Origin of the sequence: Vagococcus salmoninarum, assembly GCF_003987495.1 — a bacterium.
GTDB lineage: Bacteria > Bacillota > Bacilli > Lactobacillales > Vagococcaceae > Vagococcus_D > Vagococcus_D salmoninarum.
The window spans coordinates 1-57,671 of the sequence record NZ_NGJU01000015.1 but is presented as its reverse complement, the minus strand read 5'-3'; the positions used below and the strand labels follow the sequence as shown (position 1 = coordinate 57,671).

General features: G+C 38.0%; 56 protein-coding genes and 1 pseudogene (1 of these 57 running past the window's edge). 31 read left to right on the top strand and 26 right to left on the bottom strand.

Features of this window, described 5'->3' with window-relative positions; all coding sequences use genetic code 11:
* On the top strand, positions 1 to 386 hold the final stretch of the coding sequence (locus CBF35_RS10265) for a 3'-5' exoribonuclease YhaM family protein (protein WP_126780817.1). 559 nt of this gene lie to the left of the window's left edge; 386 of the gene's 945 nt are visible here — the last part of the coding sequence; its start codon lies off the left edge, out of view; it ends in the stop codon at positions 384 to 386.
* 45 nt (positions 387 to 431) lie between these two features.
* Here the strand turns inward: CBF35_RS10265 and ytpR are convergent, their stop codons facing one another.
* Genes ytpR through pepA form a run of 4 tightly spaced genes read right to left on the bottom strand, consistent with a single transcriptional unit; the run spans position 432 to position 2,981 of the window.
* The gene (gene ytpR / locus CBF35_RS10260; RefSeq protein WP_126780815.1) at positions 432 to 1,058 is read right to left on the bottom strand and encodes a YtpR family tRNA-binding protein; all 627 of its coding nucleotides are present in this window, start codon (positions 1,056 to 1,058) and stop codon (positions 432 to 434) included.
* Between the two features lie 24 nt (positions 1,059 to 1,082).
* Entirely contained in the window at positions 1,083 to 1,544 is a 462-nt protein-coding gene (locus CBF35_RS10255; RefSeq protein WP_126780813.1) for a universal stress protein, read from the bottom strand.
* A 37-nt stretch (positions 1,545 to 1,581) separates the two neighbouring features.
* On the bottom strand, positions 1,582 to 1,896 hold the full coding sequence (locus tag CBF35_RS10250; RefSeq protein ID WP_126780811.1) for a thioredoxin family protein: 315 nt from the start codon (positions 1,894 to 1,896) through the stop codon (positions 1,582 to 1,584).
* A gap of 8 nt (positions 1,897 to 1,904) precedes the next feature.
* Positions 1,905 to 2,981, bottom strand: a complete 1,077-nt coding sequence (pepA, locus tag CBF35_RS10245) for a glutamyl aminopeptidase (RefSeq protein WP_126780809.1) — start codon at positions 2,979 to 2,981, stop codon at positions 1,905 to 1,907.
* Between the two features lie 150 nt (positions 2,982 to 3,131).
* Here pepA and CBF35_RS10240 point away from each other — a divergent pair, with 150 nt between their 5' ends.
* Positions 3,132 to 3,698 (top strand): NUDIX hydrolase, encoded by a 567-nt coding sequence (locus CBF35_RS10240; RefSeq protein WP_126780807.1) that lies wholly within the window; start codon positions 3,132 to 3,134, stop codon positions 3,696 to 3,698.
* Between the two features lie 72 nt (positions 3,699 to 3,770).
* Positions 3,771 to 4,115 carry a PepSY domain-containing protein gene (locus tag CBF35_RS10235; protein WP_126780805.1) on the top strand — a complete coding sequence of 115 codons (345 nt, stop codon included), beginning with the start codon at positions 3,771 to 3,773 and terminating at the stop codon, positions 4,113 to 4,115.
* A gap of 274 nt (positions 4,116 to 4,389) precedes the next feature.
* Here CBF35_RS10235 and CBF35_RS10230 read toward each other — a convergent pair whose 3' ends face one another.
* The 6 genes from CBF35_RS10230 to CBF35_RS10205 form a co-directional block, all read right to left on the bottom strand.
* Positions 4,390 to 5,208: an AP2 domain-containing protein gene (locus CBF35_RS10230; RefSeq protein WP_126780803.1), complete on the bottom strand. Its 819-nt coding sequence runs from the start codon at positions 5,206 to 5,208 to the stop codon at positions 4,390 to 4,392.
* 582 nt (positions 5,209 to 5,790) lie between these two features.
* Positions 5,791 to 6,141 (bottom strand): hypothetical protein, encoded by a 351-nt coding sequence (locus CBF35_RS10225; RefSeq protein WP_126780801.1) that lies wholly within the window; start codon positions 6,139 to 6,141, stop codon positions 5,791 to 5,793.
* A gap of 142 nt (positions 6,142 to 6,283) precedes the next feature.
* Positions 6,284 to 6,931, bottom strand: a complete 648-nt coding sequence (gene trmB, locus CBF35_RS10220) for a tRNA (guanosine(46)-N7)-methyltransferase TrmB (protein WP_126780799.1) — start codon at positions 6,929 to 6,931, stop codon at positions 6,284 to 6,286.
* Positions 6,932 to 7,017: 86 nt separating this feature from the next.
* Entirely contained in the window at positions 7,018 to 7,800 is a 783-nt protein-coding gene (locus CBF35_RS10215; RefSeq protein WP_126780797.1) for a phosphotransferase family protein, read from the bottom strand.
* Positions 7,801 to 7,932: 132 nt separating this feature from the next.
* Positions 7,933 to 9,150, bottom strand: a complete 1,218-nt coding sequence (locus CBF35_RS10210; protein ID WP_126780795.1) for an ABC transporter permease — start codon at positions 9,148 to 9,150, stop codon at positions 7,933 to 7,935.
* Positions 9,150 to 9,890 (bottom strand): ABC transporter ATP-binding protein, encoded by a 741-nt coding sequence (locus tag CBF35_RS10205; protein WP_126780792.1) that lies wholly within the window; start codon positions 9,888 to 9,890, stop codon positions 9,150 to 9,152. The genes CBF35_RS10210 and CBF35_RS10205 overlap by 1 nt, the downstream gene beginning before the upstream one ends.
* A 161-nt stretch (positions 9,891 to 10,051) precedes the next feature.
* On the opposite strand from CBF35_RS10205, the gene CBF35_RS10200 reads away from it, so the two are divergent.
* The 6 genes from CBF35_RS10200 to CBF35_RS10175 all read left to right on the top strand — a co-directional run bounded on the left by CBF35_RS10200 (position 10,052) and on the right by CBF35_RS10175 (position 13,214).
* Positions 10,052 to 10,486 (top strand): HIT family protein, encoded by a 435-nt coding sequence (locus tag CBF35_RS10200; protein ID WP_126780790.1) that lies wholly within the window; start codon positions 10,052 to 10,054, stop codon positions 10,484 to 10,486.
* The gene (locus tag CBF35_RS10195) at positions 10,479 to 10,811 is read left to right on the top strand and encodes a YtxH domain-containing protein (RefSeq protein ID WP_126780788.1); all 333 of its coding nucleotides are present in this window, start codon (positions 10,479 to 10,481) and stop codon (positions 10,809 to 10,811) included. The genes CBF35_RS10200 and CBF35_RS10195 overlap by 8 nt, the downstream gene beginning before the upstream one ends.
* 193 nt (positions 10,812 to 11,004) lie before the next feature.
* Positions 11,005 to 11,982 (top strand): peptidylprolyl isomerase, encoded by a 978-nt coding sequence (locus CBF35_RS10190; protein ID WP_126780786.1) that lies wholly within the window; start codon positions 11,005 to 11,007, stop codon positions 11,980 to 11,982.
* A 186-nt stretch (positions 11,983 to 12,168) separates the two neighbouring features.
* Positions 12,169 to 12,438, top strand: a complete 270-nt coding sequence (locus tag CBF35_RS10185; RefSeq protein ID WP_126780784.1) for an IreB family regulatory phosphoprotein — start codon at positions 12,169 to 12,171, stop codon at positions 12,436 to 12,438.
* Positions 12,435 to 12,857 (top strand): Holliday junction resolvase RuvX, encoded by a 423-nt coding sequence (ruvX, locus tag CBF35_RS10180; RefSeq protein WP_126780782.1) that lies wholly within the window; start codon positions 12,435 to 12,437, stop codon positions 12,855 to 12,857. Before CBF35_RS10185 ends, ruvX begins: the two co-directional genes overlap by 4 nt.
* Positions 12,858 to 12,896: 39 nt before the next feature.
* Positions 12,897 to 13,214, top strand: a complete 318-nt coding sequence (locus CBF35_RS10175; RefSeq protein WP_126780780.1) for a DUF1292 domain-containing protein — start codon at positions 12,897 to 12,899, stop codon at positions 13,212 to 13,214.
* 65 nt (positions 13,215 to 13,279) lie between these two features.
* Here CBF35_RS10175 and rnhC read toward each other — a convergent pair whose 3' ends face one another.
* Entirely contained in the window at positions 13,280 to 14,197 is a 918-nt protein-coding gene (rnhC, locus tag CBF35_RS10170) for a ribonuclease HIII (RefSeq protein ID WP_126780778.1), read from the bottom strand.
* Positions 14,198 to 14,406: 209 nt separating this feature from the next.
* Here rnhC and CBF35_RS10165 point away from each other — a divergent pair, with 209 nt between their 5' ends.
* The 8 genes from CBF35_RS10165 to CBF35_RS10130 all read left to right on the top strand — a co-directional run bounded on the left by CBF35_RS10165 (position 14,407) and on the right by CBF35_RS10130 (position 21,732).
* Positions 14,407 to 14,883: a cell division protein ZapA gene (locus CBF35_RS10165; protein ID WP_126780776.1), complete on the top strand. Its 477-nt coding sequence runs from the start codon at positions 14,407 to 14,409 to the stop codon at positions 14,881 to 14,883.
* A 15-nt stretch (positions 14,884 to 14,898) separates the two neighbouring features.
* Positions 14,899 to 15,447 (top strand): CvpA family protein, encoded by a 549-nt coding sequence (locus CBF35_RS10160; protein ID WP_126780774.1) that lies wholly within the window; start codon positions 14,899 to 14,901, stop codon positions 15,445 to 15,447.
* 85 nt (positions 15,448 to 15,532) lie between these two features.
* Complete coding sequence (locus tag CBF35_RS10155) at positions 15,533 to 17,902, top strand: endonuclease MutS2 (protein ID WP_126780772.1); 2,370 nt, start codon at positions 15,533 to 15,535, stop codon at positions 17,900 to 17,902.
* Positions 17,903 to 17,999: 97 nt separating this feature from the next.
* The gene (gene trxA, locus CBF35_RS10150; protein ID WP_126780770.1) at positions 18,000 to 18,308 is read left to right on the top strand and encodes a thioredoxin; all 309 of its coding nucleotides are present in this window, start codon (positions 18,000 to 18,002) and stop codon (positions 18,306 to 18,308) included.
* A gap of 183 nt (positions 18,309 to 18,491) precedes the next feature.
* Positions 18,492 to 19,283 carry a metal ABC transporter ATP-binding protein gene (locus tag CBF35_RS10145; RefSeq protein WP_126780768.1) on the top strand — a complete coding sequence of 264 codons (792 nt, stop codon included), beginning with the start codon at positions 18,492 to 18,494 and terminating at the stop codon, positions 19,281 to 19,283.
* Complete coding sequence (locus CBF35_RS10140) at positions 19,283 to 20,140, top strand: metal ABC transporter permease (RefSeq protein WP_126780766.1); 858 nt, start codon at positions 19,283 to 19,285, stop codon at positions 20,138 to 20,140. The genes CBF35_RS10145 and CBF35_RS10140 overlap by 1 nt, the downstream gene beginning before the upstream one ends.
* Positions 20,127 to 21,062, top strand: coding sequence for an Mn/Fe ABC transporter substrate-binding lipoprotein EfaA (gene efaA, locus CBF35_RS10135; protein ID WP_126780764.1), 936 nt, complete (start codon positions 20,127 to 20,129; stop codon positions 21,060 to 21,062). Before CBF35_RS10140 ends, efaA begins: the two co-directional genes overlap by 14 nt.
* Positions 21,063 to 21,270: 208 nt before the next feature.
* The gene (locus CBF35_RS10130; protein WP_126780762.1) at positions 21,271 to 21,732 is read left to right on the top strand and encodes a Dps family protein; all 462 of its coding nucleotides are present in this window, start codon (positions 21,271 to 21,273) and stop codon (positions 21,730 to 21,732) included.
* 48 nt (positions 21,733 to 21,780) lie between these two features.
* Here CBF35_RS10130 and CBF35_RS10125 read toward each other — a convergent pair whose 3' ends face one another.
* The 4 genes from CBF35_RS10125 to proC all read right to left on the bottom strand — a co-directional run bounded on the left by CBF35_RS10125 (position 21,781) and on the right by proC (position 25,159).
* Positions 21,781 to 22,614: a MetQ/NlpA family ABC transporter substrate-binding protein gene (locus tag CBF35_RS10125; RefSeq protein WP_126780760.1), complete on the bottom strand. Its 834-nt coding sequence runs from the start codon at positions 22,612 to 22,614 to the stop codon at positions 21,781 to 21,783.
* Positions 22,615 to 22,624: 10 nt separating this feature from the next.
* Positions 22,625 to 23,299 carry a methionine ABC transporter permease gene (locus CBF35_RS10120; RefSeq protein WP_126780758.1) on the bottom strand — a complete coding sequence of 225 codons (675 nt, stop codon included), beginning with the start codon at positions 23,297 to 23,299 and terminating at the stop codon, positions 22,625 to 22,627.
* Positions 23,296 to 24,033 carry a methionine ABC transporter ATP-binding protein gene (locus tag CBF35_RS10115; RefSeq protein ID WP_126780756.1) on the bottom strand — a complete coding sequence of 246 codons (738 nt, stop codon included), beginning with the start codon at positions 24,031 to 24,033 and terminating at the stop codon, positions 23,296 to 23,298. The genes CBF35_RS10120 and CBF35_RS10115 overlap by 4 nt, the downstream gene beginning before the upstream one ends.
* Before the next feature lie 322 nt (positions 24,034 to 24,355).
* A complete protein-coding gene (gene proC, locus CBF35_RS10110; protein WP_126780754.1) occupies positions 24,356 to 25,159 on the bottom strand; it encodes a pyrroline-5-carboxylate reductase in 804 nt (267 codons plus the stop codon).
* Between the two features lie 170 nt (positions 25,160 to 25,329).
* On the opposite strand from proC, the gene mprF reads away from it, so the two are divergent.
* The 4 genes from mprF to CBF35_RS10090 all read left to right on the top strand — a co-directional run bounded on the left by mprF (position 25,330) and on the right by CBF35_RS10090 (position 30,476).
* Positions 25,330 to 27,915: a bifunctional lysylphosphatidylglycerol flippase/synthetase MprF gene (mprF, locus tag CBF35_RS10105; RefSeq protein WP_170174774.1), complete on the top strand. Its 2,586-nt coding sequence runs from the start codon at positions 25,330 to 25,332 to the stop codon at positions 27,913 to 27,915.
* Between the two features lie 102 nt (positions 27,916 to 28,017).
* Positions 28,018 to 28,968 (top strand): ABC transporter substrate-binding protein, encoded by a 951-nt coding sequence (locus CBF35_RS10100; RefSeq protein WP_126780750.1) that lies wholly within the window; start codon positions 28,018 to 28,020, stop codon positions 28,966 to 28,968.
* Positions 28,952 to 29,731, top strand: a complete 780-nt coding sequence (locus CBF35_RS10095) for an ABC transporter ATP-binding protein (protein ID WP_126780748.1) — start codon at positions 28,952 to 28,954, stop codon at positions 29,729 to 29,731. The genes CBF35_RS10100 and CBF35_RS10095 overlap by 17 nt, the downstream gene beginning before the upstream one ends.
* Positions 29,721 to 30,476, top strand: a complete 756-nt coding sequence (locus CBF35_RS10090; protein WP_126780746.1) for an ABC transporter permease — start codon at positions 29,721 to 29,723, stop codon at positions 30,474 to 30,476. Before CBF35_RS10095 ends, CBF35_RS10090 begins: the two co-directional genes overlap by 11 nt.
* 11 nt (positions 30,477 to 30,487) lie before the next feature.
* Here CBF35_RS10090 and CBF35_RS10085 read toward each other — a convergent pair whose 3' ends face one another.
* The 6 genes from CBF35_RS10085 to serC all read right to left on the bottom strand — a co-directional run bounded on the left by CBF35_RS10085 (position 30,488) and on the right by serC (position 39,017).
* Positions 30,488 to 33,163: a YfhO family protein gene (locus CBF35_RS10085; RefSeq protein ID WP_126780744.1), complete on the bottom strand. Its 2,676-nt coding sequence runs from the start codon at positions 33,161 to 33,163 to the stop codon at positions 30,488 to 30,490.
* Between the two features lie 169 nt (positions 33,164 to 33,332).
* Positions 33,333 to 34,574 carry a glutamate-5-semialdehyde dehydrogenase gene (locus tag CBF35_RS10080; protein WP_126780742.1) on the bottom strand — a complete coding sequence of 414 codons (1,242 nt, stop codon included), beginning with the start codon at positions 34,572 to 34,574 and terminating at the stop codon, positions 33,333 to 33,335.
* A 22-nt stretch (positions 34,575 to 34,596) separates the two neighbouring features.
* On the bottom strand, positions 34,597 to 35,394 hold the full coding sequence (proB, locus tag CBF35_RS10075; RefSeq protein ID WP_126780740.1) for a glutamate 5-kinase: 798 nt from the start codon (positions 35,392 to 35,394) through the stop codon (positions 34,597 to 34,599).
* Between the two features lie 95 nt (positions 35,395 to 35,489).
* Positions 35,490 to 36,731: a DUF1015 domain-containing protein gene (locus CBF35_RS10070; protein WP_126780738.1), complete on the bottom strand. Its 1,242-nt coding sequence runs from the start codon at positions 36,729 to 36,731 to the stop codon at positions 35,490 to 35,492.
* Positions 36,732 to 36,733: 2 nt separating this feature from the next.
* On the bottom strand, positions 36,734 to 37,921 hold the full coding sequence (locus CBF35_RS10065) for a 3-phosphoglycerate dehydrogenase family protein (protein WP_126780736.1): 1,188 nt from the start codon (positions 37,919 to 37,921) through the stop codon (positions 36,734 to 36,736).
* Positions 37,911 to 39,017 carry a 3-phosphoserine/phosphohydroxythreonine transaminase gene (gene serC, locus CBF35_RS10060; protein WP_126780734.1) on the bottom strand — a complete coding sequence of 369 codons (1,107 nt, stop codon included), beginning with the start codon at positions 39,015 to 39,017 and terminating at the stop codon, positions 37,911 to 37,913. Before serC ends, CBF35_RS10065 begins: the two co-directional genes overlap by 11 nt.
* A 447-nt stretch (positions 39,018 to 39,464) precedes the next feature.
* On the opposite strand from serC, the gene CBF35_RS10055 reads away from it, so the two are divergent.
* Positions 39,465 to 41,534, top strand: coding sequence for a KUP/HAK/KT family potassium transporter (locus CBF35_RS10055; RefSeq protein WP_126780732.1), 2,070 nt, complete (start codon positions 39,465 to 39,467; stop codon positions 41,532 to 41,534).
* A gap of 40 nt (positions 41,535 to 41,574) precedes the next feature.
* On the opposite strand, the gene manA is transcribed toward CBF35_RS10055, so the two are convergent.
* Positions 41,575 to 42,540, bottom strand: coding sequence for a mannose-6-phosphate isomerase, class I (gene manA, locus CBF35_RS10050; RefSeq protein WP_126780730.1), 966 nt, complete (start codon positions 42,538 to 42,540; stop codon positions 41,575 to 41,577).
* A gap of 45 nt (positions 42,541 to 42,585) precedes the next feature.
* The gene (locus tag CBF35_RS10045; RefSeq protein ID WP_126780728.1) at positions 42,586 to 43,608 is read right to left on the bottom strand and encodes a serine hydrolase domain-containing protein; all 1,023 of its coding nucleotides are present in this window, start codon (positions 43,606 to 43,608) and stop codon (positions 42,586 to 42,588) included.
* A gap of 172 nt (positions 43,609 to 43,780) precedes the next feature.
* On the opposite strand from CBF35_RS10045, the gene CBF35_RS10040 reads away from it, so the two are divergent.
* From CBF35_RS10040 to CBF35_RS10030, 3 genes and pseudogenes are all read left to right on the top strand, one after another.
* Positions 43,781 to 44,389 carry a hypothetical protein gene (locus tag CBF35_RS10040; RefSeq protein WP_126780726.1) on the top strand — a complete coding sequence of 203 codons (609 nt, stop codon included), beginning with the start codon at positions 43,781 to 43,783 and terminating at the stop codon, positions 44,387 to 44,389.
* Positions 44,390 to 44,569: 180 nt separating this feature from the next.
* A pseudogene (locus CBF35_RS10035) lies at positions 44,570 to 45,744 on the top strand (MFS transporter).
* A 353-nt stretch (positions 45,745 to 46,097) separates the two neighbouring features.
* Entirely contained in the window at positions 46,098 to 47,303 is a 1,206-nt protein-coding gene (locus CBF35_RS10030) for an NAD(P)/FAD-dependent oxidoreductase (protein ID WP_126780724.1), read from the top strand.
* Positions 47,304 to 47,353: 50 nt separating this feature from the next.
* Here CBF35_RS10030 and CBF35_RS10025 read toward each other — a convergent pair whose 3' ends face one another.
* Genes CBF35_RS10025 through CBF35_RS10015 form a run of 3 tightly spaced genes read right to left on the bottom strand, consistent with a single transcriptional unit; the run spans position 47,354 to position 50,118 of the window.
* Positions 47,354 to 48,322: an NAD(P)H-dependent flavin oxidoreductase gene (locus CBF35_RS10025; protein ID WP_126780722.1), complete on the bottom strand. Its 969-nt coding sequence runs from the start codon at positions 48,320 to 48,322 to the stop codon at positions 47,354 to 47,356.
* 9 nt (positions 48,323 to 48,331) lie between these two features.
* The gene (locus CBF35_RS10020) at positions 48,332 to 49,120 is read right to left on the bottom strand and encodes an enoyl-CoA hydratase/isomerase family protein (protein ID WP_126780720.1); all 789 of its coding nucleotides are present in this window, start codon (positions 49,118 to 49,120) and stop codon (positions 48,332 to 48,334) included.
* Positions 49,117 to 50,118 (bottom strand): LysR family transcriptional regulator, encoded by a 1,002-nt coding sequence (locus CBF35_RS10015; RefSeq protein WP_126780718.1) that lies wholly within the window; start codon positions 50,116 to 50,118, stop codon positions 49,117 to 49,119. The genes CBF35_RS10020 and CBF35_RS10015 overlap by 4 nt, the downstream gene beginning before the upstream one ends.
* A 320-nt stretch (positions 50,119 to 50,438) precedes the next feature.
* Here CBF35_RS10015 and CBF35_RS10010 point away from each other — a divergent pair, with 320 nt between their 5' ends.
* From CBF35_RS10010 to CBF35_RS09985, 6 genes are all read left to right on the top strand, one after another.
* Positions 50,439 to 51,647, top strand: a complete 1,209-nt coding sequence (locus CBF35_RS10010; RefSeq protein WP_126780716.1) for an acyl-CoA dehydrogenase family protein — start codon at positions 50,439 to 50,441, stop codon at positions 51,645 to 51,647.
* Between the two features lie 46 nt (positions 51,648 to 51,693).
* Entirely contained in the window at positions 51,694 to 53,958 is a 2,265-nt protein-coding gene (locus tag CBF35_RS10005) for a 3-hydroxyacyl-CoA dehydrogenase/enoyl-CoA hydratase family protein (protein WP_126780714.1), read from the top strand.
* A gap of 18 nt (positions 53,959 to 53,976) precedes the next feature.
* Complete coding sequence (locus tag CBF35_RS10000; protein WP_126780712.1) at positions 53,977 to 55,149, top strand: thiolase family protein; 1,173 nt, start codon at positions 53,977 to 53,979, stop codon at positions 55,147 to 55,149.
* 16 nt (positions 55,150 to 55,165) lie between these two features.
* Positions 55,166 to 56,842, top strand: coding sequence for an AMP-binding protein (locus CBF35_RS09995; RefSeq protein WP_126780710.1), 1,677 nt, complete (start codon positions 55,166 to 55,168; stop codon positions 56,840 to 56,842).
* Between the two features lie 102 nt (positions 56,843 to 56,944).
* Entirely contained in the window at positions 56,945 to 57,268 is a 324-nt protein-coding gene (locus tag CBF35_RS09990) for a helix-turn-helix domain-containing protein (protein ID WP_126780708.1), read from the top strand.
* Positions 57,247 to 57,671: IS3 family transposase (locus CBF35_RS09985; protein WP_148112182.1), on the top strand; the 425-nt coding region annotated here is incomplete at its 3' end. The genes CBF35_RS09990 and CBF35_RS09985, both read left to right, overlap by 22 nt.

Below are 57,671 nucleotides of genomic sequence, written 5' to 3'. Positions count from 1 at the left end.
CAGGTGTGATTCTCCATGATTTAGGTAAAATTATTGAGCTGTCAGGGCCAGTTTCAACGGAATATACTTTAGCGGGTAACTTAATTGGTCATTTAGTGATTGTTGATGAAGAAATTACGAAAGCATGTCAAACGTTAAAAATTGACGATCGAACAGAAGATGTGGTCATTTTGAAACACATGATTTTAGCTCATCACGGTCTATTAGAATATGGTTCGCCAGTTCGACCTCGGGTCATGGAAGCTGAAATTCTCCATCAAATTGATAATTTAGATGCCTCAATTCAAATGATGATTGGTTCATTGAAACAAATTGAACCAGGTGAATACACAGAACGGATTTTTGGCATGGATAACCGAAGTTTTTATCTACCAAACGTCAAATAACGTCAAAAAAACTGCTTTGGACTTAGTCCAAGGCAGTTTTTTTTGCTAGATAACGTATTCAGCGCCAATAAAAGCCACGCCAACTTCAGTATCAAAAGGTAATTCTAAAATCCCTTTCGCTTTTGGAGCATTAGGAACAGCTAGTTCACTTGCTGAGCAGATCATCCCTAAACTTTCTACTCCTCGTAACTCACCAGGCCAGATCATCATACCGTCAGGCATCATGGCACCAGGTTTAGCGACAACAACTTTTAAACCGGCTTTAATGTTACTTGCTCCACAAACGATTTGTAAGATTTCACCATCGGCGACTTCTGTTTGGGTAATTGATAAGTGGTCTGAATCAGGATGGGCTTTACAAGCTTTTACAAAACCAGTGACGATTTTAGCTTCTCCGTCAGACATAATTTCTTCTGAAAAACCAGCGACTTTTAAGGCGATATTAACGGCAATTAATTGTTGTAATGTAAGTTGGATTTGACCATGACCAGTTAAATCAGGTAATAGTTCCGACGCTTTGAAAAAGTTCCAACCAACTGTTTCGCCAGTTTCTTTAACAAAAATCCGCGTAATGGATTCCTTACTTTCACTGCTTACTTTTTGCCCTTGAGGGTTGCCAGCAACGACCATTAAGACGTCGCCGACAGCTGCTTTATTGTAACTAAAAATCATGTTGAGCTCCTTTAAAATATAATGTTATTTACTATCTGTTGGTCGAACAACGAGAACATCGCAAGGGGCGTGACGAATCACATAGTCACTAACACTACCCATAACGAATTTTTCAACGGCACTTAAGCCAGATTGACCAACCATAATTAAATCAATGTTGTATTTAGCTGGTAATTCTTCAGCCATTAAGACTTTCGGAGAACCAAAGGCTAAAATGGTTTCAACAGTATCGCAACCTTTTGTTTTAGCATAAGTTTGATACTCTTCAAGCATTTCTTTGGACCGGTCTGTTTCTTGCTGTATTAAATCAGCATTAGTTAAGGAATACCCCATGTTACCATATAAACGATTTTCAATAATATGGGCTACGACAATCTTTGCATTGTTACGTTTAGCAACAGCTAAGGCTTTGTCGAAAGCTTCACGGGCTTGGGGACTTCCGTCGATTCCAACTAATATTCCTTGATATTCTTGAGTTTCTAACATGTTCGTCACCCTCCTAAATTTAAGTACGTGTTGTTAACTAAGTGAGACTTTTAATAAAGTCACTAACCTCAGCTTTGGTTTTACGGTTTTTATTAACTAAACGGCCTTTTTCTTTGCCATTTTCAGTTACGATAAAACTAGGAATACCAAAAATCGCCCATTGACTGGCTAAGTCTGGAAATTCATCACGGTCAACTTGGACAAAGGTATATTCTGGAAACTCCGCTTCAAGCTCTGGCATGACTGGTTTAATATAAACGCAATCGCCACACCAATCAGCAGTAAAGAAAAAGACGTGTTTGCCTGTTTCAACATAACTAGCTAATTCTTCTAAACTTTTAGGGATAATCATTCGTTGACCTACTTTCCGTAAATGATTTCGTTAATTTTGTCAGCATCTAAAGCTTGCAAAGTTGTAATTAACATTGCTTTAGCTGCTTCGTAATCACTCATATTGAACATTGTTTGATGAGTGTGGATATAACGTCCTGGAACGCCAATAACCGCACTAGGAATCCCATTATTCATCAAGTGAGCAGCTCCAGCATCAGTGCCGCCTTTAGAAACAAAGTATTGGTGATTAATGTTATTACTTTCAGCAATCTCTAATAAGAATTCACGCATACGACGTAAAGTAATCATGCCGGGATCAAAAATTCGAACTAAGAAGCCTTCGCCTAAATGACCAAAAGTATCTTTTTTACCATCGATGTCATTAGCCGGTGAACAGTCAACAGCTAAAAATAAATCAGGTTTAAATTTGTGGGTCGAAGGACGAGCCCCACGTAAACCAACTTCTTCTTGGACGTTGGCTCCCGCAATTAAGGTAAATGGTAAGTCCACATCTTTTAAGGCTTCTAAGGCTTCAATGACTAAAGTACAACCGTAACGGTTATCCCAAGCTTTACTAATAATGTTTTTTCCATTAGCCGTTTTAATCGTTTCTACGTCAGGAACGATGCTATCACCAGGACGGACACCGAAACTTTCAGCTTCTTCTTTTGAATCAAAACCGGCATCAAATAAAATATCGGTTACTTCAACTTTGCTTTGACCATCAGAACCTCTTAATAAATGGGGTGGTACTGATGATGAAATAACTGGATAGTCACCTTTACGAGTTTTTAAAGTAAAACGCTGAGCAGAAACCACATAAGGGTTCCAGCCACCTAAAGGTACAACACGGAAAGTTCCGTTTTCTTGGATTTGTGAAAGCATGAAGCCAACTTCATCCATGTGAGCAGCTACCATAATTCTTGGGGCATTCTCAACTTTACTTTTACGAATACCGAAGACGCCACCGAGACCATCGAATTCGATCTTATCGACGTAAGGTGCGATTTCCTTTTTCATCACTTCTCGGACATCATCTTCAAAACCACTAGTTCCTTGAATTTCTGTCATCTTTTTAATTAATTGAAATGTTTTTTCTTCCATACGAATCTCTGCAATACGCAGAGCCCCACCTCACTTTCACTTGTTATCTATATTATAGCGCAATTAGCATTTTTTTTCAGGGTTTTGTAGCGATATCAAGGAATCACTATGCTACAATTAAAAGAAAATAGCAAGTAGGAGTGAGGGAAAGTGGAGATTTATCAAGAAATACGTGAATATGTGGCATTTAACTTACAAGAATCTAAAGATAAAGAGTTAATATTAACTTACATGCAGCTATTCAATAATTTATTAACCCGTGAGAATCAAGTAGTTCATTTTACTAGCTCAGCTTTTATCGTCAATCAAACGGGTACTAAGACATTATTCATTTATCATAAACTTTATGATACTTGGTCCTGGACAGGTGGGCATGTTGATGGAGAAACTGACTTCCTAGCTGTCGCACAGCGAGAAGCCCGAGAAGAGACGGGGCTAGAAATTTTAAAGCCACTTTCAAATAGGATTGCTAGTTTAGATATCTTACCGGTCTTCGGCCATCTAAAACATGGCCAATGGATTCCAAGTCACTTACATTTGTCAGTAGCATATCTTTTTGAAGGTGACGATAGAGCAGAACTAGTAATAAATAAGCAGGAAACAAAAGGCGTTAAGTGGTTAAAGTTCAGTGACATCGACACAATGAGTCAAGAACCGGCGCTAATCAGTATTTATCAAAAACTGATCACAAAAGTGCTAAAATTGAAGGATAATTAATTTTTTAGGCAGATTAGATGCTGTCTATGATACAATCTAACTAATAAGTGAAGGTAAGGAGTGAGGATAGACATGAAAAAAGCACAACGACAACTATTAGAGGCTACCTTAGTACTGGGCATAGGGACTGGGATTGTCTTGGGGGGACTAGCAACTAATTGGGTTATAAAAAGGCAAACAGTTAGTCCAGACAAAGTATTAGCTAAAGTTAAAAAAGCTTTTCTAGCTGAAGGTCCAATTGAAGGGGCATGGATTGAGTTTACGAAGACACCCTTACAAAAATTCGCAATCAAATCGCAAACTTATACCGGTGGGATCACCCGAATTGAAGATGGGGAATATATTCAATATGAATTTGTAGCGGATAGTCAGACTGGCACAATCTTGGATATTTATCGTTTAACGAAAACTAGCTAGTATGGCCAACTTTTCTTAAGATATTAATAACCAAAGCAAAATTTAGAACTAATTATTAACAGTCTGATTGAAATGAGCTGTTAGTAAAATCAAGACAACAACATCCTAAAGAAAGCAGAAGTACGGGCTTAAGTAGCCTGGCTGCTTTCTTTAGGATGTTTCTTTGATGAGTGGTTTTTAACTTTATTTTAGCTTTTTTTGGTTTTTAGTAGATCTTAAGTTTAAAGTTATGTCTTAGACGTCTCAGTTCGTTACTAGTACGTAAGCCTTGGTTCTAAATCTCTTGGTTTGAATTTAAAAGAACCGCGTATTTTTGTAAAAGGGGAGTAAATAATTCACTTTCTGCTTGTTGGCGGGCCTCTTTGGCCTTTAATAGAGAGCAATAGGCGCCAAGTGTGTAGCGTTTATTTTGAAAAGTAATGTAAGCATGCCATTTGCCTCGATTACTATAGACGCCTTTAACACCGCTCGTATTATTTTTATATAATTTTGTATTGAGGTTGTCTAAGCAAGTATTTTCAACGAGTGTCTCTCGTAAACTATCTTTTTTTAGACACCCACAACTTTTAGTATGATTGTTAACTATATTAGTATAAGCTACGATTGTTAAATTACCACAATCACATTGGCAGAGCCATTTATCTTTTGAAGAACGTTTTTTATTATTACTAATAGGGAAAATGACTGTTAAAAAATTATAGTGATGGCCTGGAATTGAAAGTTTTTCTTGATTCACACAGCCACAATTGTCCTTAATGCCGCGACTAAGATTTCTCTGAGAAGTTTTCAAATGAGTGCCACAATCGCAACGGCAATTCCAAACAACTGCACCGCTTGTCCGTTCATCAGTCGGGCTTAAAGCAACAATCTTTCCAAAACGTTGATTCGTAATATCCTTGTATTTCCGCTGGTTTTTTAGGGCTAGACAGCCACAACTCTTTGTTCGACCTGCTAGAACATTATTTAAATAAGGCGTGCTGGTTTGGCCACAATCACAAATACATTGGGCAACTAATACGCCATTCTTATTTTTTGATGTTTTTTGGATAGTTAGTAATCCATATTTTCTTGGAAGAGCAATTTGATCTAACATTAATAAAATTCCTTTCTTTGGTTGTTGTTAATTAAAAGCGATTTTTTTGAGGCTCTTACTACTTACATCGGTTCAAGTGGATTTAAGTTAAGGGGGAGATGAACGATAATTATAGAATGTTACTTTAAATTGACTAATAATGTTACTTTAAATTGACTAATATTGAAGAGAAGACAAGTATCGAAAAGAGTTGGCTGTAATTGAAAAAAGAACCGACAGGACGAATTGTCTTTTAGGAATCAGTTTTATCATGTTAGAATATGCTATTTTAGTTAAGTGGGGGAAGTAAATATAGTAAGATAAAGGCATTGCATTTTTTGAGGACAGAATAATATGAAGGAGCGAGGCTAAGGACTCTTAGAGAAAGAAGCAACTGCAAAAGTCATGCGTTACTTCAAAAAGTCAAAAAGCCAAAAATCCCTTTTGAAGAAAAGGGATTAATTGGCTAAAGACAGCAAGGGATCTAAAAAAACGTCGTAACAAGTAGCGTTTTCGTGCAAAAGGTTGTTATTATGAACAAAAAGCGATTAAATGTATTATAATCACGATAAAGAATCAACTTTACGTTGATTAGAGGTGTTTTTACCAAATGAGTGAAAAGTTAGTTGTTTCTTGATAAATCGGGTGATTAACAGTGACTGTCAGTTCATAAGTTTCATGGTCAATCCCTTTTTTAAACTCTAAATTGATAGTTAAAGCAGCAGTCGAACCGTCAGCATAACCTAAGATCAGATAATCTTTGCCATCAATCTCTAAAACTAGTTGATACTCACCTTGTTCAGGTAACTCATTGAGAGTTTCTTGACCAGTTTGAATAAAAGGATTAGCGTATAGTAAGTCTTTGCTATTACTAGTCACACGATAGAGTTTAAGCTCTTTTTGCTGTGGGTGATCAATAGTGATTGAGAGGGTGTTTTGATTTTGGCGAGACAAGAAGAAAAAGAGCCCAATACTTAGTACTAAACTTAAAATGAGCGGAATTTAAATTTTTTTCTTAGTCATAAAGACACTCCTTATTAATGAAATAAACAGCCTAAACTAAGGTAGCTACCAGGAAGTTTAGACTGTTTTTTAGTTATTTTTTACCGGTAAAGTAAGCTTCCACCCGATAAATCGGTTGGCCTTTAGCCGAAAATTTTTGTTCGTATTCAGTCATGATATTGCCTTCAAACTTACTGTTGTGTAAATCTAACCAGACTTGTTTAAGAATCATGCCATATTGTGAAAAACTGGCTAAAGAATATTCGAATAAACCTAGGTTGTCAGTTTTGAAATGAACTTCACCGTTAAAGGGTAAGATTTTTTCATAACTAGCTAAGAATGTTTTGAATGTTAAGCGACGTTTGTCGTGTTTTGTTTTCGGCCAAGGATCAGAGAAGTTTAAGTAGACGCGATCGATTTCCAAGTCTTCAAAGTAATCTGTAACTGAACCGCCATCAACATGGAGTAATTGTAAGTTAGGCAGACTCTCTTCAATTAGTTTGTCTAAAGCGACGACTAAAACATTCATTTGAATTTCAATCCCAATGTAATTTATTTCCGGATGGGCTTTAGCCATTTCATAAATGAATTGACCTTTACCAGTGCCAACTTCAATATGAATCGGGTGGTTATTACCAAAGCGCTCTTGCCAACGACCACGCCAAATAGCTGGTTCTGAGACGACAAATTGAGGGTGCTCGGCAATTCTGTCTTTTGCCCAAGGTTTATTTCTAACACGCATAGTTAATTCTCCTTTTTCTTTTCGCTTACTAGTATTATTTGCCTTTATTTAAAAGCTCTCTGACATTATATCAGAGAGCTTCTCTTTTAATAAGCATAAATTTTCTTTAAGAGTAAAATTTCTAGATTCATTTGTTTAAAATTTTGTTGGATGTAGCATTGTTTAATGCGCTGTAAAAAATCCATGCCACTGTACCAATAAATTCGCTCTAAGCTTTCTTCCGAATGATCCCAACCGTAAGAGTCTAACCAATGAGGCCAATCTTTGTAAGGGACATAGCGCCCTAAGACCGTTCCTAAATCTGTGGCTGGATCAGCTAACATCGTTGAGTCCCAATCAACTAGATACAACCGGTCATTATCAGATAGGAGCCAGTTGTGGTAAATCGGGTCCCCATGACAAGCTTGGGGTTCAACTGCATTGGGGATATGGTCTTCCAAGAAGCGAAAAACCCGCAATAAGTATTGGTTTTTATTTAATTCACTAGGTAAGTCATTGGCATAAGCACTTAAAAAATCAAAGGCTTGTTTTTCTTTGCCACCTAGGCGATAAAGCATTTTTTTCAAAGAATCGGATTGGTGGAGGTGTTGTAAGATTCTAATCACATCTAAGCGATTACCAACTTCCTCAGGCTTTAATAAATAACCATCTAACCATTCTTGGGCGGTTAAGACATCACCATTCCCTGTTCGTTTCGTCCAAACTAATTTTGGGGCAATGCCTTCACGAGATAAGGCCGCTAAAAAAGGCGAAGAATTTCGCTTAATAAAGACTTTATCATTAGCATTAACACCCATGTATGCTCGACCAGTATCTCCTTTAATTGGTTGGAGAGACCAGTTTTTATCAAATTGAAAATCCGCAGTCATATTGTCTCCACCTAACTTTAAGTTAAAGATACTATTAATTATCATTGTAAAACCCTTGAACCACTTCGTCAAGATAGATCTATTAATTAATGAACTTTAAAGAGAGAAACTCTCATTTAAGTGAGTTTTTCTTTATTTAGACAGCTTTTTCAAGCGGCTTGGAATGTAGAAGTATGTGAAAAGAGCAATTTCTAAACCAAGGCTGCCAATCACAATTAGGCTCTCTTGGAGTTTTGGCAAGACAATTAAGGCTGTTAGACTTAATAAAAGAGCGGTTACTGCAAGCAGTTTAGCAATCAAGGCCTGAACGGCGCTAGCTTTTTGAACTTTAGGAACTGGATAAAGCTGAGTCATAACCATGTAGTCAAATTGACTATAGAGAGGAATCAGTTGGAACCCAATTAAGTAAATCACTAATAAGCTGATCAGTAAGACGAGATAGAAATCGGTTAAAAAGACGGCAACGACGACGCCAATCAAAGTTAAGCGTAAGTATAAGCCACTAAATTCCGCCCCCCGTAAAAAACTGCGAGTATAAAGGTAAGGGTAAGTGCCTTTTTGGTCGCTAGGCAGTCGTTTTAATAAACCGTCAGCGTATTTCCGACGTTTAACTTTACCAGCAATGCCAGGGACGTCTGTAAACAAGTTAATAAATTGAAAAATCTTTTTTAAGCGCTGTTGTTCAAGACTAATCATCCCTTCCCAATCAAGGTTTTTTTCTTGAAAGAGTTTAGTCGTAGCTAAGCGACTTAGGGCATAAACAACCACACTAAGAATTAAACCAAACCAAGGTGCTAAGTAAAGGAGGGCCAATAGACTTAAGAGACTACCAACTAACCAAATAAGCGTTAATTGTTGGGCCTGTTTTTTTGTTTGGAGAAAGAGGGCTTGACATTTAATTAATAAATGAGCCGCCTTTAATAGGAGCAAGGTGATTAAATAAAAAGCAAAATCAGTCACAGTGGAACGATTGACAGCAATCAATAGTGGCATACTAATGCCGCTAGTAATTAATAAAAGAGTAAAAGGCAAGACTAAGGAATGGCGGTAACTCGCCTTTAAATAATCAATCATGTGCTGCTCTTTTGGTAAAAGAAAGACTTTATCGGCATCTTTGGCTAAAGTGGCCAGACCACCAGTTAAAAGAGCAGCCAACCAAATGAACAAAACTAAAGGTTTAGCTAATATAAAATTAGCATCAAGGGTTTTGACAAAATTAGCGTAATAAAAGCCGAAGCCACCAAATAAAAACAAAGAAATTAAGACAACATGGTCATTTAGGACGTATTTTAAATAACGATTAAGTTTTGTTTGGTGACGGCTTAAGCGGTTTTTATAAAACTTTTCCATTAAGCCTTCATCCCTTCTTCAGCAGTCAACGCAATATAGATTTCATCTAAGGAAGAATCAGGTAAATTAAACTCTTGGCGTAAATCAGCGATCGTTCCAATTGCCCGGACTTTTCCTTCATGTAAGACAACAAAACGATCACAATATTTTTCAGCTGTGGCTAAAATATGCGTGGACATTAAAATAGCTGCACCGTCTTGGCGCATCTGATCCATTAATTCTAATAAAGCGTGAATGGCCAAAGGATCAAGACCTAAGAAAGGTTCATCAATAATATACAAACTAGGCTCAATTAAAAAGGCACAGAGCACCATAACTTTTTGCTTCATGCCCTTTGAGAAGTGAGCTGGGAACCAGTCCAGTTTATTTTCTAAACGAAAGGTTTTTAATAAGGCATCGGCCCGGCGGTAAGCTTCTTCTAAAGGGATATCGTAAGCCATGGCAGTAATTTCAATGTGTTCTTTTAGTGTTAATTCCTCATACAAGGCTGGGGTTTCAGGGATATAGCCGATTTTTTTCCGGTAAGTTTCCGGATGGCTTCTAAGGGATTCACCTTCAATCAAGATGCTACCTTGTTGGGGTGTCAGTAAACCGATAATGTTTTTTATCGTCGTACTTTTACCAGCCCCGTTTAAGCCGATTAAACCAACGATTTCACCACTATTTACAGAGAAGTTTACATCTTTTAAAACAGGAATATGACCGTAACCACCTGTTAAATTATTTATTTCTAAAGTCATTTGCTAACCTCCGTTATTTTCTTCTTAGTATTATACCATAATCCATTAAAATTGAAGTGACTAGTCGTTATCTGTGAAAAATTAAATAATTAGGGAGCATTTTTTGACAGTAGCAGTTCCATCTATTATTATTAAACTAACAAACAGGAGGAGAATGATTGATGGAAAATTGTATTTTTTGTAAAATTATCAATAAAGAGATTCCCAGTTACAAAGTGTATGAAGATGCGGAAATTTATGCCTTCTTAGACATTACTCAAACGACAAAAGGTCATACTTTAGTCATTCCTAAAAAACATGTTCAAGATATCTTTGCTCTAGAGGAGCAACTAGCCAGTCAATTATTTGCTAAAATACCTCAAATTGCCCGCGGCCTGGAAAAAGCCTTGCCAGAAATGGCCGGTCTTAATTTAATAAATAACAACAAAGAGCTAGCATACCAATCGGTTTTTCATTCCCATATCCATTTAATTCCCAGATATAGTTCAGAAGATGACTTTAGTATCAGCTTTGGAAATAATGGCGAAAGTTACACTGAAGGAATGATGGCTGAACTAGCTGAAAAAATTGAGAAACAGGTGATTAACGATGATTAAAAAATTTGCAAAAGGCCTAGCAGTAGGCAGTCTCGTTGGTGGTGCTTTAGGTTTATTATTAGCTCCTCGCAGCGGTAAAGCAACTCGTCAAAAGCTAGTCGATGAAGTCGATGAGGCAACTAATTTAACGTTAGATTTAAATGATAGTTTGCAAAATTTCCAAGACTCATTAGGTACCTTAAAAGCGACAGCTAGTCAGTTATTGCCAGCTTTTAAAGCAGAAACACAGCAATCACTTGAAACATTTAAATTTCAAGCAGAGCCACGAATCGCTGAAATTAATAAAACAGTCGCAAAAATTAATCAACAACTTGAAGAAGGTTAAACCGGTTAAAAACATCTTTATATGTCTATTTAGCGACTTTTTCAGTCAAATATAACTTTTTCGTGAATTTTTTACGAAAACACTCTAAAACTCTTCAGTGAAAGGTTGTATCTGTGTATGATTATGGTATAGTTATTTAGGTGGAATTATAATATTCTTAAATCAAATTAAAACGAAATGGAAGTGCAATTACATGAAGAAAAAGAAATTAGCCCTTGCTATTGTAGGATTAGCGAGTATGGTCACATTAGCTGCGTGTTCAGGCGGCAAAGATTTAGTCACAATGAAAGGTGGCAAAATTACTGTTGATGAGTTCTTCGACGAGATTAAAACAAGTCAAGAAGTTCAAACACAATTACAATATGCGATTATTTTTAAAGTTGCAGACCAAAACTTTGGCGACAAAGTAACGAAAGAACAAATCCAAGCTAAATACGATGAACAAGCTGAACAATTTGGCGACACGTTTAAAGATCAATTAAAAGCTGCTAACTTAACAGAAGCAACTTACAAAGAAACAATTAAAAAAGGCTTATCATTCGAAGAAATGAAAAAAAGCCACATCAAAATCGAAGATGCTGACTTAAAAGAAACATGGAAAACTTACCACCCAGCAGTCGATGCTCAAATTTTTGCAACAGATGACGAAAAAGTTGCCAAAGATGCTCTAGCTGCAATTAAAAAAGGCGATGACTTTGGTAAACTTGCTAAAGAAAAATCATCAGATGCCACTGCTGCTAAAGATGGCAAAGTAACATTTGATTCTACTGATGCAACAGTTCCTCCAGAAGTTAAAGAAGCAGCATACAAACTTAAAGATGGTACTAACTCAGAAATCATCGAAGTAGCTTCTTCAAACGGTATGGAAGAAATTAAAGTTTACTACATTGTTAAAATGGTCAAAAACCAAGAAAAAGGTAACGATTGGAAACCATTCAAAAAAGAATTAACTGACATTACAATGGAAGCTAAATTAGCAGACCAAACAATTCAACAAGAAGTTATTTCTAAAGAATTGAAAAAAGCTAATATTAAAATCCAAGATGATAGCTTGAAATCTGTTTTAGCTGGTTACATCGAAGAAGAAACGAAAGACAGCAAAAAAGATGAAACAAAAGACAGTAAAAAAGATGACAGTAAAAAAGAAGAAACAAAAGAATCAACAAAATAAATTTTTGAAAAGCTAGAGTGAAAACTTTAGCTTTTTTTATAGGAAAAATCAACAATCGTTAATGACAACGGAGAAGTGCCGTTGTAAAATAAATAAAATCAGAATTGTTGAAGGATAATGTTTGTAGTTTCGAAGATTATCTTGTAAAATGAAACTGTGTATTTAAAAGAAAAGAGGTGGAGATGGATGAGTTTTACAGATGAAACCGTACGATTTGACTTTGACAACCATCGTAAGCAAGAAGTGAGTGAAACATTAACGACTGTATACCGTGCATTAGAGGAAAAAGGCTACAATCCAATTAATCAAATTGTGGGCTATTTACTTTCAGGTGACCCGGCTTACATTCCCCGTTATCAAGATGCCAGAAATCTCATACGTCGTCACGAACGAGATGAAATTATGGAAGAATTAGTAAAAACCTACTTGTCTGGCCATGGAATTGAATTTAAATGAGAGCTATGGGTTTAGATGTTGGCTCCCGGACTGTTGGGATTGCAATTAGTGATCCTTTTGGCTGGACAGCGCAAGGCATTGAAATTATTAAGATTAACGAAGAAGAAGAACGTTTTGGTTTTGAACGAGTTGGCGAATTAATTAAAGAATACCAAGTCAGCCAGTTCGTTGTTGGTCTTCCGAAAAATATGAATAATAGTATTGGCCCAAGGGCTGAAGCGTCAATGGCTTATGGGGCTATACTTGAAGAGTTATACCACTTGCCAGTTGCTTATCAAGATGAACGTTTATCAACAGTTGAAGCCGAGCGGATGTTAGTTGAACAAGGCAATGTTTCACGAAGTAAACGAAAAAAAGTCATCGATAAAGTAGCAGCAGTCATGATTTTACAAAATTATTTAGATAAACATGCTAAATAACTAAAAATTAATTTTATTATAAGAAAAGAGGAAGACAACATGTCACACGATCACAACCACGATCACGAAGAGGATCACGAATTTATTACATTAGTCGACGAAGAAGGAAATGAAGCCTTATTTGAAATTTTATTAACTATTGATGGTGAAGAAGAGTATGCGAATAAACAATACGTTCTTTTATTTCCAGCTGGTGTTGAAGAAGATGAAAATGAAGCTGAAGTTGAGTTACTAGCTTACGAGTATATCGAAGGCGAAGATGGCACAGAAGGCGACCTTAAAAACATCGAAACCGATGCTGAGTGGGACATGATTGAAGAAGTTTTCAATGCTTTTGTTGAAGAAGAAGAAGCTTAATCAAAAATTAAAAGCTAAGTCCTTGATTGATCAGGGACTTAGCTTTTTTGTTAGTCGTTTTTTAGCTATAATTTCTTTTGAGCTTTTTGCGTATTAGCAAAGTGGAGTTTGGCATACTTACCTAATAAGGCCATCCCACCTCGTTTTAATAATTTAGCTCCGACAAGATCTGATTTCGGGCCAGCACCAGAGGGCACGGTTAAGCCTAGTTCTTTACTAGCTAGGGCTAATTCATCAAGAAAACGAGCCCGGCAAATAATCGAAGCCGCCGCTACAGCTAAATGATGGGATTCCCCTTTAGTCGCAAAATACATTTTTTCGGTCACTTGTTTGGCTTCCCTAGCAAGATGTTTCCGATAGTTCGCTTCTGGTGTAAATTGGTCAATTAAGATCCCTTCCGGTTTAAGTGGGGCTAAATCTTCTAATAATAAGTAAATGGCTTGATTATGTAAAGCGACTTTCATCCGGTTAACATTATACTCTGGTTGAATTTGATTGTACTTAGTAGGATTAACAATTAGCTCCCGGTAAGGAACGGCCTGTCGCACATCTTTCGCAATAGCCTGAATTTGTTGATCCGTCAGTTCTTTGGAATCTTTGACTCCTAATTCTTTTAATAAAGGCATTTTACTTTTTTCAACGTAAGTAGCACAAACAACAACAGGGCCGAAATAACTCCCATTACCGACTTCGTCACTGCCAATGGCTGACCAAGAAGCAAAGCCTTTTGGTAAAGAACTAGCAGATGCGGCTGCTTTTTTAGTTGGTGTCTCGCTAAGATCCCCCCAAATAGTCGCTTCCGACTCTGCGTTAGCCCCTTGGAACATGACTTTTCCGGAAGTGTAGGCGGTAATCGTTAAATTGCCGACTTTAGCTGAAAATTCTGCGTAAGGCGGCGTTTTACTTTTTAATTGCTTTTGGTAATGTTTTTTCATCTTAGAAATGGTGGCTGGTGTGACTTTGATAATTGTTGAGTTGGACATAGTGTCCCTCCCTATCTTTTATATGATGTCTTCATTTTAAACAATTCTCAAGGAAATCACAAATCTAGTCATTCTTTTGTCGAAAGGTTTGTAAATTGAAATAAACTAATTTATAATGAATAAAGGTTTAAGCGGTTTTATTACTTATTAAATAAAGGCTAACTCATTAGTGAGTGCTTATTGTTGATAAATTAATGGAGGATTGAGTCATGTCTCAAGAGAAAAAACGATACAAGGCAAAGATTGCCAATAATACTTATACAATTATCGGGACGGAAAGTAAAACCCATATGGACATCGTAACGGAGATTGCTAATGAGCAACTACAAGATATTTTATCATTGTCTCCAAATACTGATTTGTCCCAAGGCTCAATTTTACTAGCAATTAATACGTTATCTGACCAATTAAAAAAAGAAGAACGGATTTTATATTTAGAAGAAGAAATTATCGAATTAAAAGAAAAAACAAAACGAGTCGAAGAATTAGAAACTCGCCTAAAACGCTATGACGAGATGGAAAGCCAGGCCAAAAAAGCGATTTCCGATGCCGGCCAACAATCTGAGAACATGTCGCCAGTTGAAGTTCAACGAGTGATGAATCAGCAAGTCATTGAAAAAATTCAACAAAATGCAGAAAAAATTAATCAGATCCAAACAACACAAGAGTCAAACAAGTCGAAATAAAAAAAGGTTGAGAATATGCTAACATTATTTATTATTATTTTATTTGCAATCGCCTACTATACTGGGGCACGTCGAGGGCTAGTTTTACAAATTGTTTACACCGTGGGTTACATGTTATCTTTATCCTCTGCGAAAAAATACTATTTAGTTTTAGCTAAAAAGTTAGAACTTATCGTTCCTTATCCTTCACCAGATCCGGATAGTAAACTAGTCTTTTTTAAAAGTGATGCCTTTTTTAAATTAGATGAAGCCTTTTACGCTGGGCTAGCCTTTGTTTTAATCTTGTTTATTGGTTGGGCAATGACCCGCTTTGTAGGAATCTTTTTCCACAAATTTACATTTTTCCCAGTTATTAAACAGGTGAACCAATTAGGTGGTGGCTTATTAAGCTTAATTGTCGTCTACGTAGGAGTCTTTTTTATCTTATATCTACTATCAATGATCCCTCTAGAAATCGTTCAAAATGCCTTTAGAGCTAGTGGTCTAGCGAGAATGATTGTTGATAAAACCCCTTATTTCTCATCACAAGTCTTTCAGTGGTGGGTTACTCAAAGTGGCGTATAGTACAACAAGAAGCTGGGCGATTTCGTTCAGCTTTTAGCATATTTTAAAGGCATGCCTTTAAAAACAGAAGATTGGAAGTGACAAAATGAATCCTAAAATCCTAAAAACATTAGAATTTAATAAAGTAAAACAATTATTAAAAGAACTTACCCGAACTGCTTTAGGGCAAGAAGAAGTTGAGAAATTGATGCCTATTAGTGAGCTAGCCACGATCCAAGAATGGTTACTAGAAACTGAAGATGGCAGTAAAATATTACGATTACGTGGGGGAATCCCAGTTCCCAAATTAGAAAATGTCCGACCACATATGAAACGAATTGAAATTGGCGCCATGTTAAATGGACTAGAAATTGCCCAAGTCGGCAGAGTCTTACAAACAACTTCGGAAATCACCCGCTTCTTTGATGACTTAGCCGATGCTGAAATTGACTTACATCGCCTTTATGACTGGGTTAGTAAAATGGTAACTATTCCTAGTTTGTCTCAGCGAATTCGAGTCTCGGTAGAAGAAGATGGTCGAATTACTGACGACGCTTCTGGGGCTTTAAAAACCATTCGCTCACAAATTAGACGAAGTGAGCAAAGTATTCGCGAACAGTTAGATAGTTTAATTCGAGGTAAAAATGCTAAGTATTTAAGTGACGCCATTGTGACTATGCGGAATGATCGTTATGTAATACCAGTGAAACACGAATATCGTGGAACTTTTGGTGGGGTCGTTCACGATCAAAGTGCGTCAGGGCAAACGTTATTTATCGAACCTAAACAAGTTGTTGAGTTAAATAATAAACTTCGGCAACATCAAATTGCTGAACGCCAAGAAATTGAGCGAATTTTATTAGAATTATCGAATGAACTAGTCCCTTACCGTCATGATATTTTACAAAATGCCTTTATCTTAGGCAAATTAGACTTTATTGAAGCTAAGGCCGAATTTGGTAAAAATTATCAAGGCGTGGTGCCAGTCATTAGTGAAAATCAAGGGGTTAGTTTGCACCAAGCCCGTCATCCCTTAATTCCGATTGAGCAAGTTGTGGCTAACGACATTGTGATTGGTGAAGATTACCAAGCGGTTTTAATTACGGGACCGAATACTGGTGGTAAAACAATTACTTTAAAAACTTTAGGACTTCTGCAATTGATGGGACAAGCCGGTTTACCAATTACGGCAGGAGAAGGCAGTCAAATTGGCGTCTTTAGCCAAATTTTCGCAGATATTGGTGACGAACAGTCCATTGAGCAAAGTTTAAGTACTTTTTCTTCTCATATGACCAATATTGTTTCGATATTAGAAAAAATTGATGACCAAAGCTTAGTCTTATTTGATGAACTAGGTGCCGGCACTGACCCTCAAGAAGGGGCGGCTTTAGCGATTTCTATCTTAGACAATGTCGGTGCTAAAAGTGCTTACGTGATGGCTACGACTCACTACCCAGAATTAAAAGTTTACGGCTACAATCGAGCAGGAACGGTGAATGCAAGTATGGAATTCGATGTCGATACTTTAAGCCCAACGTATAAATTATTAATCGGCGTACCTGGTCGCAGTAATGCCTTTGAAATTTCAAAACGCTTAGGACTAGAAGAGTCTGTTATCGATGAAGCGAAAAGTATTTTAGATGGGGAATCTCAAGATTTAAATGAGATGATTGCTGACTTAGAAAACCGCCGTAAAATGGCAGAAACAGAATACTTAGAAGTTCGTCATCACGTCAAAGAAGCTGCCCGACTTCATGAAGAACTAGAAAATGCTTATGGGTATTTCTTTGAAGAACGTGAGAAAGAATTAGCGGAAGCTAAATCTCAAGCCAATGAATTAGTTAAAGCAGCCGAAGAACAAGCAGAAAAAATCATCGCCGACATTCGTAAGATGCAACTAGCTAGTGGTAAAAGTGGCGGCATTAAAGAGCACGAGCTGATCGAAGCCCGGACGCAATTTAATCAATTGTATCAAGACGAAGGTCATTTAAAAAACAATAAAGTGTTACAAAAAGCTAAAGAGAAGAAAACCTTCCAAGCGGGGGATGAAGTTTTGGTGGAAGCTTTTGGCCAACGTGGAACCTTGCTTAAAAAAGTTGGCAATCAAGATTGGCAAGTCCAACTAGGAATTTTAAAAATGGCTGTTAGCGAGTCTGGTATGACTTTATTAACACCGGAAAAACCCGCTCCAGTCCAACAACTTTCCACTGTTAGAAGTAGTGGCGGACCGAAAATTAGCACTCAGTTAGATTTACGAGGGCAACGTTATGAGGACGCTCTTCAAGAAGTCGATCAATACATTGATGCGGCGATTATGGCAGGCTACTCTCAAGTGACGATTGTTCATGGGAAAGGCACGGGCGCTTTAAGAACGGGAATTACTAACTATTTACAAGGCCACCGCAACGTCCAAAAGTTTGAATTAGCTCCTCATAACCAAGGTGGTAGTGGGGCGACGATTGTGCAATTTAAGTAGTTGTGCAATAATGTGCAAACCAATTATTAGAGAAAAGAAAAAACCTTTGTTATAATACATTTATTAAGTAATTAGTAATTAGTAGGAGGAATTTAATATGGTTAAAAATTTAACAGATAAAAACTTTACAGAAGAAACAAAAAGCGGTTTAGTCTTAGTTGACTTTTGGGCACCTTGGTGTGGCCCATGTCGGACACAAGGTCCAATTATTGATGACCTAGCTGGGGAAATGACAAATGTTAGCTTTACAAAAGTTGACGTTGATGAAAATCCTGAAACAGCTTCTCAGTTTGGAATTATGAGTATTCCAACACTGTTAGTTAAAAAAGATGGCGAAGTCGTTGAAACCTTAGTTGGTGTTCATCGTAAAGAACAACTAGTAGATATTTTAAACAAACACGTTTAATCAGTTTAAACCAGCTAGGGAGGAAACTCTCTAGCTGGTTTTTTTTGTAGATTTTTTCAGATAAAGACCAATAAGTAGAAAGGGACTCACTAAATAGATAAATACGCTTGACCTAATCAGAATATTTTGGTAAGCTTATTTTAAGTTTAGGGATACCTAAACTTTAGTAGGAGGCAGAAAAGCATGGAGACATATGAAAAAATTAATTTACATACAGGCACTGCAAGTTATGCCGGTAAACCAATAAATGTTAAGGCGTTAACCGTATCTTACCAAGGAAAGACCGCGATTAAAGATATTACCTTAGAGCTAGCACCAGGGAAAATCACAGGCATTATTGGACCTAATGGCGCAGGAAAATCAACCTTGCTTAAGGGCATGATGGGACTTGTTAAAAGCGATCATGGAACAACTTTAGTTGGGAGTCACCCTATTAGTGAAGCCAAAAAACATATCGCTTATGTGGAACAACGAAGCGCAATTGATTTAACTTTTCCAATTACAGTTGAGGAAGTTGTTTTATTAGGCACTTTTCCTAAGTTAGGCTTGTTCCACCGGCCTAAAAAAGCCGATAAAGAACGGGTGCTAGCAAGCTTAGAGCTAGTTAAAATGACCGAATTTAAGAAACGCCAAATCGGTGAATTATCCGGTGGGCAATTACAGCGGGTCTTTATTGCTAGAGCTTTAGCACAAGATGCTGAGATTATCTTTTTAGACGAACCTTTTGTTGGGATTGATATGACTAGTGAAAAAGTTATTATTGATCTATTGAAAGAATTAAAAGCAATTGGTAAAACAATTGTCATTGTTCATCATGATTTACATAAAGTCATCGAATATTTTGATGAACTAGTGATTATCAACAAAGAATTAGTTAGTTATGGACCAGTAGCGACCTCATTTACGACGACTAACATTCAAAAAGCCTATGGCGATACAATGGGGAGCATTATAATTAAAGGAGTTGGGGCATAATGATTGCAAATTTTATTGATGGCTTAGTGAAGTATGAATTTTTACAAAATGCCTTAATTACTTGTATTATTGTTGGATTAATTTCAGGTGTGATTGGTAGTTTTATTGTCTTAAGAGGCATGTCGTTAATGGGAGATGCCATTTCTCATGCCGTCTTACCAGGTGTGGCGATTTCCTATATGGTAGGGGCAAACTTTATTATTGGTGCCTCAGTCTTTGGCTTAATGGCTGCTGGTTTAATCGGTTTTGTTACCCAAAAAAGTAAACTAAAAAACGATACTGCGATTGGGATTGTTTTTAGCTCATTTTTCGCTTTAGGAATTATTTTAATTTCTTTTGCTAAAAGTTCAACAGATTTGTATCACATTTTATTTGGGAATGTCTTAGCCGTTCGTCAAAGTGATATTGTGATTACTGCTAGTGTGGCCTTAGTTGTTTTTATTTTTGTCATAATCTTTTACAAAGAGCTATTAGTTAGTTCCTTTGATCCAACAATGGCCCAAGCTTACGGCTTAAATGTCCAATTAATCCATTACGGCCTTATGTTTGGCTTAACTTTAGTAGCAGTGACTTCTTTACAAACTGTAGGAACAGTCTTAGTTGTGGCGCTCTTAGTGACACCAGCAGCGACGGCCTTCTTATTAACTAATAAACTTTCTGTAATGATTGTGATTTCGGCACTACTTAGTACCTTAAGTTCAGTGATTGGTTTATTCTTTAGCTACAATTACAACTTAGCTTCAGGAGCTGCCATTGTCTTAACAGCAGCTGGATTTTTCATTATTGCGTTTATCTTTTCACCAAAACAAGGGATTGTCTTTAAAAAGAAAGAGAGGAAATTAAATGAAACAACTTAAAATAATGACGTTAAGCTTGCTAGCAGTCTTAACTTTAGCAGCATGTGGTCAAAAAGAAACAGCAGAAACAGCCCAGACCGATGGGAAAGTCCAAGTCGTAGCGACGAACTCAATTATTGCCGACTTAGCTGAAAATATCGGCGGTGATAAAATCAATGTTCATAGTATCGTACCAGTGGGGACTGACCCCCATGAATATGAGCCTTTACCAGAAGATATAGCAAAATCAACTGAAGCGGAAGTCATCTTTTATAATGGCTTAAACTTAGAAACAGGTGGCAATGGTTGGTTTGTAAAATTAATGGAAACCTCGCATAAAGAAGCGGAAGAAGATTTCTTTGAAGTCAGTAAAGGAGTATCACCGATGTATCTTTCTGGTGAAGGTCAAGAATCCGAACAAGACCCACACGCTTGGTTAGATATATCTAATGGGATTAAATACGTTGAAAATATGCGTGACGTCTTAATTAGTAAAGACGAAGAAAATCAAGACGATTATCAAAAAAATGCCGCAGCTTACATTGAGGAGTTAACTAAGTTAGATCAAGAGGCAAAAGAAAAATTCAATGATCTACCTGCAGATAAAGCCTTACTTGTAACTAGTGAAGGAGCCTTTAAATACTTCTCAAAAGCTTACGGTTTAGAAGCTGGTTACATTTGGGAGATTAATACAGAAAGCCAAGGAACGCCAGATCAAATGAGTCAAATTATTGACCGGATCAGAGAGACGAAAGTTCCCGCCCTGTTCGTAGAATCTAGTATTGACCCACGAAGTATGGAAAGTGTCTCGAAAGAAACTGGGGTACCTATTTACGAAAAAATATTTACCGACTCTTTAGCGGCTAAAGGTGAAAATGGTGATACTTATTACAAGATGATGGAGTGGAACTTAAATAAGATTCATGAAGGGTTAAATCAATAACGAGTCTGTCAGTCAATGCTTAATCGGCAACTGAAAATAAATAGTGTGAAAACAGGGAGAGGCGTCTCCTTGTTTTTTTGTCTTGGGAATAATTGAGAAAGACTATCAATTAAGAGGAGTTAGTTGCACTTATCTTCCAGAGGGGCTAGGATAGAAGTAGTCAAAGGATTAAATTAGCAATCCAAATTAAAAGGAGGAATTAATTATTATGAGTTACCCAAAAACCCAAGTTGTCTTAAATCAGTTAGTCGCTGACTTGAGCCAATTCGCAACAATGATTCACCAAACCCACTGGTACATGCGTGGTAATGATTTCTTAACGTTACATCCGCAAATGGACGAATTTATGGATGTGGTTAATGATCAACTTGATGAAGTCGCTGAACGACTAATAACAATCGGTGGCGCTCCTTACTCAACGTTAACAGAATTTGCGACACACACGAAATTAACTTCTGAAAAAGGTAGCTATGACAAAGAGCTGAACCAACGAATAGAAGACTTAATCACCGGCTACCGTTACTTCCAAGGACTCTTTGCAGAAGGCATTGAAGTTGCCGGGGCAGAAGGGGATCAAGTCACAGAAGACCTCTTGATCGATTTTAAAGGTAGTGTTGAAAAAACAATCTGGATGTTAACAGCTAAACTAGGCCGTGAACCAGGAATTTAAACTAAAAAAGCACCAATCAGCTCAGCTGATTGGTGCTTTTTATATCGCTTAAAATGAGGGAACAATCGTATTACCATGTTCTTCTTCTAAGAATTTTTTTACTTCAGGACTAGTCATGGCTTTTTTCAAAGCCGTAATTTCTGGTGAGTCTTGATTGTCTTCACGGGCAACGAGACTAATTGAAAAGCGTTGGTCAATTTTCTCTTCTAAAATCAAGGCGTCATCTGGCGTTAAATCAATTTTAGCAATATATGCCGGGTAGTTATAAACGAGTGAGACATCTTTTTCGTCATAAGTTTCTGAAAGATTTAACAAATCAACAGATAACCATTGGAAATTATGAGGGTTTTCAACAATGTCTTTAGTCGTGCCTTCAAAACCAACCCCTTTATCTAAAGTGATTAAGCCAGCATTATCTAAAATTGCTAAAGCGCGGCCTTCGTTAGAGACGTCACTTGGAATCGCGACTTTTGAACCATCAGGAATCTCATCGATGGTTTTAGCATTTTTTGAATAAAAGCCAACTTTCGCATCGTAAATCTTTTGTACAGCGACTAGATTAGCGTCACGCTCTTGGTTAAAAGTCTCCATAAAAGGTTGATGTTGGGCAAAGTTAGCATCAACTTCTTCATTTTTTAATAGTTCATTGTATTGAATGTTGTCATTGACTTGCACTAATTCTAACGTATAACCGGCTTCTTCCATGACAGGAGTAGCTACCTTAATAATATCAACCATGGTTGGGAGATGAGCAGCGATTTTAACGACTTTGTTTTCCGGTGTAGCTGAGCTTTCTGATGATGGCTTAGCAGTACTATTACCACAAGCGACTAACCCTAAACTAACAAGACTAAGCAAACTAACTAAGACAATTTTTTTCATTTTGACACTCCTATTTTCTTTTATCGATTTTTTTGGCGATGGTAGTACCTAAAAATTGAAACAGTACGACAATTAAGATAATTGCCAGAATCGTTGTATACATAATATCGAATTCATAACGTTGATAACCGTAACGGATCGCAAAGTCGCCAATTCCGCCACCACCAATTACACCCATCACTGTTGAATAAGAAATCATGCTAATTAATACCGAAGTCAAACTTAAAACTAATCCTGAACGTGCTTCCACGAACAAGAAATGAACGATCAATTGATACCGACTAGCCCCAAGTGACTGGGCCAACTCGATCACTTCATGAGGGACATCTAATAAAACTTGCTCAACTAGCCGACCATAAATGGCGACAGCTACGAGACTTAAGGGTAAGGAAGCAGCGTAGGTCCCAAAGGAACTGCCGATTAAAAAACGAGTAAGGGGAATCAAGGCAATGACGAACAATAAAAAAGGAAAGGATCGGACAATATTGACGTAAGCATTTAAGCAAATAGCTAACCAAGGCTGTTTGATAACCCCACTGGAACCAGTTAAAAACAAATAAGTTCCTAAGGGCAGACCAAAAAGTAAGGCAGCAATTAATGAAATCGACAACATGTAACTTGTTTCAAAAAATGCCTTCGTAATTTCTGGTTGGTAATAAACTAAGCGTTCTAAATAAGTCGTCATAAGCTTAACTGCTCCAAGGCTCGCTGGTAGTAAGAAGAGTAAGTTTTATTATCTTTGGTTAAAGGTTTAATTTGAACCACATCGAGTAATTTCCCTTCCTCTAAAATTGCCCCTCGTTGACAAAGTTGGCGAATGACTTGGAATTCATGACTTACAATCACAATTGTTGTCTGGAACTGTTGATTGATATGTTTTAGTAACTGAATAATCTCGTTGCTATGTTGGTCATCTAATGCTGAAGTCGGTTCGTCACATAGTAAAATCTTTGGATCAGTAGTCAGGGCCCGGGCAATTGCGACTCGTTGTTTTTGCCCACCACTTAATTGTTTCGGGTATGCCCCTTGTTTGTCCCACATGTTAACAAATTTCAACAGTTCTTCAATTTTTTCAGGCTGATGCTTTTTTTGGAGCTTTAAAGGCAAGGCCACATTTTGAGCAACAGTTAAGTTGTTCAATAAATTAAACTGTTGGAAGATCATGGCAGTTTGTTGACGATAGCGTTGTTGTTCTTTCCCTTTTAACTGATTGTAGCTTTGGCCATTAATCAAAATTTCACCACTAGTTGGTTCTTCAATCCTATTAATTAAACGGAGTAAGGTTGATTTACCAGACCCACTTTCCCCAAGGATTCCAAAAATCTCAGCTTCGTCAATTGTTAGAGAAAGTGAACTTAAAGCTGAGGTACTTGTCGGGCCCTGCGAGAATTGTTTGGCGACATTCTGAAAGGTAATCATGAGTAGTTCCTCCGTTCATCAATAATACTTGTTCCGTGACAAGTTAAGTGTATTGTTACTTATTTTGTGAAAAACAGCAATGGGAAGGCTAGAAAAGCTTGAAAAAAACAAGGGAGTAAAAAAATAAAAAACGGAGTGGGTATCGATGTAATCCTCTAAAAACCTTAGTTTAATGGTTTTATCAAGTGAAAAAGAGGTGTGAAAATAACAGATGATTAAAAACAATATTGTTTTTATGAAACGATAATAAAAAGCTGACCTGTAAAATGAAAAGTCACAAAGGACAAACGTTTCTTTTTACTAGAATCAGCTTCTGTCATGGTTAACTTAATTCAGCATCTCGTTGAATCGTTGCTTCAAGGCCTTTAATAACGGTGGCCATAAAGGCTTCTTCTTCTAAGGCAACTAGTCCGGCAATGGTTGTGCCACCAGGGGAACAGACTTTATCAATTAAATCCCAAGGCGTCTCATCAAGGGATTCAAGGACCATTTTGGCGCTACCTAAAACAGCTTCGGCAGCAATTTTCGTAGCTAATTTTTTAGGGAGACCGTTTTTGACCCCAGACCGTGACATAGCATCGATGTAAAGATAAGTATAAGCAGGGGAACAACCAGCTAAAGAAGTAAAATTACTGAAGTCTTTTTCAGATACTTCATAAGCGGAACCAACTGTTTCAAATAAGTTGATTACTTGGGCGATATCATGCTTTGAAACGTAATCATTGCCACAAACTGCGGAGACACTATGACCGATACTAATGTTCATATTTGGCATCACCCGAATGATTTTTTGTTCAAGGGGTAAGTGAGCACTTAGACTATCTAATGTTAAGCTCGCCGCAATCGAGATAAACAGTTTATTTGTTGCTAATTCTGGGGTGTTAATCGCTCTTAAAATCTCCGGCAACAAGTACGGTTTAGTTGCTAAAATCACGATATCCACAGCTGCGACTAACTCCATATTAGAAGAGGCACTAGTGACACCTAATTCTTTTGCCAAGAGTTGGCTGCGGCTAGGCGTACTTGCCGTAATAATAATCTTGTCACTACTGATTTTGTTTGTTGAGATTAAACCTTTAATAATTCCTTGGGCCATATTACCGGCACCAATAAAGCCAAGTTTCATCGCTGTTCCTTCTTTCTGCTAATATGATAGTTCAATTTTACTTCTAAAGAGTAGAGACTGCAAACCTTTCCTGATTTTAGTAGTATTATCAGCCTTTTTGAGCTAACATATATAAGAAGAATAAATATTTAAATATAGAAGCACTTATGAAGATAAATGGAGTTGAAATCATGAAAGAGTTACTAAAAAAACTAAGTTATTGGTTAAAAAAATACAGTAGTATCTTAAAAATTATTTTTCTTTTTTCCGTCTTGTTGTTTGTGATTAATCAAATGACCTCAATTCTCCAAGGAATGACTTGGTTAGATCTAAAAAATGTTCTTTTAGGACAGGGACGGCGAAATTTATTGAAGATGGTAGCTGTTGGCTTAGTCGCTGTTTTACCAATGCTCACCTACGATTGGGTCACATTGGATATTTTAGAAGAGCAAGGTAAACCAAGGTTACCTCACAAAGAATTATTTACCTCAGGTTGGACGACGAATACTATTAATAACTTGGCAGGGTTTGGTGGTGTCATTGGCGCCACCCTCAGAGGTCGTTTTTACGGTAGTGGCGTTGGTACCCGAAAAGTGATTACAACTGTTTCAAAAGTAGCCATTTTTATGTTGTCAGGCTTATCGGTCCTCTGTTTAATCACCTTAAGTGACATCTTTATTTTTCGGCCAAATAATCCTTATCGGACTTATTGGATTTGGTTATTAGGGGGGAGTTTATATACACCACTCTTAGTTAGTTTCATTAAGTTGAAAGGCCAAAAACTCTTTGCTGATTTTAGTAATCGACGCTTAGCCTTGCTCGTCTTAGGTTCCTTTGGTCAATGGCTAGGAGCATTAGGAGCCTTTTTAGTCATTGGTTTTATTATTGAGGTGCCTGTAGACTTACTCCAAGTCTATCCATTATTTGTAACAGCCACATTTATCGGGATGATTTCTATGGTCCCTGGTGGCATGGGAACCTTTGATGTTTTAATGATTGTCGGACTTGGTCACGTGGGGATTAGTAAAGAGTTAGCCTTAGCTTGGTTGTTGTACTACCGAATTTTCTATTATTTGATTCCTTTTTTAACAGGAATCTTTTCTTACTTGCACCAAACAAGTGCTAAAATCAACCAGTTTTTTGATGAGCTGCCCCAGTTGTTTGCTCAAAAAACCGCTCATTTTATTTTAGTCTGTATGGTCTACTTTGCTGGAGTGATGATGATTTTATTATCAACGGTACCTAATCTATCAAATTTAAGTTGGCTGTTTCAAAAAATTATGCCTTTTTCTTTTGACTTTTTAGACCAAACGTTAAATATGTTAATTGGCTTTTTACTGTTAGGCTTGGCTCGAGGGGTCAGTCACCGAGTGAAAAAAGCCTACTTGCCTTTATTAGCTGTCTTGATTTTTTGTATTGCTAATACTGTTACCCGGGATATTTCCTGGAAATTGTTATTATTTTATGGGTTCTTAATTGCCTGTGTTTATTGGTCACGGCGAGAATTTTATCGTAAACAGCTATTATTTACGTGGGAGTCTTTAATTTTTGATGGGGTCTTATACGGTTTGTTATTTATCCTTTATTCAGTAGTGGGCTTTTATTCTACTGAACGCTTAGAACACGGTGAGGTGCCAGCTAAATTTCTTTTGTTTCCCTCAGAAGATGTCTGGTTACAAGGCTTAGCGGGAGTTGTTTTAGCAGCAATTACGATTTATTTACTTTATCATTATCTAGGGAGTCAAGAGAAACCGGGAGTCTTTTACGATGATAATCGTGTGAGTTGGTTATTAGAAAAGTATGGTGGGACTAGTTATAGTCATTTAGTCTTCTTAAAAGACAAACGTAATTATTATTATCAAGAAAAAGGCTGGGACAAAGTCTTCTTCACCTTTGAAATTCAAAGTAGTAAATTGTTTGTTTTAGGTGATCCAGTAGGTAAAAAGAGTCTCTTTCATGCTGCCACTAGTCAGTTTCTAGCTGAGGCAGATAAATTAGGGTATCAACTGGTCTTTTACGGCATTACTGATGACTATGCCTTAAGTTTACATGACTTAGGCTTTGATTTTATGAAGCTAGGAGAAGAAGCTCAGCTTAATTTACGAGCTGAAGACAGTTTGTCTAGAAATTTTCATACTAAAAATTTATCAACAGAACGTTTAGCCAATCAAGGTTATACATTTCAATATTACGAAGGCCCTCACTCAGAAGAATTACTGCGAGAAGTTGCCAAAGTTTCTGAAATATTTAACCAAGGCCGTGAGGAACGCTATTTTGCAGTCGGCCGGTTTGACATTAACTACTTAAATCACGGAGATATCGGTGTTGTTTATCATGAGTCTCGGGAACTAGTGGCTTTTTGTTCGGTAAGGACTCAAGGGGATAATGGCTTTTTAGCTTATGATCTATTGCGGTACAAAGAGGATTTACCAGAAGGAATCACTGACTTTTTGTTAATTAACCTTTTAGAAACTTGTCAAAAAAGGCAAGTCGCTAACTTTAGTTTAGGGTTAGCCCCTTTAGCTAAAGTCGGTGAAGCTCAGACTGCCTTTATGAAAGAACGCTTGTTACATACTTGCTATAAATATTCTTATCCAATCACTAATTTTAAAGACATTCGGCTTTTTAAAGATAGTTTTTCCCCTGATTGGCAAGGCAGATATTTATCTTATCCTAAAAATACTAATAGTGTCTTCTTGATGCTTCAACTTTATTTGTTAATAGAAGGTGGGAAAAGTCGAAGAACGCGACCAGTAGAAGGAATAATGTTTGAATAAATAAGTAAAAAAAGATAAACCAAATAGTTTAAAAATTAGTGTCTTTGAATTACAATAGACTAGGAGCTTTTAGCTCAAGATAAAGAAAAGAGGGTTTTTGATTTGAAAAAATGGTTAGTCGGTTTAATGAGTCTCGCAACAATAACATTGGTGCTAAGTGGTTGTGCACCTACAGAAACAACAATTGAAAAAGTCCCTGATAAAGCAACAACAATTCGTTTAGGTGTCATGCCTTCTACTGATAATATTCCCTTTATCTTAGCTCACGAGCAAGGATTTGATCACAATAACGGTGTTAACATTGAGTTAGAAGTCTTTAAGAGCGCACCAGATCGTGATGCAGCCTTTCAAGCAGGTAAAGTCGATGGCGTAATTACTGACTTAGTTGGCCTAGCGATTTATCAACAAGGCGACTTTGACGTCAAAGTCGTAGCGGCACCTTATGATCAATTTGACCTCGTAACAGGAGATGAGAGTGTTCAAAGTATTGCCGATCTTAAAGGCAAAGATGTGGTCTTTTCATCTAAAACAGGTACGGGCTACGCTGTTGCCAAAATGCTAGAAAGTGCTGGTTTAACGATGGCAGATATTAATATTACGGAAATACCTCAAGTCCCTGCCCGTTTAGAATTAATCACGAATCAAAAAGCTTCGGCGGCGATTTTACCAGAACCTTTTGTCACAATTGGCCAAGCCAATGGTTTACGAGTCGTTCAATCAACACGAGACATTGGCATTAATCCTTTTGCGATTGCTTTTACTGCAGAAATGATAGCTAAAGAAGAAGTCGCAATTAAAGGCTTGTTCGACGCCTACAATGAAGCAGCCGTTTACGTTGAAAAGACGCCAGTTGAAGATTACATTGACTTGTTTATTGAGGAAGTTGGCTTCCCAGCAAGCTTAAAAAAACAAATTGTTATTCCTGACTACGGTAAATTAGAACAAGTTAAAGAAAAAGACGTTGAGTCAGCCTTTGCTTGGGCTCGGGAAGCAGGACTATTGAAAAAAGAATTAACAGCGAAAGATGTAATTAGTGATGTCTATTTTAAATAAACGTCTTGAGTTTAAAAATGTCACAGTTGAAATTGGGAAACAAACAATCTTAAGGGAACTGAACTTAACCTTAAACTACCAACATATTTATACAGTTCTAGGACCTTCTGGGACAGGGAAGTCAACCTTACTTAGAGTACTGGCAGGTTTGGTTACTCCCAGGCAAGGCGAAGTGCTTTTTGAGGGGCTGCCTTATTTGCCGCAAAATCAACGGATCGGCTTAGTTCCGCAAAACTATGGCTTACTTCCTTGGGAAACGGCGTGGCAAGCCGTCCTTTCAGGTTTATTAATTAGTAAAGGGCAAAAAAAAGCCAACTCAGAGGAGCTCGCCTGGCTAGAAGAGCTATTTGCTGATATGGGCCTCTTAGAGCTGAAAGAAAAGTATCCAGGGCAAATGAGTGGGGGGCAGCAACAAAGAGTCGCTATCGCCCGTGGATTTGCGATTCAAGGGGAGTTACTCTTGATGGATGAACCTTTTTCCGCTTTAGATGCGATTACCCGGGAAAAAGCCCAAAGTTTATTTATGAAAACTTGGGAAAAAGCGCCTCGGACAACGTTGTTTATTACCCACGATGTGGAAGAAGCTTTGTTGTTAGGTCAGCATGTGATTGTTATGGGTGGTCAACCAGGTAAAATTATGAAAGTCATTGATAATCCTTTTTGGCAAGGCCAAGGTGGCACAGTGATGGATCGCCGGAATCAGGCAACTTTTTATGAAGAAGTCAAAAAGTTGCGAGAGGAGTTGAGCCTTGATGAATCATAAAAGGACGAAAAAAATCATCGGTCTACTCTGGGCAATTCTTTTATTACATCTCATCTGGTTGATCGGAAGTCTCGCCTTAAATAAAAGTATCTTACCTAATCCCTTGTCAGTTTATCAACACTTACCTTCTTTATTAATAGAAGGTATTGGCTGGCATATCTTAGTTAGTTTACGACGGGTCTTCTTAGGGATGGGAATTGCCCTCTTTGTTGGAACTGTTTTAGGCTTACTAATGGGCCGGAGCAAATGGCTGAATCAGCTTTTTGATCCAATTATTTATCTGACCTATCCAATTCCTAAGCTGGCTTTACTACCAATGATCATGTTGTTGTTCGGATTAGGAGAAGCCTCAAAGATTATTTTGATTGTCTTAATTGTCTTCCCCCAAGTCGTCTTATCAGTTAGAGATGGGGTATTAAACATTCCCCAACATTATTATGATATTTACAACTGTATGCAAGCGAGTGCTTGGCAGAAGTTTACTAAGATCACTTTACCAGCTAGCTTATCAGCGGTCTTTAGTACGAGTCGCATCTCATTAGGAACAGCAATCTCAGTTTTGTTCTTTACTGAAAATTATGGAACGAGTTATGGCATGGGTTACTTTATTATGGATGCTTGGCTGCGGATGGATTACTTAAGTATGTACAGTGGTATTTTGATTTTAAGTACTTTAGGTTTTGGCTTATTTCTACTGATCGATCAACTAGGTGCAATTGCTTTGAAATGGCAAAAAGAGCGTTAAGACAAATTGTCTTAACGCTCTTTTTTAGTTCGTCTGCCTTTGGTTGAAGGGGCTTTTGGAAGTGAGTTGTGAGTAAAGAAAAACTTTAAATACAAGATAAAGCCACCAATCCCAATTACTAGACAAAGCATGCCGATTTTAAAGCCAGCCGGTAAGAAGACTAATTTAAGCTCGTGGGTGCCAGCCGTTAGAGGAATTGTAATAAAGGCATTTTTAAAGTCTTTGATCTCAGTTTTTTTGCCATCAAGATAGGCTGTCCAACCTTGGTCGTAAGGAATAGTTGTCATTAAAACCTCATCTTTTTCAGCAGTTAACTGACCGGTCACTTTTCGACCAGAAACTTCTAATGGGACTTGTTTTTCGGCAATTTCCGCAAAGGCCCTTGTATAAGCAGGAATATCTAATAAGACAACTGGTGGTTTCATTAGAGTGATTTCGGCAGTGCCGTAGAAACTAACGTTAAAGGAAACAACAGTTTTTTCGGCGTAATAACCTAAGTTGTAGTATTGGCCAGTAATATCAACTTGAGTTTTACGACTTTTCCCACCGACGGTAACTTCAGCAGAAGAACTTTTTAGTTCACCAAAGTTAGTTGGGAAAAGGCTGATATACGCTTGCTTATTAGCAGGGACTTCAACTTCCCAGGTAATTGTTTTAGCAATGTTAGGTTTGATTTCTTTAAAGGTCACATTGTTATTATTTTCAGTTTGAGTTGTATTCGTTGAGTCAACTAGAACAGGAGTTGTAAAGCTAAAGAAAGCTTCATTAGTGCCAGCTAGTTGATTGACTAAATTCGTTTGAGACCCTAAATTATCATTTTTAGGAAACTTTGTTTTATAAAGATCTTGATTAGTAATGGTTCCTAAAGTCATGGCACTTTCGTTTTGGTACATCTTATAGGTTTTGTTTTTGACAACTTCTTTAAAACCAAACTTTTGTGGATCTTCTTTGGCATGATTGTATTTAATGCCGAAGAGGGAGTCCATTAACAAGGTATTATTAGGGTAACGAATGTTTAAACTCGTTCCTCGAGAGCGGAAGCCTAAGTCATTCATGACTGCCGAAGTGTTCCGATTTCGGATCGATGAAAACATACTGACACCGCTGAAGCCGTAATTAATGCCATCATTAGAAGATACTGGATCAAGTGTTTCCATCCGATAGAAAGGCCCTTGATCGAGAGCTTTGACTTGGTCAATACTGTCTTTGTAGTCTTTGTAAGGGTCGGTATAAAGGCTTCGAGAGGCATAACGCCAGTCTTCTAAAATACCGTTTAACATGCTGTGAGTGTTGATTGTCGCTTCAAAGGTGACTAAAATTAATAAGATCAAGCCAAGTTGTTTCATTTGTAAGCCTTTTTTAGTTTGATTTAAATTTGGTCGGTAAAAATGATAAAAGATGATAGCGGCTAAATATAAGAGTAAAAATAGAATCGTCACAATAAAACTTTGATCAGTCACAAAGTCGTAGCTGTCTTTGCCACGAACCATAAAAGCAACGAGGTAGAGACCGATCAAGGCAACAGTACCGCCAACAAAAGCCGGACTGTCATCTTTTGTAAAATGTTCTAAACCGTAGCCGGCTAACATAATCACCATAAAGGAGAAAGTGAAGCTATAACGGAATAAAAACATGTTTGGTGCATGCATGCCGTGCCAAAAGAGATTCAAAGGCACGATGTAAAAGCTAGCAGTAATGATGCCAAAAATCGCACCGTAGGCGATTTTGTTTTTCAAAGGTACTTTTTTAGTTATAAAGTAAAAGAGACAGAAAATTAAGGGAAGCAGGCCGACATAAATAAAAGGAATCGAGCCATACTTAGTCGTATCATAAATCCCCACCATATTTTTCATAATAATGTCCCAAAAAGCCGTTGCTTCTGTTTTAAATTTAGTGACTTCGGATAAGGTTTCCCCATTAGAAGTTAAGTCAAGAATCGTCGGTAAAATCATGATCATTGAGGCACAACCTGCTAATAAAGAAGTCACAAAATAAGGAAGGAGTGAGCTTTTTTTATTTTTCCAATCAATTATGACAGTAGCTAAGTAATATAAGACTGAAAGAATTCCAACCATAAAGCCAAAATAGAAATTAGAAATAAACAGTAAGAAGTAGCTGACAAACAAAAGAGTTGGTTTTCTGCCGGCAATAATCCGATTAATACCTAAGAAAATTAAAGGTAAGTAGACAAAAGTATCAATCCACATGATTAATTCTGAGTGTGCGGTAATAAAGGACATTAGCGAATAAGCTACCGCTAAGGCAACTTGGGACCAAGGAGTGATTTTAAAGGTTTCTTTAGCAAAGAACCAAAAAGCTAAGGCGGCGGAACCGATTTTGATTAAAGTTAAGAAGTACATCGCATCAGGCATTAAGCTATTGTCAAAAAAGAAGACAAAGGGGGTGAAAATCCCGCCTAAATAATAAGAGATTAAGGCGTAATAGTTTAAGCCTAAGGAAGCATTCCAAGTATAGAAGAAACTTTGCTTGCCATGAAGGACATTATTAAAACTAGCGTGGAAATTGGAAAACTGTGAAAAAGCGTCACTGGCTAAGACACTCCGATCGCTGCCAGGGTAGATGCCAATACTCAGATAAATTGCCACCATCACTAAAACGGGAATAAAAAAGGCAGAAGCCCCGTAAGGATTAATTTTTTTAAAAATAAATTTTATTTTTTCTATCATGTTTTAAAGTCTCCTAAAAGGTTAATTGTAAGTTAAAAGGGAAATGTTCAAGCCACCTCCTTTACTAAGTTCAATTTTAGCACATCTACTAGTTAATTAAAAAGAAGAGCTTAAAAAAACCTTGAAAAGAAAGAAAGGTATCTTTTCAAGGTTCAATTTTAGTGTCACTCTAGCCACGAATTTGGCCGTCACCGTAAATAACATACTTAGTAGAAGTTAAGGCGTGAAGGCCCATCGGTCCACGGGCATGGAGTTTTTGTGTACTAATGCCGATTTCCGCCCCATAACCAAAGACAAAACCATCAGTAAAACGGGTCGAGGCATTGACGTAAACAGCAGCAGCGTCTACGCGATCTAAGAATTTTTGAGTTTCAAAATAATTGTCACTAACAATCGCTTCAGAATGACCAGTATTATACGTATTGATATGGAGAATGGCCTCATCTGTTGAAGCCACGGTTTTAATCGCTAAAACGTAATCTAAAAACTCCGTTTGCCAATCAAGTTCAGTTGCTAAGACACCTTCATTTAAGTAGTTTAAAGCTTGGGTGTCGCCCCGTAATTCAACGTTAAATTCTTTTAAGGCAGTTGCCACTAAAGGTAAAAATTCGCTAGCAATTTTTTCATGGACAATTAACGTTTCCGCCGCGTTACAAACGGAAGGTCGTTGGCATTTGGCATTAACGACAATTGCGACAGCCATGTCTAGTTGGGCCCCCTCATCAACATAAATATGACAATTACCTGTGCCAGTTTCAATGACTGGAACAGTTGCAGTCGCTAAGACGGTTTTAATTAAGTTAGCACCACCACGGGGGATTAAGACATCTAAGTAATCGTTTAATTGCATTAATTCTCGGGCTGTTTCCCGGGAAGTGTCATCGACAAATTGAATACAATCCACAGACAAAGAACTAGTCGTTAAAACTTCCCGTAAGTAGCTGACTAAAATTTTATTTGAGTGGTAAGCTTCTTTGCCGCCTCGTAAAATCACAGCATTTCCCGTTTTAAAACACAGAGCAGCCGCATCAGTGGTGACATTTGGTCGTGATTCATAGATGATGCCAATCAAACCTAATGGCACTCGGCGTTTGCCGATGAGTAAGTTATCGTCATTTTTCCACATTTCATCAACGGCACCAATCGGATCAGTTAATTGCGCCACATCGCGGAGGCCTTGAGCCATCTCAGCAATTCGTTCTGCCGTTAAAGTTAACCGATCTAACATGGTTAAGTTAAGGCCTTGTTCTTTCGCCGCCGATAAATCTAAGTCATTGGCTACTAAAATTTCAGAAGTATGTTTGGCGATATTGTCCGCCATTTGGTTAAGTAACTGATTTTTTTCAAGAGCAGTTGCTTGGGAGAGATTATAAGAAGCCAGTTTGCCAGCTTTTCCTATTGTTTGTAACATCGATAAAAACTCCTTTCAATTCCTATTTGCTAAAGAGGGTGCCGATTTCCTGACCTTGTAAAATATCAAAAATTAATTTTGGTTCTTGCCCATTAGCTAAAATCATTTGTCCGTCACGAGCTAAAACTCGAGTGGCAGCATTCAATTTACTTTGCATCCCACCTGTTCCAAATTTACTACCAGCCCCACCAGCTTGCTCTAATAATGACTGAGTAATTTCTGAAACATGAGAATAAAGTTGGGCTTGAGGATTTGTTAAGGGGTTATCACTATAAAAGCCATCGATATCAGACAGCATAATTAATAAATCAGCCTCAGTTAATTGACTGACAATGGCTGAAAGTAAATCATTGTCACCAAATTTTGTTTGGTGATCCAGTTCATCGACTGAGACACTATCGTTTTCATTAATGATGGGAATAACATTCATTGCTAATAATTGTTCTAAGGTATTAATAACATTTTGGCGACTCTCAGGAAAATCAACAACGTCCCTCGTTAATAACACTTGACCAATCGGCTGATTGTAAGTATCAAAACGTTGGGTATAAAGTGCCATCAACTCTGATTGCCCAATGGCAGCCACAGCTTGTTGTTCGGGAATCGAATTTGGCCGTTCCTTCCAGGCTAATTTTGTTAGACCAACGCCAATTGCCCCAGATGAAACAAAGATAACTTCTTTTCCTTGATTAACTAAATCGCTTAAAACAAAGGCTAATTGGTCAATCCCTTGTAAGTTAATTTTGCCATTTGGGTACATTAAAGTACTCGTCCCAACTTTTATGACAATCCGTTTAGCTGTTGTAAGTTTATTCCGCAAAACTATCGCTCCTTTTAACTAAATCATTTCAATAAAAACTCTCCTAACATATGTTGTAAGGAGAGTTCATTATAGCATTTTTTTAGCTAGTTGCGTTATTGACTCGCCAAATCATGGAGAAATAAGCCACTTAATAATTTCGGTTCGAACCAAGTTGATTTAGGGGGCATGACTTGGTTTTCATCAGCCACAGCCAATAATTGGTCCATCGTAGTTGGATAAAGTGAAAAAGCTAAAGTAAAGTCCCCGTGATTGACTAAGTCTTCTAATTCCTTGATTCCCCGAATGCCACCAACAAAATCAATTCGGTTATCGGTTCGGATATCCTTAATATCAAAAATCTTTTTAAAGACATGCTCTTGTAGTAAGGCCGCATCAAGTTTTTCGACAACATCAGTCGGGATAAACTCAGCTTTAATAGCTAAATCAAACCACTCTTGGTTCAGATACATGCCGAAATGTCCGGCCTGTTGTGGCTGATAGGCTGCCTCAGCCACCGGAGTCACTGTAAAGGCTGTTGCCAACTGTGCCATTAAATCTTCTGGTAGCGGTAGATTTAAGACCCGGTTATAGTCCCAAATAGCTAATTCTTCTTTAGGGAATACTACAGATAAAAAGTAGTTAAATTCAGCCTCAGGGCCATAGTCTGGCTGAGCTAAGCGACGTTTTTGACCAACTTTAACAGCTGATTCTGTTCGATGGTGGCCATCGGCAATATAAAGTGCCGGCACTTCTGCAAAAGCCGCAACTAAGGCGTCAATCGTTTCTTGACTGTCAATCAGCCAGACACGATGGGTTACCTCATAATAATGTTCGAAATCATAAAGAGGCTGGTGGGTCTTTTTCCATGAATGAATTAACTCTTGAATGAGTGGTTCTTGCCGGTAAGTTAAAAAAATCGGACTAGTATTAGCATCGCAAGCATCACTGTGATTAATCCGATCAAGTTCTTTTTCAACGCGAGTGTATTCGTGTTTTTTAATCTGACCAGCTAAATAGTCGTTGATTGAGGTACAAGTAACTAAACCAGTTTGAGAGCGACCAGCCATAGTCAATTCATACAAATAAAAAGCCGGTTGGGCATCTTGGACTAACCATCCTTGACTTTGAAAAGTCGCTAAATTTTCGGCAGCCTTAGCGTAGACTTTCGAATCATAAGGTGAGAGGTCAGATGGTAAGTCGATTTCCGCTTTGTCGATATGCAAGTAAGAATAAGGATTATTTTTAGCTAAGGTGTAAGCTTCTTGGAAATTTAAAACATCGTAAGGGTGACTGGCAATTTCTTTGACCAGTGCTTCTTGGGGACGAATCCCTTTGAAGGGGCGAATTTGAACCATAATTAAATCTCTCCTTGCTGATTTTTGATTACTCGCAGACGGATGACATCTGGTAAAGCGTTAAGTTTCTCTGCTAATAGAGCAAGCTCATCGGTTGTGGCTTGAGTTAAGTCTAGTAAAGTATAGGCTAGATCTTGGCGACTGCGGTTAATTAAGTTATCGATATTTAAGCCGAGCTCAGCCGCCGTACTTGAAATCGCACCTAACATATTAGGGACATTTTTATGGGCAATTGAGACCCGATAAGGTGAATAAAAACTCAAATTAACAGTGGGGAAATTAACAGATTGTTGAATATTACCAGTTGTTAAAAAGTCTTTTAAATGACGACTGGCGACTTTCGCACAGTTAATTTCAGCTTCAGCAGTAGAAGCCCCTAAATGGGGTAACAAAGTGACCCCTGGTACGCCAATTAACTCAGCTTCGGGAAAATCACAAATATACTCTTTTAATAGCTGGTTTTCCAAAGCGGAAATGATAGCGGGGTTGTCAACAAGTTCGCCTCGAGAAAAATTAAGTAAAACCGCTCCAGTTTTTAGTAAGGCTAGTTCTTTTTCATTAATCATGCCATGAGTTTCAGCTGTTAAGGGCACGTGAATCGTAATGAAATCACAAGTTTTCAAGATTTCTTCTAAGTTACTTGCCCGCTTGACGCGGCGCGAAATATTCCAAGCGGTATCGACAGAAACATAAGGGTCAAAGCCTAAGACATCCATTCCTAAACGGTAGGCGTCGTTAGCGATCATGGCGCCTATCGCACCTAAACCGATAACCCCTAGTTTTTTACCTTCCAGTTCAGTCCCACTAAACTGTTTCTTCTGAGCTTCAACTTGGGCAGCAACGTCTGGACCAGAAATTGATTGGACCCAAGTAGCGCCAGGAATTAAGGGACGTACGGAAATTAACAGACTAGCTAAAACTAATTCCTTAACGGCATTAGCATTAGCCCCAGGGGTGTTAATAACCACAATTCCTTGGGCTGTACAGTCGGCGACTGGAATATTATTAACACCGACCCCTGCCCGGGAAATCGCTGATAAGGTAGGGGTAAGTTCTGAGAGGGCGATTTCGTGACTGCGGACAATAATTCCGGCTGGTGTGGAAGTTTTATTTAAAGAAAAGCTTGGTGTCGCAAAAGTTGCTAAGCCAGCTTCGGCAATTTGGTTTAAGGTTTTAATATCAAAAGTCATTGGGCGATTGTCCTCCTGTATGTGTCAGTTCAAAATTTTTCATAAAATTAATTAAAGCAGTGACCCCTGCGACTGGGAAAGCATTGTAGAGACTAGCCCGCATACCACCAACTAAGCGATGGCCTTTTAAATTAAGTAAGCCAGCTTTTTCAGCTTCGCGAACAAATAAGCCATCAAGTTTTTCCGAGCCAGTCATGAAAGGAATATTAGTTAAAGAGCGGTCTTTTTTAGTGACGGGGTTATGATAAAAGGTTGACTGATCAATGTAGTCGTAGAGTAATTGTGATTTCTGACGATTACTTTTTTCGAGAGCAGCCACGCCGCCTTGTTCTTTGGCCCATTTAAAGACTAAGTTAGCTAAATAAATCCCAAAAGTTGGCGGAGTGTTGTATAAAGAATGATTGTCTGCTTGGACTTGATAGTCTAACATCGAACTTAAAACCGGTGAATGACCGATTAACTCTTTTTTGACTATGACAACAGTCACCCCAGCTGGCCCAAGATTTTTTTGGGCACCTGCGTAAATCAAGCCGAAGTCACTGACTGGGTAATCGACAGCTAATATATTAGAAGACATGTCTGCCACTAAAGGAACGTTACCAGTCTCTGGTAACTGGTAAAAGCTAGTCCCTTCTAAGGTATTATTAGTAGTAATATGGCAATAAGCTAAAGATTGATCGATTTCGAAGTCTGAAAAATCAGGAATATAAGTATGGTTTTTATCTTTGGAACTAAGAAGTTCAAGTGGTTGACTTCCAGGAATTTTGGCACATTCACTCAGAGCTTTTTCAGACCAGTTCCCAGTGTTAATATAGCCCGCCTGTTGATTGGCTGCTAAATTTAGTGGCACCATCGTAAACTGGAGACTGGCTCCTCCTTGGAGAAATAGGACATGATAGTTTTCAGGGATTGCCATGAGCTCTCGAAGATTGTCTTCAGCCTCGGTAATAATTTCTTGAAATAAGGTGGAACGATGACTTAACTCCAAAACTGACATTTGACTATTTTGAAAATTAAGAAATTCTTGCTGTGCCTGTTCTAAGACTTTTTTAGGTAAGACTGCTGGACCAGCCGAAAAATTGTAATTATTTGTCATATCCGCCAACCTTTCAATTTTCTGATTACTTTCAGAAAGTAGTTGAGGTTATTATAGCAGATTTATAAGATTAAAAGAAGATGAGAGTTTAAAAAGAAATCTATTTGAAGGGGAAGGGGGACTTTACCTAATATATAGAAGAAAAAATATTAATATCGTGACTAAAATAGCTAGAAAAACTTATTCAAAAAAGAAGATTGACTTTTAAATTAAAAGGCATATAATGAGTTCTATCAGTCAACTGACAATCATAGGGGAGTAGCTGACATGACAAGGTTTAGAAGGTTTTTGAACTTTTAAATTTTGCTGTGTTTTTAGATCAACAGCAAGTACCGTTTTACGGTGCTGGTCTAAGATGAAATAGCGAGACCTGTGTATTGAGCGATGCTCAATATGCAGGTCCCTTTTTATGGAAACAAATAGAACGTCCCTAGGAGGAAGGAAAAAATGAAAAAAGTAGATTCAAGCCACCAACTTGATAAATTTAAAATGGGTGGTGCCCTTGTGGCAATGGGTGTTGTTTATGGCGATATTGGTACAAGTCCCTTGTACGTAATGAAAGCTATTATTGAAGGCAATGGTGGCCTGGCGAGAGTCTCAGAAGACTTTATTATTGGGGCAGTTTCTTTGATTGTTTGGACCTTAACCTTATTAACAACAGTTAAGTACGTGATGATTGCCTTAAAAGCCGACAACCACGGTGAAGGTGGTATTTTTTCTCTGTATACCCTTGTTAGAAAGGTCAGTCGCTATTTAATTATACCAGCGATGATTGGTGGGGCGGCCTTGTTAGCCGATGGGGTCTTAACACCTGCAGTGACAATTACTACTGCCATTGAAGGCTTACGGGGAATCCCTTCCTTCTTCAATATTTTTGGCAACAATCAAAATGTGATTATTATAATTACAATTGCGATTATTTGTGTCTTGTTTATGATTCAACGGTTTGGGACTGAGCGGGTAGGTAAAGCTTTTGGTCCAGTGATGTTAGGCTGGTTTACTTTTATTGGTGGCATTGGTTTATTGAATTTTATTGATAATCCAATGGTTTTAAAAGCCATTAATCCTTATTATGCCTTGAGATTATTAACAAGCCCTGAAAATAAAGCGGGAATCTTCATTTTAGGAAGTGTATTTCTAGCAACAACTGGGGCGGAAGCTTTGTATTCTGACATGGGCCATGTTGGTCGTAAAAATATTTTAGGTAGCTGGCCATATATCAAGATGTGTTTACTATTGAATTACTTCGGCCAAGCAGCTTGGATTATTCGCGTAAAAGAAGATGCTTATTACCAAAATATCGAAATGCTAAATCCTTTTTTCCGGATGATGCCAGAAAATATTGCTGTCTTTGGGGTAATCTTTGCGACAATTGCAGCTGTCATTGCTTCTCAAGCATTAATTTCCGGTTCCTATACTTTAGTTTCAGAGGCAGTCAAACTGAGATTACTGCCACGGTTTAAGATTGTTTATCCGACAAATAAAAAAGGTCAGTTATACATTCCCGTAGTTAATATGATTTTATTTGTAACCTGTGTTTTAATTGTCTTATTCTTTAAAACATCTGCTAAGATGGAAGCAGCTTATGGTTTGGCAATTACGGTGACAATGCTAATGACAACAGTGCTCCTATTATTTTACTTACTGCAAAAAGGTTTACCGAAAATCCTTTCTTTCGGTATTTTCATCTTCTTTGGAGCGATTGAAACAATCTTCTTTATTTCAAGTGCGACTAAGTTTTTCCATGGCGGATTCGTTGCCGTCTTTATTGCAGCGGTCATTTTATTAGTCATGGTTATCTGGGAAAAAGGCTCAATTATTAAAGAGCGAATGTCTCATCGAGTTTCTTTATATGACTACGTTGAGCAATTAAATGAGTTACGGAAAGATGAAACAGTGCCTTTGTATCAAACAAATGTGGTTTTCTTAACGGATAACTTAAAGAAACATAAAATTGGTCGCGAAATCATGTATTCAATCTTAGATAAAAAACCGAAAAAAGCGAAAGCGTATTGGTTTGTCAATGTCTTTGTTACTGATGAACCATTTACCAAAGAGTATCATGTGGATATGATGAACACTGATTACATTGTCAACGTTCAGTTACGCTTAGGCTTCCGGATGAATCAAGATGTTAATATTTATTTACGTCAAATTGTTCGAGATTTAATGGAACAAGGCAAATTACCAAAACAACCTCAGAAATATACGATTACAGAAGGCCGTCAAGTTGGCGATTTTTGTTTCGTCTTAATTCGTGAAGAGTTATCGCGAGTGACTGATTTAAGTAATTTAGATCGGTTAGTCATGCAAGCCAAATTAGCAATTAAAACGATTACGACCTCACCAGCTCGTTGGTTTGGATTAGAATATAGTGATGTGATTATGGAACATGTCCCTTTAAGTTTAGTTGGACGGGATCATCAGAAGTGCCAACCGTTAACCCAAATTTTAGTCAGTGATTTTTCATCTGATGAAGAGGACATGAACGAAGAAGACGAGTTAACAGAAGTCTAAAAAAAAACCACTTAAAGCCGAAGCTTTAAGTGGTTTTTTTCTATTCTTCGCCAGGCTCAGAAGCGATTAATTGCATCTGACCAGTTAATGTCCATGATTTAAGGTCATTCGGTAAAATAAAATGAGACCCTTTGGAAATTGCGTATTTTTTAGTAGAAGCAGCCGATTCAATGACTAATTCACCAGCGCCATCAATCACACTGACTAGAGTGTAAAGACCTTGTTGCTTTAAGTCAAGACTGCCATCAACGAGCCATTCGTAGACTGTGAAGAAGGGTGTCTTAACAAACTGAGTAATTTTAGATGAACCGATCATCGTTTCTTTAATTTCAGGCGTTGGATCAAGGTGAGGAACAGTTGTTACTGCTACTGATTGGGCAACGTGTAATTCTCTTAAGTTCCCTTGGTCGTCGGTCCGATCATAGTCATAGACGCGGTAAGTTGTATCACTGCTTTGTTGGGTTTCTAAAATCATAATACCACTGCCAATGGCATGAATCGTGCCACTTGGGACGTAGAAGAAATCCCCTTGTTTAACGGGAATTCGGCGTAATAAGTTGTCCCATTGACCTTCAGCAATCATCGTCGCTAGTTCTTCTTTCGTTTTAGCGTGATGACCGTAGATAATTTCGGCCCCAGGGTCAGCGGCAATCACATACCAACATTCTGTTTTCCCTAATTCGCCTTCATGTTTTAAACCGTAGGCATCGTCAGGATGAACTTGGACTGATAAGTCATCAGCTGCATCGAGAATTTTAGTTAATAGTGGAAAGACGTCGCCGTGACTGCCACCAAATAAGTCCGGTTGGCTTTGCCACAAGTAATCTAATTTTTGGCCTTTATAAGGGCCATTTTGAATGCTACATGTCCCATTAGGATGAGCACTAATCGCCCAACATTCCCCAGTTTTGTTACTAGGAATCTCATAATTGAAAACTGTTTCTAGGCGATTTCCACCCCAAATCTTTTCTTGAAATACTGGATTTAAAAATAAAGGTTCTGTCAATCGAATCTTCCTCTCTATTTGAGTTCAAAAATAGTATAGCATAAATTAACTGAGTTGGGCTTTTTCTTGTAAATATATATCAAGAAGTTCCTGGCGTTTAAGTAAGTAAGCTTGACGATTATCTTCCGGATGAAGCCGATTTGAAAGGAAAACAAAGGCTTCTTGAGCTTTTTTATCAATCAGCAAAAAAGTGCCAGTATAACCAGTATGGAAAAGGATCGCCTCTTGAGAAGCGAGATCATATTTTAAGTCCCAACCTAAGGAACGGTTAAATGATTGGTTTGGGCTGTGGTCGGCAAAAAGTTGGTCAATGGTCTGAGCTTGCAATAGCCTTTGACCGGTAGCAGTTGTTCCACCAGCTAACATCATTTGGCAAAAGAGTAAGCAATCATCTAACGTTGAAAATAAACCAGCACTTCCACATTTTTCACCTAAGACAAAAGCTTTCGGATCATGGACAGTCCCGCAGATAACCCCACGTAATGGGTGATCCTCAGTAGCTGCAATGTCAGAGCAAGTAGGTGTGAAGCCACTGCTAGTCATACCTAAAGGGCCTAAGACTTCGTTTGTAATAACGGTTTGAACAGGTTGACCAGTTAATTTTTCAATTAGAAAACCTAATAAAAGTGTCCCAGTATCTGTATAAAGACACTTGTTTCCAATTAACTCACCGGAAGTTAAAGCTAGCAGAGCTTCCTTCAAAGGTTCAGCAGTTAATTGATCACGATTTTTGATATAAGGATTAATATCAGAAGTATGAGTCAGTAAGTGCCGAATTGTCACAAGGGAATCAGCAAACTCAGGCAAATGTTTTTTTAACGGGTCATCTAATTTTAACTGACCGGCTTCTAATAATTTTAAAATCAGGGTGTTCGTACCAATCATTTTAGTTAAAGAGGCCACATCAAACAACGTCTCTTTAGTCATTGGTCGCTGAGTTGGCAATAAGGCAGCAGACCCTAAGGCTTGTTGATAAGTTTCACCTTTTTTAACAAAAGCGAACACGGCACCTGGGAAAACATTTTCAGATAATTGTTTTTTTATGGTCAATTCAGTGTTATAATACATAGATTTCCCTCCTTTTTTGTCATTATAACAAAGATGATAAAGAGTTGGAACTGAAAGTCTAACAGTCGGAAAAAAAGACAGGCTGAGTAAAAAATCAGACCAAAGTGTGATGTTTTTTTGTTGACAATCAAATAAGATAGAGATAAGAGAAAAATGAATAGGGGAAAAGGGTATGTCAAAATATATTTACTTTATACACTCATCGACAACGTCGGTATTATCTAGGACAATTGGTTTATACACAAGAAATAAGTACAATCATGTCTCAATCTCTTTTGAACAAGATTTGTCAGAAGTTTATAGTTTTGGGCGGAAAGAAATTCACAATCCTTTAATAGGGGGCTTTGTCCAGGAAGACATGGCAACGGGACTTTTCACAGAAGCAACTTGTAGCATTTATCGCTTAGCTGTTAGTGAGGCTGAGTTTTTGAGAACTAGGCATTTAGTCAGAGAATTTGAAGGCCGCCAATCAGAATTACGTTACAATTTTTTAGGTTTAGTTTTTTTAAGCTGGGGTATGAACATTACTCGAGCCGACTATTATTTTTGTTCAGAGTTTGCGGCGACATTAATTAGGGAATGTACGTCGATTAATTTACCGAAACCAGCTAATTTTATGATGCCCCAAGATTTAGCGGAGTTACCTGGCATGGAAGGGATTTTTGAAGGGCAGATTGCTACGTATCGTGAATTCAACGAGTTATCAAAATTTGGTTATCCTTTAGAATGGCATCAAAGAAGTTATGATTTTAATCCGCAAGAACAAATTCCAAGTGTGTAATTTTATTCAGCAATTATTTTAAAAAAGAGACTAGCTTTCAGGAGTGGCTCTTTTTTTGTTTGTTATTTAATAATAAACAAATTAAAAAAAGTAGCAGAGTGAGTCTTATTTTCTTGCTCAAAGCACAGTTTAAAGGCATAATATGAAAGATTAAAGTAAATTATTGAAGGAGTTGTTGTTATGGGGAATAAGGAGTCAAAGCAAATGATTTTAATAGTCATTGCTAATCTTTTTGTCGTCTTTTTAGGAATCGGGTTAGTTATTCCAGTTATGCCGACATTTATGCACAAAATGAATTTATCCGGTCAAACGATGGGCTATCTAGTGGCAGCTTTTGCTGTTGCTCAGTTAATCTGTTCGCCAATTGCCGGCCGTTTTTCAGATATGTTTGGACGAAAAAAATGATTGTCATTGGTATGTTAGTCTATTCAATTTCAGAGCTATTATACGGAATGGGACAAGTTGTCTCAGTTTTATATCTTTCAAGGCTACTAGGCGGCTTAGCTGCAGCGTTAATCATGCCCTCAGTGATGGCCTTTGTGGCAGACGTAACAACGATTGAAGAACGACCAAAAGCCATGGGCTGGGTGTCAGGTGCCATTAGTGGTGGGTTTATTATCGGTCCCGGGATTGGCGGATTTTTAGGGGATATCGGTACTCGAGTGCCCTTCTTCGTTGCTAGTATTCTCGGTTTAATTGGCTTCGGCTTTGCCTTAGTCTTTCTAAAGGAACCAGTGAAAGCTGAAAGTCTGGAAGTTGTCCCAAAATCTAGTTTTAAAGAAGTCTTGTTAATGCCAGCCTTAAGTTTTCCTTTCTTAATCATTTTAGTGAATGCTTTTGGTTTAGCAGCCTTTGAATCGATTTATAGTATTTATGTTGATCTCAATTATGGCTTTACGGTTCGAGACATCGCAGTAGTAATTACTGTCAGTGGTGTTTTTGCCTTAATTGCCCAGTTAGTCTTTTTTGATGGTATGGTGAAGCGTCTAGGCGAGATTGGTTTAATAAGAATTTGTTTATTATTAAGTGCTATTTTTGTACTTGGATTAGTTTTTTCAACCGGCTACTGGACAGTTTTAATTTGTACCTTTGTTGTATTTTTAGCCTTTGATTTAATTAGACCAGCAATCACGACCTTTTTATCAAAACACGCTGGTGACAATCAAGGCTCTGTTAGTGGCATTAACTCAGCCCTAACTAGTGTCGGTAATATCGTAGGACCAATTTTATCAGGAACATTGTTAGACTTGGATTCCCACTACCCTTATTATGTTGTAGTAGTTATTTTAACAGTGAGTTTCGCCATGACATTGTTGTGGCGTCAAAAACCAACTACTGTTATTTCAGAGTTATAATTCAAAAAAGCAACCTAGACAATTTAGGTTGCTTTTTTTTCACAAACTGTTGAATAAGGGTTGTAATAAAGGTCTTTTTATTATAAGCAAAGAGGGAATATTCAGTAACTTTATTTAGTATTTAGATAAAGTTTTTATCGTGTGTTTTACTGATATAACGCTAATTAGTGAAGAAAAGAACAAAATAACTATAACAGTTTTCACATAATGCAAACAGATTATTTTCTTTTTTGTGAAAAACATGTTTTAATATAATTGTGTAAAGGATACTTGGTTCAAAAAAACAGGTTTAAATGAAAGAAAGCCCACGATTATTACGAGAGTCTGGACTATTATTGGGAGGAAAAAAGAGAATGAGTAAAACACAAATCGTTGTCCTAGGAGCTGGCTATGCTGGTCTGAAAACTGTGAAAGGGTTACAGAAAAAAAACTTAGAGGCGACAATTACTTTAATCAACAAAAATGATTATCACTATGAAGCAACGCAATTACATGAGGTCGCTGCTGGAACACAGCCAGCCAGCAAAATTTCTTTTGATATTAAAGACGTTATTGATGCCAAAAAAGTTAATTTTATTAAAGACACAGTAACGATGATTGATAAAGAAACTAAAGTTATTACTTTAGAATCAGGAAAAACTGTTGATTATGACAAATTAGTTGTCGCTTTAGGTTTTGAATCAGAATCATTTGGGATTAAAGGCGTTGATGAATTTGGTTGGCCTTTAGTTGATATTAAAACAGCTGAAGCAGCCTTAGCTCAATTAGATAAGAACATCCAAAACTACCAAAAATCACAAGATCTTAAAGACTTAAGCATTGTTGTTTGTGGTGCTGGTTTTACAAGTATTGAATACTTAGGAGAAATCACAAATCGTTTGCCTAAATTAGCTGATAAATATAACTTCCCAATGTCAGAAGTTAAAATCACTTGTATTGAAGCAATGCCAAAATTACTACCAATGTTCTCTGGTAATCTATCTGATTACGGCGTTAATGTCTTGAAAAAACGGGGAGTTGACTTTATCGTTGGCACGCCGATTAAAGAAATTAAAGCCCAAGCGGTTGTTTATGAAGAGAATGGTGAGCTTAAAGAAGTTGCAGCCAATACGATTATTTGGACAACTGGCGTACGTGGCAGTAGCGTGATTGGTGCCTCTGGCTTTGATGAACGTCGTGGTCGCGTAATGGTTGAACCAAACTTAACAGTAACTAATTATCCTGAAATCTTTATGATTGGTGATGTTAGTGCAGTGATGGACGAAGCAAATGGTCGTCCTTATCCAACAACGGCCCAAATTGCCCTAGCTCAAGCCGACTTAGTTGTTGAAAACATCGTCGCTCAATTCGCTAACCAAGAACTTAAGAGCTTCACTTTTAAATCATTAGGAACAGTTGCTTCCATTGGTAACAATGACGGAATTGGTCATTCATTTAACCGGGATTGGAAAGGCTGGACAGCCTCAGTCATGAAAAAAGGAATTGTTGATAAATCATTATTACAAGTCGGTTCACCAAAAGTTTTACTGAAAAAAGGCCGCTTTGATTTCTATCACTAATAGTAAAAAAGACGATTAATATTAATCGTCTTTTTTATTAGCAATTTACTTTAAGTCGCCAACACATTCATCTGCTGATGACTAGTTTGAAAGCCAGTCATTAATTCGTTGATAATCTCACTGGCCGGTAGAATCTCATTAATTCGACCGATTGCTTGGCCAACAACGATCTGGGCCTCATCAATTTGGCCACTTTCCATCGCTTTGAATGATTTAATCCCTGAAATATAAGGCATTAATTCAGCTAGTGTTGCCCCATCAGCTTCAAGTTGTAAGATTTTTTCAGCTAGGGGATTGTGATAAACACGCATGGCATTATTTAAAGATTGTAAAGTTAAAACAGTTTGATGTTCTTGAATCTTTAATAACGTTTCCCGAAATTCAGGAGAAGTTTTAACTTCTCTTGAGGCTAAGAAGCGAGTTCCTAACATGACACCATCCACACCTAAAGACATGGCGCTGTAAAAACTTTTACCATCACAAATTCCGCCAGCGCCGATAATTGGGATAGTAAGCTCACTGACGGCTTTGGCGAAAAAGATACTACTCGTAACGTCATGGATTCCAGGGTGGCCACCACACTCATAGCCGACAATAGTTACAGCATCGACGCCCAAGTCTTGGGCTTTTTTGGCGTGTTTTAACGTTGACACTTTGTGGGTACAAATTAAACCATGATCTTTAAAAATCGGCACTAATCCTTGGGGGCTTCGTCCAGACGTTTCAACAATTGGGACTTGTTCTTTAATCACAACTTCGATAAAAGACTTCGTTAAACTATCGATGACGACTTCTGGTAACATCGAAATATTTACGGCAAAAGGCTTTGACGTTCGTTCTTTAATCTCGCGAATCGCTGAGCGTAACTCTTCTGGTTGCCGAAAAGACATCGCAGGAATTGTCCCCAGACCACCAGCTTCAGAGACAGCTACAGCTAAATCAGTCATCGATAAATATTGGAGGGCACCTTGAATAATCGGGTACTTAATGTCGAATAGTTCAGTTATTTTTGTTTTCATATGTTCTCCTTACTTAAATTGTGGTAGACGTTTTTCTAAAAAGGCAGTGACCCCTTCTTTAAAATCAGAAGTATGGCTGCAGCGAAGTTGAGCAGTGGCTTCCTTTCCTAAATAACTTTCAAAATCGTGGAAAGTGGTCTCATAAATCAAGGCTTTCATTTCGTGAAAAGCCACAGCTGGCCCGCGACTAAGTTTTTTTGCTAAATTATCGACTTCTAAAGCTAAGGTTTCTTTACTCGTTAATTGAAAAATAATCCCTAAACTATAAGCTTCTTTAGCTGAAAGAGTTGTCCCAGTCAAGGCAAGATTCATGGCCCGGGTACTACCGATGGCTTTTGAAAGAAGGTACAACCCGCCAGCATCGGGAATTAGCCCAACTTTGACAAAAGCTTGACTGAAAGTTGCCGTTTCGGCGGCAATCAAAAAATCAGCGGCTAAAGCTAAATTAAAACCAGCCCCTGCAGCCGGTCCGCTAATTGCGGCAATCACAATTTGAGACGTTTTTTTAATTTCTAAAGTAATCTCTGTTAAGAGCCTTAGGAGAGCCTGAAATTGCTGATCAGCTGCAGAAGAAGCTAACCCTTGAGACATCGCTAAGAGATCACCCCCACTGCTAAAGGCGTTACTCGTACTATTGATGATGACGACTTTTACACCCTCCTGATTTTTAGCGTAAATTAAGGCTTGATGCAGTTCTGTCAGGAGGCTTTCATTCAGAGCATTCATATTATGGGGAGTGTTGAGGGAAATAGTCATAATTGCTGGTTCTGATTTAATTAATATATTTTGATTATTCATAGGATCCTTTCTAAGTTAGTCAGTCGACTAAGGTCAGAGGGGACTTTGCGATTTAATGAGGCTGGGGAAGTTGGATAAAGGTGACTTTCACTGTTTTCTAAGTGGGTTTGAGTGTAGTTTAAAGCGGCATTTTTAACGAGTTTCGCAGCGGTTGTCAGGGGATTGTCTTGATTCCAGACGAGATAAATCGTCCGAATAATGTACAAATCGATTAGGCGAATAATTTTGATTCCTGGTAAATGAGCAGCTGGCACATCAATCACAAAGGCAATTCCCAGACCTGCTTTAACTAAATTAATCATACTTAATTCTTCGTTAGCTTGAATGGAGGTTTTAAAGGAAAAATTGTGGTAGCCTTTTTTACTAATTGTTGACTCAATGTCATGAATAATGCCGGTACCGGCGCTATAGCTGACAAATACTTGATCTTTTATCTCCTTAAAAGTGACAGCTTCTTTAGCAGCTAGTGAGTGATTTTCAGGCACAATTAAAATAACTTCTTCGTTGTATAAGGCTTGTCGATTTAGGCTGGCATGAGGGCCCTCAAGTCGAAATTCGCCACAAAAGCCAATATCTGACTTACCGGCAACAACATCATCTAACACTTGTTTATTGTGTCCTTGAGCCAGATTAAAATTGAGGAGGGGACTTTGTTGGCTGAGATAGTCAAGAAAACCAGGAATGTAGTATGAGCCAACGGAAAAAATACAGCTGATGTCAACAGTCCCAGTTTTAAGATCAGCCATATTTTGGATGACTGCCACGCCTTCACTAATCTCTTTATAAGCAACGGTCACGTAGGCCAAGAAAATCTTACCATATTTGGTCAATTGAATGTTCCGACCAACTTTCTTAAACAGCGGCACTTCAAGCTTACTTTCTAAATTGCTAATCGCTTTACTTAAGGCTGAAGTTGTAATGAAAAGACTTTCGGCAGCTTGAGAAAAACTTTCGTATTCAGCGACTTTTAAAAAATACATTAAGTGTTGCCAATTCATATTATACCTCCTTATTAGCGTGTTTTGAAAGCGGTTAACGATTACTACAATAATTATGTTACCGTTATTTTTTTGAGAAATCAATTTTACTGATTGAATGAATTAGGTGTAATAATACGTTCTTTTAGATTAGGTTTGATTATAGGTAATATTAACTTTTAAATTAACAAACTCAGGGGAAATTTGTTGATTTTTTTTCTATCATAGTCAGAAAAAATGGAAACGACACCTTACTTTTAGCAGATTATAATAAAGACAACCCGCTACTATTGGCAAATGACTAGTCTTTTTATACTAACTAAAATGAGGAGTGTGTCTTTATGAAAGATGAACGAAGGGGAGCTTTAAAAGCTTTTTACCCGCTGGATTTGTTTGGTTATGCCAATCAATTAACTGATGGAGAGTTTGCCGTTTTGAAACGTTTGAGAACATTTTTAGAAACCAAGTTACAACCTGAATTAGCGGATTTATGGGAGCGAGCAGAGTTTCCTTACCACTTACTAACTGATTTTGTTGCTACGGGTGTAATGGATGATCCAGTCCTCTTTGAAGAAACGGCTAGCCCTTATAAAACCCGGGAGATTTTTACTTTTTTTAGAGATTTTGAACTAGCTAAAGTCGACCCATCTTTTACGACATTTATTGGGGTTCACGGTGGTTTATATTTAAATACATTATTAGCTTTAGCTGATGAAGAACAACTAGAACGTTGGGCCAAACCAGCTATGACTATGGCGACTCAAGGTTGCTTTGCGTTAACTGAGCCAGAGCACGGGTCGGATATTTCTGGCGGTTTAGCAACAACGGCAGAAAAAATTGATGACGAATGGGTCATTAATGGTGAAAAACGCTGGATAGGTGGCGCAAATACAGCTGATGAAATTGCTGTCTTTGCCCGGGACTTAACTGATGGCCAAGTAAAAGCTTTCATTGTACCGAGGACAGCCCCAGGGATTACGATTGAAGTGATTCCCCAAAAAATAGCTTTACGAATTTTACAAAATACGAACATCACTTTTGATAATGTCGTCATTGATGAAGACCGTTTGTTGACTAAATCTCGTTCTTTTAAAGACATTTCGAAAATTTTAGGGGTTACCCGTTCAGAAGTTGGTCATATGGCAACGGGGGCGGCTGCAGGCGCCTTGGAAGCAGCTCAACGCTATGTTAAAAGCCGTGAACAATTTGGTAAACCTTTAGGATCTTTCCAATTAGTCCAAGCTAAGTTAGCAACGATGCAAGCCAATGTTACTGCTTGTATGAGTTATTCAGTAGGAATTGCCCAAATTCAAGAAGCAGGTATTTATGAAGACGTCAATTCTTCCTTAACTAAAATGCATAACGCCCTCCGTTTACGGGAAACCGTTGCTTTAGCTAGAGAAGTTTGCGGTGGTAATGGGATTGTTCTTGAAAATGATGTGGCTCGCTTTTTTGCCGATGCAGAAGGTATTTACTCTTATGAAGGAACCCATGAAATGAATGCCTTAATTGTTGGCCGAAAATTGACTGGTTACCCAGCCTTTGTTTAGTGAATAATTGTAAACTATCGTTTTGGAAGTAGAGGAGGAAACAGGAATGACAATGCCAATTATCAAAAATGTCACAGTTCTTGGTGCAGGAGTCATGGGACGACAAATAGCTGCTCATTTCGCTAATGCAGGAATGAAAGTTGCTTTACTAGACCGAGTAGTTGATTCAGAACAACCTGATTCATTAGGCAGTCAGGCGCTAAAAGAACTAGCTAAGCCTAACAATCGTGAGTTAATGTCAAAAGATAAGTTACAACTGATCACAATTGGTAACTTGGAAAATCCTAAAAAATGGTTGAAAAAAGCCGATTTAATTATTGAGGCAGTAGCAGAAGACTTGAAAATCAAACATGATGTTTGGGAAATTGCTGATAAATTTGCTAAGAAAAAAGCTATTATGGCGACTAATACTTCAGGCATCCCAATTGCTCAAGTTGCTGCTAACTTAAGTTCTCAGCGACAAGAGCGCTTTATGGGCATGCATTTTTTCAATCCGCCACGTTTTATGCGCTTACTAGAACTAATTCCACTGCCGTCGACCCAGCTCCAGCTAGTTGCTTTTATGAAAGCCTTCGCAGAAGTCCGCTTAGGTAAAGGAGTGATTATTGCCAAAGATACGATTAACTTTATTGGCAATCGCTTAGGCGTCTTTGCAACTTTAGATAGTTTAAGACGAGGACCAGCAGCCGGGTTTAGTCTCAGCACTGTAGATGCTTTAACCGGTCAACTCATAGGACGGCCAAAAGCTGGGACTTTTCGTACTGGTGACTTAGTTGGTTTAGACATTCTAGCAAATGTTGCTAAAAATATGGAAAGTCATCAAGACCGTGATTTATTTGAATTGCCAGAAATTTTAACAACATTAGTCAAACAGCAATTCTTAGGGCAAAAAACTGGTAGTGGTTTTTATCGCAAAGATCCCAAACTTGGCTTGTTAGAGTATAGCCAAGACAAGCAGGAATACTTGCCTGTAAAGGCGGCGGAACTGCCGATTCTAAAAGCAACTAAAAAGTTGTCATTGGCAGAAAAAGTCGAGTATCTATTTACCCACCAAGAAGACGCTTATGCTCAGTTTAGCTGGGAAAGTCTCCGAAATATGATGTGGTATAGTGCCAATGCGATTCCGGAAATTAGTGATGACTTCCTGGAAATTGATCGAGCTCTTGTCTGGGGCTTTAACTGGGAAGTTGGCATCTTTAAAATGTGGGATATGTTAGGAAAAGACCGGGTGATTGAGAACATTGAAAAGGCCGGTTTAACTCTACCTAGTTGGGTTAAAGAGCGGCAAGAAGCCTTCTACCCAGGCGCTAAGGAAGTTGATGTTGATTTGCCAGGAGCTGAAATTATTAAAGAAACCTCAGGGGCAACGATTATTGACTTAGGAGATAATGTGTTAGGTTTTAAAATTAATACCCGCCATAATACGATTACAAACGAGTTGTTTCAAGAGTTGAATCAAGTCTTAGATGAGTTAGAAAAATCATCAAACCAAGGCTTAGTTATTTTCGCCCCAGGTAAAAACTTTTCAGTAGGTGCGAACCTTTATGATCTGTTAACAGGCATTAAAACCAATAGCTGGTTACAAGTGACGGGGGAAATTAATTATTTCCAACAAACAACGAAACGCCTTAAATACTTTACTAAGCCAGTTGTGACTGTCGTTCATGGCCGAGTCCTTGGTGGTGGCGCAGAATTAATGTTACACAGTCCTTTTGTAGTGGCAGATGCCGAATCTTATATCGGTTTAGTTGAAATTGGTGTAGGCTTAATTCCAGGTGGTGGTGGTACGAAAGAAATGTTAGCTCGGAGTTTAGCAAAAGCACGGTTTGAACCAGATGTTCCCGCTGAAAAGTTTTTAAGAGAACACTTTACGACCATCTTTAGCGGTTTTGTCTCGAGCAGTGCCTTTCAAGCGAAAGAAAAAGCCTTCTTACGTGACCAGGATCTGATTGTGATGAATCACGCAGAGTTACTGAGAGTTGCCAAAGCCAAAGTTATCTTTGAAAACCAAGCTGGTTTTAGACCAGCTATCGAGTATCCTTTGGTAGCTATGGGCGAAGACGTCAATGCGTTATTTACTGCCCAACTACTACAGTTGCAAGCTGGGCAATTTATTTCTGACCACGATTTTAAAATCGGCCAGGCCTTAGCTGAGTTAATGACTTTAGGCAACTTAGTGAAAGGCTCCGAATTGTCAGAAGACGCCTTTTTAAAATTAGAAAAAGAACTATTTATTGCTTTATGTCAGGAAGAAAAGAGCGAAGCTAGAATTACCCAGATGTTGCAGACGGGGAAACCCTTGAGAAATTAAAGGAGAAGGTGAAAATCAATGGAAAAAAGAGGAGCATATATTGTCGCTTACGGTCGCTCGCCAATTGCCAAAAGTAATCAAACTGGCGCCTTGCGCTATACACGACCAGAAGATGTTGCTAGTGAAGTGTTGACGGGGGTCTTAAAGCAAATCCCAGACTTCAATTACGAGTTGATTGAAGATGTTATCATTGGCTGTGCCTTCCCTGAAGGAGAACAAGGGACTAACTTAGCCAAAATCATTGCTGATCGCAGTGGTTTGCCAGAAAGCGTGCCAGGACAAACAGTCAACCGTTATTGTGCTTCAAGTTTACAAACGATAGCTGATGGTGCCAGTCATATTAAAGCTGGTCATGTTAACTGTGTTGTCGCAGGTGGCGTTGAATTTATGAGCCGCATACCGATGGGGGGCGGAGCTTTCGCACCAAATCCAAGTTTAATTAAGACCCACCCGGAAAGCTATATGGCAATGGGCATTACGGCGGAAAATGTCGCTGACCAGTATCAAATCAGTCGTCAAGAGCAAGATGAGTTTGCTGTCAGTAGCCATCAAAAAGCTTGGCAAGCCCAAGAGCAGGAAAAGTTCACAGAAATAATCCCAGTAACAGCTTATTTACCAGATAGTCATAACCAGCTCGTTCCAAGTGAGTTTAAAAAAGATCAAGGCATTCGCCCAGAAACTGATCAGAACAAATTAGCTCAATTGAAACCAGCCTTTAAGCTAGGCGGCAGTGTCACTGCCGGAAATTCCTCTCAAACAAGTGATGGAGCGGCGATGCTAGTACTAATGTCTGGGGAACTAGTTGAACAGTTAAAGCTTCAACCAATTGCTAAGTTTGTCGATTTTACGATTGTCGGTTTAGATCCGAAAATTATGGGAGTTGGGGCTCTTAAAAGTATTGAGAGTCTCTTAGCTAAAAGGAATCTCAAACCAGAAGAGATTGACCTTTTTGAAATTAATGAAGCTTTTGCTTCACAAGCAGCTTTAGCAGTTAAGAGCTTAAATCTGCCATCAGATAAAGTCAATGTCAATGGTGGAGCTATTGCTCTAGGCCATCCATTAGGGGCAACTGGAGCCATTTTAACAAGTAAATTATTAGCAGAATTAGGCCGTCGGAAGGAGCAAACCGGTGTCGTCAGCCTATGTATTGGTGGCGGGATGGGAGCAGCGGCTTTAATCGAGTATTTATAAAAAAGAGGAGTAGATTATGGAGAAAATATGGTTAGAAAGTTACCCTCCTGATGTGAAAGATGAAATCTCACTAGCTACTTATCCCTCACTTTCAGCGATGTTTACTGAAAGTGTCAAAAACTATGGCGTTAAACCTGCTTATCATAATATGGGTAAAACCCTCTCTTATACAGAAGCAGGGCAATTAGTTGATGATTTTAGCAGCTATTTACGTTACCACTTAAAACTAAAAAAAGGCCAAAGAGTAGCCGTAATGATGCCGAATTTATTACAATATCCTGTGGCAGTCTTTGGAATTTTACAAGCAGAATTAACAGTTGTGAATATTAACCCCTTGTATACCCCAAGGGAGTTAGAACATCAATTAATCGATAGTGGGGCAACGACAATTATTATTTTAGAAAATTATGCCCATGTCTTAGCAGAAGTCATTGAAAAAACAGCTATCAAACATGTGATAACAACGACTGTCGGTGATTTATTAGGACCAAAAGGAACCCTGATTAATTTTGCAGTCAGACACCTTAAAAAGTTAGTGCCAGCTTACCAGTTGCCTAATGACTTAAAGTTTAAAGAGATATTAAAACAAGGTAAAAGTCTCTTAAAAGTTGAACCGACGTTAACGCATGAGGATGTGGCTTTCTTACAATATACTAGTGCCACTACCGGTGTTGCTAAAGGGGCGGTCTTAACTCACGGTAATATTGTCGCTAATATGCTCCAAGTCTCGGAATGGATCAAAGGCGATATTCGTAAAGGTGGAGAAGTTGTTGTGGCGGCCTTACCGCTGTATCATATCTTCTCATTAACCGCTAATTTAATGACATTTACGATGTTTGGTGCCTTAAATATCTTAATCACGAATCCACGGGAATTAGATGACTTCGTTAAAACTTTAAGGAAGTTTCCAATTTCAATTTTAATAGGTGTCAATACTCTTTTTAATGGTTTATTAAATCATAATCAGTTTAGTTCCTTAGATTTTAATAGTTGGCGCTTTGGGTTTGCCGGTGGCATGGCAGTTCAAAAAGTTGTCGCCGACAAGTGGCAAGAAGTGACTGGCAAGCCTTTGATTGAAGCTTATGGCTTAACTGAAACAAGTCCGGCCGTTTGTATGAATCCTTTGAATGAACAAAATCGTGTAGGCTCAATTGGCTTGCCAATTCCCCACACCGATATTAGTATTCGAAATACCTTAGGCCAAGAAGTAAGCTTAGGGGAGAAAGGGGAGCTTTGGATTAAAGGGCCTCAAGTCATGACTCATTATTGGCAACGGCCACAAGCCACGGCGGAAGCTTTTGACAAACAAGGATTTTTTGCAACAGGTGATATTGCGACTGTTAGTCCAGATGGCTTTGTTAACTTAGTCGATCGGAAAAAAGACATGATTTTAGTTTCAGGTTTTAATGTTTATCCAAATGAAGTTGAAGATGTGATGGTTGCTCATCCTGATATTTTAGAAGTTGCATGTATTGGTGTACCTGATAAAAAAACCGGTGAGGCAGTCAAACTAGTTGTTGTTCCCCATAGTCAAGAGCCGGCTAAAAAAGTCTTGATTGCATTTGCCCAAAAGCATTTAACAGCTTATAAAGTACCTAAAAAAATTGATTTCACGACAGAGTTGCCTAAAAATAATGTTGGTAAGATTTTACGTCGTGAACTAAGAGAAGTCCCTGTCAAAAAAGAGTCCTAAAGACCAAGCTAGTATAGGGTGAACTGACCCCATAGGTTGAGACAAATATAAAAACACCCCCGTTGAATTCGTGTAAAATGAAGAAAACGGAGGTGTATTTTTATGGTTAAACGAATTTCATACCCATTAGAAGTTAAAGAAGCAGCTATACGAATGAAGTTGGAAGGAAAAACAACTAGAGAAATCATGTCAGAATTAAATGTCAGAAATAGAACACAAGTAAACACGTGGTGGCAATGGTACAGAAAAGGAGAATCTTATCGATTCTCACAAGGAGTAGGTAAACAATACAGTTATGGTAAAGGAAGAGAGGAACTAAGTTCTGAAGAGCGATTGAAACAGGAAAATAAGTATTTAAAGCAGGAAAATGATGTCTTAAAAAAATACAAAGAGTTGGAAAGGAAGTGGAAGCTGAAACATTTATAGAATTAGTTGATTCGTTTAAAGGAAAGGTTTCAATCACTTGGTTATGCGATTATTTTAATATTCCTAGAAGCACATATTACCGTTGGACTAAGATAAGTAACAAAAAAGATAGCCGAGTTGCACGTATTAAAGAACTTTGCAACGAACATAATTATACTTATGGTTATCGAAAAATCACATTTCTTCTTAGAAAAGAAATGCAAGTTAATCACAAGGTTGTTCAACGAATTATGCAAACCTACGGTTGGAATTGTCGAGTTAAAACAAAAAAAGCACATCGACCAGGATCGGCTTATTTCAAAACATCTAACTTGATTGACAGAAAATTTCATTCAAAGAAACCATTAGAAAAAATCACAACGGACATTACTTATCTTGATTATGGACCTAAGAGACTTTATCT

Bases quoted from the DNA above. Each gene is read 5' to 3' on its own strand.
- ytpR (WP_126780815.1), bottom strand. From the start codon at position 1,058: ATGATTTTTAGTTACAATAAAGCAGCTGTCGGCGACGTCTTAATGGTC.
- CBF35_RS10255 (WP_126780813.1), bottom strand. From the start codon at position 1,544: ATGTTAGAAACTCAAGAATATCAAGGAATATTAGTTGGAATCGACGGA.
- CBF35_RS10250 (WP_126780811.1), bottom strand. From the start codon at position 1,896: ATGATTATCCCTAAAAGTTTAGAAGAATTAGCTAGTTATGTTGAAACA.
- pepA (WP_126780809.1), bottom strand. From the start codon at position 2,981: ATGGAAGAAAAAACATTTCAATTAATTAAAAAGATGACAGAAATTCAA.
- CBF35_RS10235 (WP_126780805.1), top strand. From the start codon at position 3,771: ATGAAAAAAGCACAACGACAACTATTAGAGGCTACCTTAGTACTGGGC.
- CBF35_RS10230 (WP_126780803.1), bottom strand. From the start codon at position 5,208: ATGTTAGATCAAATTGCTCTTCCAAGAAAATATGGATTACTAACTATC.
- trmB (WP_126780799.1), bottom strand. From the start codon at position 6,931: ATGCGTGTTAGAAATAAACCTTGGGCAAAAGACAGAATTGCCGAGCAC.
- CBF35_RS10215 (WP_126780797.1), bottom strand. From the start codon at position 7,800: ATGACTGCGGATTTTCAATTTGATAAAAACTGGTCTCTCCAACCAATT.
- CBF35_RS10210 (WP_126780795.1), bottom strand. From the start codon at position 9,150: ATGGAAAAGTTTTATAAAAACCGCTTAAGCCGTCACCAAACAAAACTT.
- CBF35_RS10205 (WP_126780792.1), bottom strand. From the start codon at position 9,890: ATGACTTTAGAAATAAATAATTTAACAGGTGGTTACGGTCATATTCCT.
- CBF35_RS10200 (WP_126780790.1), top strand. From the start codon at position 10,052: ATGGAAAATTGTATTTTTTGTAAAATTATCAATAAAGAGATTCCCAGT.
- CBF35_RS10195 (WP_126780788.1), top strand. From the start codon at position 10,479: ATGATTAAAAAATTTGCAAAAGGCCTAGCAGTAGGCAGTCTCGTTGGT.
- CBF35_RS10190 (WP_126780786.1), top strand. From the start codon at position 11,005: ATGAAGAAAAAGAAATTAGCCCTTGCTATTGTAGGATTAGCGAGTATG.
- CBF35_RS10185 (WP_126780784.1), top strand. From the start codon at position 12,169: ATGAGTTTTACAGATGAAACCGTACGATTTGACTTTGACAACCATCGT.
- ruvX (WP_126780782.1), top strand. From the start codon at position 12,435: ATGAGAGCTATGGGTTTAGATGTTGGCTCCCGGACTGTTGGGATTGCA.
- CBF35_RS10175 (WP_126780780.1), top strand. From the start codon at position 12,897: ATGTCACACGATCACAACCACGATCACGAAGAGGATCACGAATTTATT.
- rnhC (WP_126780778.1), bottom strand. From the start codon at position 14,197: ATGTCCAACTCAACAATTATCAAAGTCACACCAGCCACCATTTCTAAG.
- CBF35_RS10165 (WP_126780776.1), top strand. From the start codon at position 14,407: ATGTCTCAAGAGAAAAAACGATACAAGGCAAAGATTGCCAATAATACT.
- CBF35_RS10160 (WP_126780774.1), top strand. From the start codon at position 14,899: ATGCTAACATTATTTATTATTATTTTATTTGCAATCGCCTACTATACT.
- CBF35_RS10155 (WP_126780772.1), top strand. From the start codon at position 15,533: ATGAATCCTAAAATCCTAAAAACATTAGAATTTAATAAAGTAAAACAA.
- trxA (WP_126780770.1), top strand. From the start codon at position 18,000: ATGGTTAAAAATTTAACAGATAAAAACTTTACAGAAGAAACAAAAAGC.
- CBF35_RS10145 (WP_126780768.1), top strand. From the start codon at position 18,492: ATGGAGACATATGAAAAAATTAATTTACATACAGGCACTGCAAGTTAT.
- CBF35_RS10140 (WP_126780766.1), top strand. From the start codon at position 19,283: ATGATTGCAAATTTTATTGATGGCTTAGTGAAGTATGAATTTTTACAA.
- efaA (WP_126780764.1), top strand. From the start codon at position 20,127: ATGAAACAACTTAAAATAATGACGTTAAGCTTGCTAGCAGTCTTAACT.
- CBF35_RS10130 (WP_126780762.1), top strand. From the start codon at position 21,271: ATGAGTTACCCAAAAACCCAAGTTGTCTTAAATCAGTTAGTCGCTGAC.
- CBF35_RS10125 (WP_126780760.1), bottom strand. From the start codon at position 22,614: ATGAAAAAAATTGTCTTAGTTAGTTTGCTTAGTCTTGTTAGTTTAGGG.
- CBF35_RS10120 (WP_126780758.1), bottom strand. From the start codon at position 23,299: ATGACGACTTATTTAGAACGCTTAGTTTATTACCAACCAGAAATTACG.
- CBF35_RS10115 (WP_126780756.1), bottom strand. From the start codon at position 24,033: ATGATTACCTTTCAGAATGTCGCCAAACAATTCTCGCAGGGCCCGACA.
- proC (WP_126780754.1), bottom strand. From the start codon at position 25,159: ATGAAACTTGGCTTTATTGGTGCCGGTAATATGGCCCAAGGAATTATT.
- mprF (WP_170174774.1), top strand. From the start codon at position 25,330: ATGAAAGAGTTACTAAAAAAACTAAGTTATTGGTTAAAAAAATACAGT.
- CBF35_RS10095 (WP_126780748.1), top strand. From the start codon at position 28,952: ATGTCTATTTTAAATAAACGTCTTGAGTTTAAAAATGTCACAGTTGAA.
- CBF35_RS10090 (WP_126780746.1), top strand. From the start codon at position 29,721: ATGAATCATAAAAGGACGAAAAAAATCATCGGTCTACTCTGGGCAATT.
- CBF35_RS10085 (WP_126780744.1), bottom strand. From the start codon at position 33,163: ATGATAGAAAAAATAAAATTTATTTTTAAAAAAATTAATCCTTACGGG.
- CBF35_RS10080 (WP_126780742.1), bottom strand. From the start codon at position 34,574: ATGTTACAAACAATAGGAAAAGCTGGCAAACTGGCTTCTTATAATCTC.
- CBF35_RS10070 (WP_126780738.1), bottom strand. From the start codon at position 36,731: ATGGTTCAAATTCGCCCCTTCAAAGGGATTCGTCCCCAAGAAGCACTG.
- CBF35_RS10065 (WP_126780736.1), bottom strand. From the start codon at position 37,921: ATGACTTTTGATATTAAAACCTTAAACCAAATTGCCGAAGCTGGCTTA.
- serC (WP_126780734.1), bottom strand. From the start codon at position 39,017: ATGACAAATAATTACAATTTTTCGGCTGGTCCAGCAGTCTTACCTAAA.
- CBF35_RS10055 (WP_126780732.1), top strand. From the start codon at position 39,465: ATGAAAAAAGTAGATTCAAGCCACCAACTTGATAAATTTAAAATGGGT.
- CBF35_RS10045 (WP_126780728.1), bottom strand. From the start codon at position 43,608: ATGTATTATAACACTGAATTGACCATAAAAAAACAATTATCTGAAAAT.
- CBF35_RS10040 (WP_126780726.1), top strand. From the start codon at position 43,781: ATGTCAAAATATATTTACTTTATACACTCATCGACAACGTCGGTATTA.
- CBF35_RS10030 (WP_126780724.1), top strand. From the start codon at position 46,098: ATGAGTAAAACACAAATCGTTGTCCTAGGAGCTGGCTATGCTGGTCTG.
- CBF35_RS10025 (WP_126780722.1), bottom strand. From the start codon at position 48,322: ATGAAAACAAAAATAACTGAACTATTCGACATTAAGTACCCGATTATT.
- CBF35_RS10020 (WP_126780720.1), bottom strand. From the start codon at position 49,120: ATGAATAATCAAAATATATTAATTAAATCAGAACCAGCAATTATGACT.
- CBF35_RS10015 (WP_126780718.1), bottom strand. From the start codon at position 50,118: ATGAATTGGCAACACTTAATGTATTTTTTAAAAGTCGCTGAATACGAA.
- CBF35_RS10010 (WP_126780716.1), top strand. From the start codon at position 50,439: ATGAAAGATGAACGAAGGGGAGCTTTAAAAGCTTTTTACCCGCTGGAT.
- CBF35_RS10005 (WP_126780714.1), top strand. From the start codon at position 51,694: ATGACAATGCCAATTATCAAAAATGTCACAGTTCTTGGTGCAGGAGTC.
- CBF35_RS10000 (WP_126780712.1), top strand. From the start codon at position 53,977: ATGGAAAAAAGAGGAGCATATATTGTCGCTTACGGTCGCTCGCCAATT.
- CBF35_RS09995 (WP_126780710.1), top strand. From the start codon at position 55,166: ATGGAGAAAATATGGTTAGAAAGTTACCCTCCTGATGTGAAAGATGAA.
- CBF35_RS09990 (WP_126780708.1), top strand. From the start codon at position 56,945: ATGGTTAAACGAATTTCATACCCATTAGAAGTTAAAGAAGCAGCTATA.